We start from the raw sequence: 57109 nt of genomic DNA, 5'->3' as shown, positions 1-57109 counted from the left end.
ATGCTCCTGCGGTTCGTCCGCAGCGCGACGCTGCAGGCGGTCGGGCTGGACTTCGTCCGCACGGCGGCAGCGAAAGGCCTCACCCGGGACCAGGCGCTGCTCCGGCACGGACTGCCCGTCGTCGGGCTGTCGGTGATCACCGTGCTGGGTCTGCAGGTGGCGGGCATCATCGTGGGCGCCGTCGTCATCGAACAGCTGTTCTCCCTCCCCGGCATCGGACGCATGCTCGTGGCCGATGTGGCGGCGCGCGACCTCCCGAAGGTGCAAGGTGAGCTGCTCGTGCTCACCGGATTCGTGCTGGTGGTCGGATTCGTCGTCGACCTGGTGCACCGGATGATCGATCCGCGCCAGCGGGAGGCATCGTGACTGCCTCGCCGCCTCCGACGCGGCGCCGCCGGTCCCGATGGGCGTGGCTGCGCCGGCTCTGGTCGCTGGGGACCGGTCGCTTCGGGATCATCGTCGTGGCCGTGGTCTGCCTGTCGGCGTTGATCGCCGGCTTCTGGACGCCCTTCGACCCGCAGAAGGTCGAGATCTCGAACCGCTGGGCGTTGCCGAACTGGCCCCACGTGCTGGGAACCGACGGGTCGGGGCGCGACATCCTGAGTCTTCTCATGGCGGGCGCCCGCACCACGGTGTTCGTCGCGGTCGGCGCCGGCGTCATCGCCACCGTGATCGGCATAATGCTCGCCGCCCTCGGCGCGTTGACCGCGCGGTGGATCCGTGAATCCGTCGCCGTCTTCGTGGACATCCTCATCGCCTTCCCCGTCCTCATCATCGCGATGATGATCTCGGCGGTGTGGGGCGGCTCGCTCTGGGTCGTGATCTGGGCCGTCGGAATCGGCTTCGGGGTGAACATCGCCCGCGTCACCCGTCCCGAGCTGCGCCGCGTGCTGCACAGCGACTTCGTGCTGGCCGGTCGCGCGTCAGGACTCACGCCTGCGCAGAACCTGTGGCGCCACCTGCTCCCCAACGTCGCTCCGGTGTTCATCGTGCAGCTGTCGTGGGGCATGGCGGTGGCCGTCCTCGCCGAGGCAGGGCTGTCGTACCTCGGATTCGGGGCACCCGTGACCGAGCCCTCATGGGGGCTGCTCCTGGCTCAGCTCCAGCAGTTCATCGGCGTGCACCCGCTGTCGGTGGTGTGGCCGGGTCTGGCGATCACCCTCACCGTGCTGGGGCTGAACCTGCTCGGCGACGCCCTGCGCGAAGTCACCGACCCGACCCTCTCGCGCAGCCCCTTCGCGACGCGCCGCGCGCGTCTGCACATTCCGGAGGTCGTCTCGTGAGTCTGGAGGTGCACGACCTCGCGGTCGACATCGGCGGACGCCGTGTCGTGGACGGTGTGTCGTTCGAGGTGCCCGACGGGGCCCGGATGGGGCTCATCGGCGAGTCGGGCTCGGGCAAGTCGCTCACCGCGCTGGCGATCCTCGGGCTCCTCCCCGACGGGGCGGTCGCCTCGGGGAGCGTGCGGTGGGACGGGCGTGAGATCCTCGGACTGCGCGACCGGGAGCTCGCGCAGTTGCGCGGCGACGAGATCGGCATCGTCTTCCAGGAACCGCGCACCGCGCTCAACCCCATCCGCACCGTGGGACGCCAGATCGCGGAGTCGGCGCGCATCCACGAGGGGCTGTCGAAGCGGGATGCCGCGGCGCGGGCCGTCGCCGAGGCATCCCGTGTCGCTCTCCCCGACCCGCAGCGCGTCGTCGCGCGCTACCCGCACCAGCTGTCGGGCGGTCAACGCCAGCGGGTCGCCATCGCGATGGCCCTCGCGTGCCGCCCACGGCTGCTCATCGCCGACGAGCCGACGACGGCGCTCGATGTGACGATCCAGGCCGAGATCCTCCAGCTGCTGCTGTCGCTGGTGCGCGACGACGGCATGTCGCTGGTGTTCATCACCCACGACCTCGCGGTGCTCTCCCAGATCGCCACGCATGCGGTCGTTCTCGACCGCGGCCGCGTGGTGGAGGAGGCTCCGGTGGCGCAGCTGCTGTCGGCTCCGGCATCCGTCGTGACGCAGGCGCTGCTGCGCGACGCGACGGCGACGCTGTGGCGACCGGGAGGGGCGGAATGACAGGTCAGCGACGCGAGACGCGTTCGGCGTCCCCCGCTCCGGCCCTGCTGCGCGCGCGTGGACTCACGCGGCGCTACCCCACGCCCAAGACCGCACTGTTCGAGCGGCGCACCTTCACGACCGGACTCGAGGACGCCGACATCGACGTGCGCGAGGGCTCGGCGGTCGGCCTCATCGGCGAGTCGGGCTCGGGCAAGTCGACGCTGGTGCGACTGCTCCTGGCGCTGGATGCCCCCACCGCCGGCACCGTCGAGTTCGATGGCCGCACGGTGGACGCGCGCGCCCCGGCACGCGCGCTGCACTGGCTCCGCCGGCAGACCGGCATCGTGTTCCAGGACCCTTACGCGTCCCTGGACCCGCGCATGAGCGTCGGCCGCATCGTCGGCGAGCCGCTGTGGGCGCTCGGCATCGCCGGCGACCGGCGCGCTCGCGTCCGCGACGTCCTCGAGGACGTGGGCCTCGAGGCCGGAATGGCCGACCGATTCCCCCACGAGTTCTCGGGCGGGCAGCGCCAGCGCATCGCCCTCGCCCGCGCGATCGTCCATCGCCCGCGGCTCCTGGTCGGCGACGAGCCGCTGTCGGCGCTCGATGTCACGGTGCGCGCGCAGATCCTGCAGCTGCTGGGCGAGTTGCGGGCCCGCGACGGCCTCACGCTGCTGCTGGTGTCGCATGACATCGGCGTCGTGCAGAACCTGTGCGACGAGGTCGTCGTCATGAAGGACGGCCGGATCGTCGAGGAGGGCCCCACCGAGAAGGTGCTGCTGCAACCTCAGGTCTCGTACACGCGGCGCCTGCTCGCCTCCATCCCCGTGATCGACGCGGACGGCTGAGCGGACGGCTGAGAGCGGCCTCGCACCGCCTGCGCCGGTCCGAAGCGGAACGGGGTGGGCGCGCATCCCGGCAGGGTCGGAGGGCCGCGTTAGGTTCGGAGCATGGCTCCCGGAATCGTCCCGCCGTATCTGCTCGCTCGCATCGCGGCCCTCCAGGAGGAGAACTGGGCCCGCGCCGCGGAGGCCGCTCGGGCGACGCTGACCGCCCCGCGCGAGTACCGCCAGGCGCGCTCGCGGCTGCGGCTGTCGATCCAGGAACCCGGCACCCTCGTGGCCGAGGCGACGCCGGCCCCCGACCGCGAGATCTCCGATGCTCAGCAGCGGGAGGTCCTTCCCGGCGTCCGAGTGCGCGGCGAGGACGACCCGGCGAGCGGCGACCAGGCGGTCGACGAGGCGTTCGACGGACTGGGGGCCACCTTCGACTTCTGGTGGGATGCGTTCGCCCGCAACAGCATCGACGGCTCCGGCAGCTCGCTGCTGGCGACCGTGCACTACGGCCGCGATTACGACAACGCCTTCTGGAACGGCGAGCGCATGGTGTTCGGCGACGGCGACGACGAGGTCTTCCGCGGCTTCACCGGCTCGTTGAGCGTCATCGCCCACGAGCTGGCGCACGGCGTCGTGGAGGACGAGGGCGGCCTGGAGTACCGGGACCAGTCAGGCGCCCTCAACGAGTCGGTCGCCGACGTCTTCGGCGCACTCGCCGAGCAGCATCGCGCAGGTCAGACCGCCGACACGGCCAGCTGGCTGATCGGCGAGGGCATCTTCACCGACGCCGTGCAGGGACGGGCGCTTCGTTCCCTGGCCGCACCCGGCACCGCCTACGACGACGACGTGCTCGGCAAGGATCCTCAGCCCGCCCACATGCGGGATTTCGTGCACACCCGCGACGACAACGGCGGCGTGCACATCAACTCGGGCATCCCCAACCACGCGTTCTATCTCGTCGCGACCGCGCTCGGCGGCCACGCGTGGGAGCGGGCGGGACTGATCTGGTACCGCACCCTGACGGCGGGCACTCTGCCGTCGACCGCCGATTTCACCACGTTCGCGCACGCGACGCTCGCGGCAGCCGCGGCGGAGTACGGTGAGGAGTCGGAGGAGGTCGATGCCGTCCGCGCCGGGTGGACCGGCGTCGGCGTGATCCCTGATGACGAACCCGCCCGACCCGCACAGCCCTGACGCCGACCGCGCGCCCGCGGCCGAGGTCGAGGTCGCCCGCACCGGCGGCATCGCCGGCATGACGCGCCGCTGGTCGGCGCGGCTGTCGGACGACGAGGCGCAGGAGTGGGTTCCGCTGCTGGATCGCTGCCCGTGGGAGCGGGCGCGCCCGCGTGCGGCGGACGACAGCGCCGGGGATGCCCCGGGCCCCTCGGCACGCGAGGGCGGGCCGATGCCCGACGGGTTCGTGTGGTGGATCCGGGCGAGCTGGTCGGGACGGGACCCACGCGAGGCCGAGCTGCCCGACCCGGAACTCGTCGGCGCCTGGCGTGAGCTCGTCGACGCCGTGCGGGACTGGAGTCGGCGGGGCCGGCATCCCGAGCACGCCGGGAACTGACTCAGCGTCCGAAGAGCCGCCGCTTCGCTCCCGCCGGTCGGTCATCCTCCGACGCGGCGTCCGCGGCAGCCTTCTTCGCGGCGGCCGCCTTCTTCGGGTTGAGCGACTTCTGCAGGTAGATCGTGCCGAGCCAGCGACCGAACTTGTATCCCACCCGCCCCATGCGGCCGACCTCGACGAACCCGAGCCGCTCGTGGAGCGCGATGGAACCCTCCGCACCCTTGTCGCTGATAACGGCGACCATCTGCCGGATCCCCGCCTGCTCGCACGCGTCGATGAGCGCTTCCAGCAGCGCGCGCCCGAGCCCCTTGCCTGTGGCCGCCTGGCCGAGATAGATCGAGTTCTCCACCGAGTACCGGTAGGCGGACTTGCTCGACATCGGCTGCACGAGCGCATAGCCGAGGATCTGGCCGGTCGGCGACTCCGCCACGAGGAACGGCAGTCCGAGTCTGCGCAGGTGCTCGCGCTTCTTGCGCCACTGCGCGACCGACCAGGTGTCCTCGTCGAAGGTGACGACCGAGTTGGTGACGTAGTAGTTGTAGATCTCGCGGATGTCGGGGATGTCGCGATCCTCGACCGGCCGGATGGCGTACGAGAACGGCCGTTCGGGCTCCGGTCGGCGCTGCAGGTGCCGCGGCAGCCGGCGACGATCCTTGTCGTATTCCTCTTCCAGCATGGGCCCTCCTCAGATCGCCGCCGCGGACAGCTCATGGGCCGGCACACGCCAGTCGACGGGCTGCGCCCCTTGCTGCGCGAGCAGCTCGTTCGCCCGCGAGAACGGGCGGGAGCCGAAGAATCCCCGGCTGGCCGACAGCGGGGACGGGTGCGGTGACTCGATGATCGGGGTGCTGCCGAGAAGGGGCCGGAGGTTCGCGGCATCCCTCCCCCACAGGATCGCCACGAGCGGCTGATGGCGGTCGACGAGCGTGCGGATGGCGTGCTCGGTGACCTTCTCCCATCCCCAGCCGCGATGGGATGCCGGGGCGCCGGGCGCGACCGTGAGCACCCGGTTCAGCAGCATCACGCCCTGATCGCTCCACGCCGACAGGTCGCCGTGGGTCGCGCGGGGGATGCTCAGATCGGCCTCGAGCTCCTGATAGATGTTCGAGAGGCTCCGGGGCAGGGGACGCACGTGCGCGTCGACGGCGAACGACAGCCCGATCGGGTGGCCGGGCGTCGGGTAGGGGTCCTGCCCGACGATGAGCACCTTGACCTCCGCGAGCGGGCGCTGGAACGCGCGCAGCACGCGGTCACCCGCGGGCAGGTAGCGGCGACCGGCCGCCACCTCGGCGCGCAGACGTTCGCCCAGCGCCGCGATGTCGGGCGCCACCGGTGCCAGCGCTGCCGCCCAGCCGGCGTCGATGAGCCCCGCCTCGGCGAGCTCGGCAAGCGTCATCGCCATCTGCTCCGTGACCTCCTCCGCGCCGCCGACGCCCTGTCCGAGCGCCGCGTCCAGATTAGATGCCCGGACAGCCCGAGCCGCCATCGCGAAGTCCGACGGATCAGGCACGGACGGCGGTCGTCGTCATGACGAGTTCGAGGCCGCCCTCGGCCGTCGTCGCGGAGAACGCGACCGTGACGCGCGCGAGCTGGGCGAGTGACGTGAGGTGCGTGCCCCCGCATGGGATCCGGGCTTCGCCCACCGCCAGCTCGCAGACCCAGGTGCGCCGGTCGGCGAGGGTGTCGCCGTCCCGCTCGATCCGCACAGCACCGCCTGCCGCCAGCCAGGTCGTCAGCTGCCGGTTCACCCGGTCCGCAAGCTCGTCCAGGTCCCCCAGCGCGGCGGGGTCGAACCCCTTGCGCCGCAGCGACTTGCCGATCCGGTAGACGTCGCGGGAGCCGTCGGGGCTGATCCGCGATTCCTGGATGGCCAGCGCGTCGAACGCCGGAGCACCCAGCGCGTCCGCGGCGACCTCCTTGCGCCACGCGTCGCCGAGTGCCGCATCGAGGGCGAGGGAGGCCAGATGACAGGCGGTGTGCCCGGCCGAAAGGGCGGCGCGATGCTGGGGGTCCACCACGACGGCGGCGGTGTCGCCCGCGCGCACACCGGCCGCCGCGTCGATCAGATGCGCGACGACGAACGTCCATCCCTCGGTGCCCGTGCGTACCGGCACGTCCGTGCCCAGCAGGAGCGAGCCGTCCTGCGTCGCGCCGACGACGGCGTCGAGCACGGGATGGTCGACCTCGTCCACCCGCAGCACGCCGCGATCGGCGGGCTGGTCCGGCCAGGCCGTGTCGACCGGGTGGAACGCGGTCCGATCGAGCACGACCGCGATCCGCCCATCGCCGGCGTCGGCGACCTGCACGACCGTCCCCGTGGAGGTGACGGCTCCCGTGGGGTAGGTCACCACGGTGCCCCGGGCGACGCTCACGACTGGTCCATGCCGCGCGGGCGCAAGGGGCCGCGGGCGAGCAGGAACTGCGCGGACTGCGCGACGGGCCGCATCGTGACGAGGTCGAGGTTGACGTGTCCGGGTGCGTTCAGGGCGTACGCGATGACGTCGGCGACGTCCTCGGCGGTGAGCGGGTTCGCCACGCCCTCGTAGACGCGCTCGGCCGCGACGGCATCCCCGCCCAGGCGGTTGAGCGTGAACTCGGGCGTGTGCACCATGCCGGGCGCGACCTCGACGACCCGGATCGGCTCGCCGTTCAGCTCCAGACGCAACGCGTGGGCGAGCATCGACTCCCCCGCCTTCGCCGCGTTGTACCCGGCACCGCCGGCGTAGGCCGCCTGCGCGGCGGTCGAGGTCACGAAGAGCGTGTCGGCGTGGCCGGAGGATGCCGCGGCCCGCCGCAGCTGCGGCAGCAGCGCCGCCACGAGCCGCTGGGCCGAGAGCACGTTCGCCTCGAACATCCACTGCCAGTCCTCGACGCGTCCGTCCTCCACGCGGTCGGTCCCCCGCGCGCCGCCGGCCACGTGGACGAGCGCGTGCACCGGTCCCGAATCCTGCAGGAACTCCGCGAGCGCCGCCACATCGGCATCCGTCGTCAGATCGGCGGCGAAGGCCACCGCGCCGGTCTCCGACTCGAGCGCCGCGAGCCGGTCGGCCCGTCGCGCCACGCCGACCACGTCCCACCCGCTCGCCCGCAGCGCTCGGACCGCCGCTTCGCCGATCCCCGAGCTGGCCCCGGTCACCACTGCACGTCTGTTCGCCATGCCTCCACGCTACCCATCCCCGCACTGCGGCCTCGCGCGCGCTGCGGCCGGTACCGTCCCTGGCGCCCGAGCGACGTTACGTCACATTTCCGACGCGTTGTTGACAACCCGGGGTTCTCCGTACTCTCGAATCCGGCTGGGGGGCACGCCCCCGGCATCCGAACCCGCAGGAGCAAGCCATGTCCGCACCCGAGAACTGGCGTTTCGAGACCAAGCAGATCCACTCGGGGGCTCAGCCCGACCCGGTGACCAAGGCTCGCGCGACGCCGATCTACCAGACCACGTCGTACGTCTTCGACAACGCCGATCACGCGGCCAACCTGTTCGCGCTGGCCGAGTTCGGCAACATCTACACCCGCATCCAGAACCCGACGCAGGCTGTCGTCGAGGAGCGCCTCGCCGCGCTCGAAGGGGGCACCGGCGCCCTCCTCCTCTCGAGCGGTCAGGCCGCGTCGACCTTCGCGATCCTGAACATCGCCGAGGCCGGCGACCACTTCGTCGCCTCCAGCTCGATCTACGGCGGCACGTACAACCTCTTCAAGTACACGCTGGCCAAGCTCGGCATCGAGGTCACGTTCGTCGAGAACCAGGACGACCCCGAGGAGTGGCGCGCCGCGGTGCGCCCGAACACGAAGCTCTTCTTCGCCGAGACCATCGGCAACCCGAAGATCAACGTGCTCGACATCCGCACCGTCGCCGACATCGCGCACGAGAACGGCGTGCCGCTGATCGTCGACAACACGATCGCGACGCCGTACCTGATCAAGCCGTTCGAGCACGGCGCCGACATCGTCATCCACTCCGCGACGAAGTTCCTCGGCGGTCACGGCACCACGATCGGCGGTGTCATCGTGGACGGCGGCACCTTCGAGTGGTCGAAGAACGTCGACAAGTTCCCCGGCCTCACCGTGCCCGACCCGTCGTACCACGGCGCGTCGTACACCGCCGCGGTCGGCGACGGCCTGGCCTACATCATCAAGGCCCGCGTGCAGCTGCTGCGCGACCTGGGTGCGGCCATCTCGCCGAACAGCGCGTGGCTGCTCATCCAGGGCATCGAGACGCTCTCGCTGCGTGTGGAGCGCCACGTGCAGAACGCGCAGGAGATCGCCGAGTGGCTTGAGAACCACCCCGATGTCGCCTCGGTGAACTACTCGGGTCTGCCGACCTCGCCGTGGTACGCGGCCGCGAACACCTACGCACCCAAGGGCGTCGGCGCGGTGCTCTCGTTCGAGCTGAAGGGCGGCGTGGAGGCGGGCCGCGAGTTCGTCAACTCGCTGACCCTGTTCAGCCACCTCGCCAACATCGGCGACGTGCGCTCGCTCGTCATCCACCCGGCGTCGACGACGCACTCGCAGCTCACCCCCGAGCAGCAGCTGACGACCGGCGTGACGCCGGGGCTCGTGCGCCTCTCGGTGGGTCTCGAGAACATCGACGACCTCAAGGCCGACCTCGAGCAGGCCCTCGCGGCGGCGCGTCGGGTCTCGGAGGCCGCGCGCGCCTGACGACCCCCTCCTCAGGGACGATGGGATGCCCCGACCGGCGCACCGCGCCGGCTCGGGGCATCCGTCGTTCCCGCGCCCGCCTCCTCCCGCCGTTGCCACCCGCACACCCCGTCCCCGGTCGTTGAGCGAGCGAAGCGAGACGAAACGCCCACCCGCACACCCACCCGGTCCCGGTCGTTGAGCGAGCAAAGCGAGACGAAACGCCCACCCCGTCCCCGCCCGGTCGTTGAGCGAGCGAAGCGAGACGAAACGCCCACCGCACACGCGAACCGTTTCGTCTCGGTCGTTGAGCGAGCGAAGCGAGACGAAACGTCCACCCCCTCCTGCCCCGGTCGTTGAGCGAGCGAAGCGAGACGAAACGCCCACCCGCACCGCCCGGTCGTTGAGCGAGCGAAGAGCGAAACGACGCACCCGTCCTCCCCGGTCGTTGAGCGAGCGAAGCGAGAAACGCCCACCCGCACCCCCGCCGCGTTTCGTCTCGGTCGCTTCGCTCCCTCGCTCAACGACCGAACCCCTCTGCCTCCCCGGTCGTTGAGCGAGCGAAGCGAGACGAAACGCCCACCGCACACCGCCAGTGCGTTTCGTCTCGGTCGCTTCGCTCCCTCGCTCAACGACCGAGACACCCCATTCCCGGTCGTTGAGCGAGCGAAGCGAGACGAAACGCCCACCCGCACACCCGAACCGTTTCGTCTCGGTCGCTGCGCTCCCTCGCTCAACGACCGGAACGCCACGCACACTCGCGGACTGTGTAATACGCGACCGATATCCCGTCGAGCCCGAAAGAATGGACGGATGGACTGGCAGACCTCCGAAGACACGGTGCCCAGCGCGCCGGTGACGGAGGCCGATGCGCGCCTGCTGGGCGGACGCCCGCCCGCCACCGGGGCGTGGCGCGACGGCGACCCGGTCGGCGATCGGAACTTCGCGGCGTTCGGCGCGTTCCGCACGGAGGGCGGCCGCGAGCTGCCGGGCTACCGCATCGCCTATGAGACCTGGGGCGAGCTGAACACCGCTCGCGACAACGCGGTGCTCGTGCTGCATGCGCTCACCGGCGACAGCCACGTGCGCGGCCCGGCCGGTGCGGGGCATCCGACGTCGGGATGGTGGGACGAGGTCGTCGGTCCCGGCGCGTCGATCGACACCGACCGCTGGTTCGTGATCGCCCCGAACATGCTCGGCGGATGCCAGGGGTCGACGGGTCCGGCATCCATCGGTCCCGACGGCTACGAGTGGGCCTCCCGCTTCCCGTACCTCACGATCCGGGATCAGGTGGCCGCGCAGGCGCGGCTCGCGGACGCGCTCGGCATCGACGTGTGGGCGGCGGTCGTCGGCGGCTCCATGGGCGGGATGCACGCACTGGAGTGGGCGATCATGCACCCTGAGCGGGTGGCGCGGGTGGGCATCCTCTCCTCGCCCCCGGTCAACACCGCCGACCAGATCGCACTGAATTCGGTGCAGCTCGAGGCCATCCGGATCGATCCGCGCTTCCAGGCGGGCGAGTATTACGACGCGGCGGACGGTGACGGACCGACCAGGGGTCTGGCCCTGGCCCGCCGCATGGCGCTGCTGAACTACCGCTCTCCCACCGAGCTGAACCAGCGCTTCCAGCGCAGCTGGCAGTCCGGTGTCAGCCCGCTCGGGCACGGCGGCCGCTTCGCCGTGGAGTCGTACCTGGATTTCCACGGCAACAAGTTCACACGGCGCTTCGATGCCAACTCGTACATCACGCTCGTCGAGGCGATGAACTCCCACGACGTCGGGCGCGACCGTGGCGGCATCGAGGATGCCCTCGCCCGCGTCACCGCCACCGCCCTGGTGCTCGGCATCGACAGCGACCGGCTCTTCCCGATCGACGGCCAGCACCGCATCGCGCGCGGCATCCGCAACACCCTCGACGGCGATCGCGCCGTCGTGCTGTCCAGCGACTTCGGCCACGACGGCTTCCTGATCGAGACGCAGGCCGTGGGCGCCCACCTGCGCCGTCTGCTCGAAGCCTGAGTCGACGCACGGGGGGTCGACCGCTGGTCCTCAGCTCAGCCCGTGCGCAGATAGCGCCACGGCAGCGCGCCGATCTCCAGACGGTGGCGCGCCGCAGCGGGAAGAGGATCGGATGCCGTCGCCTCGGCATCCGGCTCGTACTCGGCATCACCCTCCCACATCAGGAGGGGACCCTCGCCGCCGCGACGCGCGACGGTCTCGAAGCGCTCGACGCCGGCCATGCTGGCCGCTCCGAACGCGGAGGCGGCATCCGGGTGAGTGGCGAGCCCGTGCAGGGTCACCCAGGTCGGTGGGTAGAGGGTGAGCTCGCCGCGACCGTGGCGGGCGAGCAGCTCGGCCGGGCTGTCCCACGCGGCCGCGACCGCTTCGTCCGCGGAGAGTGACAGCTCGCCCTGCGGGGCAGGCGCGAGGAAGAACCACGTGCGGATGCGCAGCGCCACTCCCGGCGGCGGGTCCCAGCACGACAGCGGTACGAGAACGTCCGGCGGCAGTTCGAGCCCGGTCTCCTCGCGCGTCTCCCGCACAGCCGCGCGCCGCGCGATGTCGATCTCGGGCTCGCCGACGCCGGCGCGATCGGCCGCTTCGAGCTTGCCGCCGGGAAAGACCCACGCGCCGGCGAACGACCCACGGTCCGGGCGCTGCATCATGAGCACCTCGAGCCGGCGATCGGTGTCGCGCAGCACCACCACGGTCGCGGCGACCGGGATGCCGGGGTCCGTCCCGTCGCCGGGACGACGAGGTCGCGAGTGCGTCACCGAGTCCGCCACCTCACGCAGCGCGCGCGACGTCGACGACCCGATCGCCCCCGGCTCGGCGGCTGCCGCCCCCGGCTCGACGGCTGCCGCGCCCGGCTCGACGGCTGCCTCCCCCGGTGCGGCGGCTGCGCCCTCACCCGGCTGAGGCGACGGTGGCGGCATCCGGTCTCTCCGGATCAATCCGTGCCGTCGTCGGCGGACTGGCGCTCGATGGCGGCTTCGAGCCGCTCGATCTTGCCGTCCAGCTCACCGGTGTAGCCGGGACGGATGTCTGCCTTGAGTACCAGCGAGACGCGGGATCCGTAGGGCGCGACCGCCTCGGTGGCGCGCCGTACGACGTCGAAGACCTCGTCCCACTCGCCTTCGATCTCGGTGAACATCGACGTCGTGCGGTGGGGCAGACCGCTGTCGCGGACCACGCGCACGGCGGCGGCGACCGCGTCGTGCACTGAGCCGTCAGCGCGGCCGGTGCCGCTGGGGGCGACGGAGAAGGCGACGAGCATTGCGGACCTCCGGTTCTGCATCTGACCGCGAAGGATGCCGCGGCTCCCTCTACCCTGCCACGCGCTGCGGGGCCCGCCCGCGCGCCGGCACGCGCGCCAGGCGCACGAGCACCCAGACGAACAGGGCCACCAGCAGCAGGTTACGCACCGCGAGAAGCCCGACGGCGGCGGGCGCCAGCCACAGGATGGCGTCGTACCAGAACGGGAAGATGAGCTGCGTCATCGTCAGAAGCGCCAGGACCGCGACTGCGGCACGCACCCAGCGCCGCCGGTCGAGCACCAATCCGGCGACGACGGGCACGATCAGCCACGTCATGTACTGGGGCGAGCCGACCTTGTTGAGCACGATGAACCCCAGGACGAACGCGGCCGCCAGCGGCGGGAAGAGCGCGACGTAGGTGGCGCCGCGCCAGGCCTTGACTGCCCCGAGCACGGCGACGGCCACCATGCCGGCCAGCAGCGCCGGAGTCATGGCGGCGATCACGACGTCCACGCCAGGACCTGTCACCTGGAACGTGATCAGGTCCTCGTCGTACACGATGGCGGTGCCGGGCACCCCTGCCGCGGCCAGCAGCATGTACACGGTGCTCACCGGAGCTTCGATCTGCAGGCCGCGCGAGGTCTGGTCCCCGATGAAGCCCAGCAGGTGGCCGCCTCCACCGGCGAGCACCACGGCAACGGCCACGACAGCTGAGACGGCTGCCGCGCCGCCGACGAGCGCCCACCGCCGCCGCACCGCGATGACCGCGGCCGCCAGGAGCGCCGCCGGCCAGACCTTGATCCACGTCGCGACGGCCAACAGCACGGAGGCGAGCCACGGTCGGCCGACGAGCCAGAGGCATCCCGCGATCGCGAGCGGCACCGTGACCGCGTCCAGCCGGAACATGCCGACGCCGCCGAGCGCCAGGATGCCCGCGAGCCAGAACCACGCAGCCAGTGGGCGCCCGCGCGCCCGGCCGCGGCCGACGAGGAGCGCGAAGGCGCCGGCATCCAGCGCGGTCACCAGCAGGCCCCAGCCGAGTGTGTAGTCGATCAGGGGACCGAGCGCGCCCACGAGGAGGATCGGGACCTGCGCGAGCACCGGATAGATCCAGTCCTCCGTGATGCCGGGGACGGCCTGGCCGGCCAGAGCCCGGCCGGCCCACCACCGGTAGAGCTGGTCGACGTCCCACGACGCGGCGTGATCACCGGCGAACCCCAGCCAGATCACCGCAGCATGCACGACGGCGAACGCGACCCACAGCACCGCCCGCCCTGACACCCCACCATCCTAGGGAGGGGCGCTTTTGTGCTCGGCGCGACCCGTCAGCGCGGCAGGGCCTCCGCCACCGCGCGGGGCAGCGCCTCGGCGACGTCGAGCGCCGTGATCGGGCCGTCGCCGGATGCCGCGGCGCCCGACGCCGGGGCGACGCCGGCCGCGGATGCCGCCAAGCGGGCCGCCCGGCCGTGCAGCCACGCGGCCGTGGCCGCCAGCGGCGCGAGCGGCGCGGCATCCACCTGCTGTCCGCCCGCGGCCCACCCGGCGACGAGCGCGCCGATGACCCCGGCCAGGACGTCGCCTGTTCCCGCGGTCGCCAGCCACGGGGTACCGGCGTCGACGACCCCGGCCCACCCGTCCGGGGCGACGACCAGCGTTTCGGCGCCCTTGAGGAGCACGACCGCGCCGGTGGCCTCTGCGGTCTGCCGCGCGTCGGCGACACGATCCCCCGACGCACTCGGCAGCCCCAACGCCTGCCGCAGACGCGCGTGCTCTCGGTCATGCGGGGTCAGGATGCGCGGCGCTGTCGCGGCCGGGGCGAGATCCAGCGCGCCGGCGTCCACGACGACCGGCACCGTCCCCGACAGCAGCTCGCGCAGCGCCTGGGTCTCGGACTCGCCGCGGGCCGCGGCATCCGTCCCGGATCCGATCACCCACGCCTGCACCCGCCCGTCGGCGGTCACCGTCTCGGGCCGGCGCTGCAGGACGAGCGTGCGGGGATGCTCGGGACCGAGGTATCTGACCATGCCGAGACCGGTGCGCCAGGCCGCCTCGACGCCGAGCACGGCCGCCCCCGGGTAGGCGGTGGATCCGGTCCGCATGCCCAGCACGCCTCGGGAATACTTGTCGTCGGCGACGGTTGGCCTCCGCAGGAAGCGAGCGCAATCGTCGCGCGTCCATGTCGTCAATGCGTGGGACCCCGCCATACCGTCACGGTACCGCGGGCAGGACCCAGCACACTCCCCCGGATCCGGAGAACCGATGAGCCGTCTGTTCACACGCCTCACCCTGGGCGACGTCACGATGCGCAACCGCCTGTGGGTCTCGCCGATGTGCCAGTACAGCGCGGTGGAAGGCGTGCCGCAGGAGTGGCATCACACGCACCTGGCGCAGTTCGCCTCGGGGGGTGCGGGACTCATCATCGCCGAAGCGACGGCCGTGGCGCCCGAGGGGCGCATCTCACCGGAGGACACGGGCTTGTGGACCGACGAGCAGCGGGACGCCTGGGCGCCGATCGTCGCGGCGATCCGCCGCCGGGGAGCTGTCGCCGGCGTGCAGCTGGCTCACGCCGGGCGCAAGGCGTCGACGTGGTCCCCCTTCTCGGGTCGGCGCGGCTCGGTACCGGTGGCGGACGGCGGTTGGGCCACGGTCGCACCCTCCGCGATCGCGTTCGACGGGTATGCCGAGCCAGTCGCCCTCGACCTCGCCGGGATCGACCGCGTCGTCGCGGACTTCGCCTCCGCTGCGCGCCGGGCCGTCGCCGCCGGGTTCCAGGTCCTCGAGCTCCACGCCGCTCACGGCTACCTGCTGCACCAGTTCCTGTCGCCGCTGTCGAACGCGCGTGACGACGAGTACGGCGGCACGCTGGAGAACCGGGCGCGGCTGCTGCTGCGCACGCTCGACGCCGTGAGGGATGCCGTCCCCGGCGTGCCCGTGATCGTACGGCTCTCGGCCACCGACTGGGCAGATGGCGGGTGGGATCCCCCGCAGACGGTGACCGTGGCGCGCTGGGCCGCCGACCGCGGCGCCGACTTCTTCGACATCTCCAGCGGCGGCCTGGTGGCTCACCAGCAGCTGACAACAGGACCGGGCTACCAGGTGCCGCTGGCGGCGCAGGTGCGCCAGGAGGCGGGGGTGCCGGTCAACGCCGTCGGCATGATCGACGATGCCCACCACGCCGAACGCGTCCTGGCCGAGGGCGCGGCCGATGCCGTGATGGCGGGCCGCGAGTGGCTGCGCGATCCGCACTACGCGCTGCGGGCCGCAACGGAGCTCGGCGTCGACATCGACTACTGGCCGCCGCAGTACCTGCGCGCCCGGCGCCGGGCCTGACCCCAGCCGTTCTCCGGGTTTGGGGCGCAGCGCGCGCATTCGGGGCGCGCGCCTTGCGCCCCGAGCGTTCGTCATGCGCCCCAAACCCGGTGGGGTCCAGGAAACGGAAGAGTGGATGCCGCTCAGAAGCCGCGGCGCCGGGTGGCGTCCTGGACCTCTCCGATGAGCTCCTCGATGATGTCCTCGAGGAACAGCACCGCCGTGGTCGCGCCTTCGCTGTTGCGGACCTGTGCCAGGTGGCGTCCGGCGCGACGCATGAGGGCGAGCGCGTCCTCCAGGTCCGTCGTCTCGAGCACCGGCACCATGTGGTGGATGCGCTTGGCGGGGATCCGGCGCGCGACGTCGGTCGCGGCATCCGGACCCTCCGCTGCCCGCAGGATGTCCTTCAGGTGCACGTACCCGACGGGGAGCCCCTCGCCGTCGACGATCACGTACCGCGAGAAGCCGTGCTTGGCGACCGCGCGCTCGATCTCCTCGGGCGTGGTGGTCTCGGGCAGCGTCACCAGCTGCGACAGCGGCACGGCCACGTCGGCGGCCTTCTTGTCGGTGAACTCCACGGCGGCCGCGACCGTGCCGGCCGCGTCGTCGAGGACCCCCTCGATGCGCGACTGGTTCACGATCGTCGCGACCTCCTCGAGGGTGAACGTCGACGCGGCCTCGTCCTTCGGCTCCACCCGGAACAGGCGCACCACGTGGTTCGCGATCCAGTTCAGGCTCACGATGATGGGGTGGAACAGCTTCGACATCCACACCAGGGGCGTCGCGAGCATCAGCACCGCGCGGTCGGGCACCGAGAACGCGAGGTTCTTCGGCACCATCTCGCCGAAGACGACGTGCAGGTACGACACCAGCACGAGCGCCACGGCGAAGGCGATGCCGTCGACGACGCCCTCCGACCAGCCGGTGAGACCCAGAGGCTCGGCGAGCAGGTGGTGGATCGCCGGCTCCGACACGTTCAGGATCAGCAGCGAGCAGATCGTGATGCCGAGCTGGCTGGTCGCCAGCATGAGCGTCGCGTGCTCCATGGCGTAGAGCGCCGTCTTGGCAGAACGGGACCCCTTCTCGGCGAGCGGCTCGATCTGCGAGCGGCGCGCGGAGATGACGGCGAACTCGGCGCCCACGAAGAAGGCGTTGGCGATGAGCAGCACCACCAGCCAGGCGATTCCGGCCCAGTCGCTCATCGGCGATCACCCCCTTCGCTCGCGTCCTCGTGGGGCATGGGCGTGGGGGTGAAGCGCACACGGTCGACGCGGCGGCCGTCCATGCGCTGCACCTCGAGCGTGCCGTCCTCGATCTCGACGGTGTCGCCGACGGAGGGGATCCGTTCGAGCACGCTCATGACGTACCCGCCGACGGTGTCGTAGACGTCACCCTCGGGGATGCGGATGCCGGTGCGATCGCGCACCTCGTCGGGTCGCAGCTCGGCGGGGAAGATGACGGCGTCGTCCACACGGACGATCCCCGCGCGACGGCGGTCGTGCTCGTCCAGCACCTCGCCGACGATCTCCTCGACGAGGTCCTCGAGGGTGACCACACCCGCAGTGCCGCCGTACTCGTCGACCACGATCGCCATCTGGTACCCGCGGGCGCGCAGCTCGGCCACGAGCGCGTCCAGGTGCACCGTCTCGGGGAAGCGCAGCGGCTCGGTGGCCAGCGCGGCCGCCGGGACGTCGGCGCGGCGCTCGCGCGGCACGCCGACGGCCGCCTTGAGGTGCACGATGCCGGTGATGTCGTCCATGTCCTCGCCGTAGACCGGGAACCGGCTGTGGCCGGTGCGGCGGGCGAGCTGGATGACCTCCTCGGCGGAGTCGTCGGCCGCGAGGGCGTGGACGCTCGGGCGCGGCGTCATGACATCGGCCGCGCTGAGCCGGGCGAAGGTCAGGCTGCGGTCCAGGAGCGAGGCGGTGTCCTCCTCGAGCACGCCGGCGCTGGCGGAGCGCCGCACCAGGCTGGAGAGCTCCTCGGCGGTGCGCGCGCCCGACAGCTCTTCCTTCGGCTCGACGCCGACCGCCCGCAGGACCCCGTTCGCGCTGCCGTTGAGCACGACGACGGCGGGGCGGAAGACGGTGGTGAACGCGACCTGGAACGGCATGACGAGCTTCGCGGTCTGGCGCGGGATCGCCAGGGCGAAGTTCTTCGGGACGAGCTCGCCGAGGATCATCGAGAAGACCGTCGCGATCGCCACGCCGATGACCGCGGCCAGCGGACGCGAGACGCCGGCGGGGAGGCCCCATGCGTCGAACACCGGCGCGAGCAGGCTCGAGATCGCCGGCTCCATCGTGTAACCGGTGAGGAGCGTGGTCAGCGTGATGCCGAGCTGTGCGCTCGAGAGGTGCGTGGAGGTGATCCGCAGGGCGCTGATCGTCAGCGACAGACGGCTCTCGCCCGCAGCCTGGCGGGCTTCCAGGTCGGCCCGGTCGAGGTTGACGAGAGCGAACTCGCTCGCCACGAACAGGCCGGTCCCGACCGTGAGCAGAAGCCCCACGCCCAACATGACGTAATCCATCACGCTTCACCCCCGTTCAGTCGGGAGGCGGGTCGGTGGGGCGAACGTCTGCAACTAGGGGGGTCGTCCATCGTGCCGACAAGTCTACGACAGGCCCGCCGCGCCCGTCCGGCGGCCTGTCAACCCCCTTCGCGGTCTTCGCCGCCCGCTCGCACCATGGTCGATCCGGGCACCGCCCGCTGGACGGCACGACGGATCGGAGAGGCCATGACGACGACCGACCACCAGCGCGACGGGCGCGGAGCCCCCGACCCCGAGCACGCGGACAAGCCCGACTCCCCTCGCGAGATCGAGAAGCGCTCGTGGAAGTACGTGTTCGTGAAGACCGCGCGAGAGTTCTCGTCGGACGAGTGCACCGACATCGCCGCCGCCCTCACGTACTACTCCGTGCTCGCCATCTTTCCGGGGCTCGTGGCGGTATTCTCGATCTTCGGTCTCATCGCCGGCAACGGGCGCGCCACCGACGCGATCCTCGGCGTCGTCGAATCCGCCTCCCCCGACACCGCCGAGACGCTGCGAGGGCCCCTCGAGCAGCTCGCCGACTCCCCGGCGGCAGGGTGGGGGCTGATCCTCGGCCTCCTGATGGCGATCTGGTCGGCCTCCGGCTACGTGGGTGCGTTCACCCGCGCGATGAACCGGGTCTACGAGATCGAGGAGGGCCGCCCGTTCTGGAAGCTGAAGCCGGCCCAGCTGCTGGTGACGGTGATCGGGGTGGCCCTCATCGTGGTCGCGCTCGTGATCCTCGTGGTCTCGGGACCCGTCGCCGATGCGGTGGGCTCCGCGCTCGGCCTGGGGGACGTGGCCACGACGATCTGGTCCATCGCGAAGTGGCCGGTGCTGGCGTTCATCGTGGTCCTGATGGTCGCGATCCTCTACTACGCGACGCCCAACGCCAAGCAGCCGAAGTTCCGGTGGATCAGCATGGGATCGCTGCTGGCGATCCTCACCCTCGTGATCGCCTCGGTGCTGTTCGGTCTCTACGTCGCCAACTTCTCGAACTACGACCGCACGTACGGCTCGCTGGCGGGGGTCATCATCTTCCTGCTGTGGCTGTGGATCGCGAACATCGCCCTGCTCTTCGGTGCGGAGTTCGATGCCGAGCTCGAGCGCGGACGCCAGCTGCAGGCCGGCATCGCGGCCGAAGAGGACATCCAGCTGCCGCCGCGGGACACGCGCAAGAGCGACAAGGTGCGCGACAAGGAGCGAAAGGATGTGGCGGAGGGGCGCCGCATCCGGCGGGCGCACGAGGACGACGGCGAACCCGAGGACCGGACCGGCGGGCGCCGGCCGGGCGAGGGCTGAGAGCGGATGCCGTGACTGCCGGCATCCCGACCTCACCAGCTGACCGGCAGGGCCTTGCCCTCCTCGTACCCGGCGGCCGACTGCAGGCCCACCCGTGCGCGCTCATGGAACTCGGCGACCGTCGACGCGCCCGCGTAGGTGAACGACGAGCGCACACCCGAGGTGATCATGTCGAGCAGGTCCTCCAGGCCCGGGCGCAGCGGGTCCAGATAGATGCGCGACGACGAGATGCCCTCGGCGAAGAGCTCCTTGCGCGCAAGCTCGTACGGGTCGAGGCGCCCGAACCGCTCATGCACGGCTTTCGTCGAGGCCATGCCCCACGACTCCTTGTACGCGCGCCCCGCCTCGTCCAGCTGCAGCTCCCCCGGCGCCTCGATGGTGCCCGCGAACCAGGAGCCGATCATCACGGATGCCGCGCCTGCCGCGAGCGCCAGCGCGACGTCGCGGGGGTAGCGCACGCCGCCGTCGGCCCACACGTGAGCCCCCATCATCCGGGCGGCCTCGGCTGTCTCCAGCACCGCGGAGAACTGCGGGCGACCGACGGCGGTCATCATGCGGGTGGTGCACATGGCGCCGGGGCCCACGCCGACCTTGAGGATCGTGGCGCCGGCCGTGACGAGGTCGTGGACCCCTTCGGCGGTGACGATGTTGCCGGCGGCGATCGGGATGCCGAGGTCCAGGTCGGCGACCGCGCGCAGCGCGCGCAGCATGCCCTCCTGGTGGCCGTGCGCGGTGTCCACCACGAGGACGTCGACACCCGCCGCGGCCAGCGCCTGCGCCTTCGCCGCGACGTCGCCGTTGATGCCGACGGCCGCGGCGACGATGAGGCGGCCCGAGGCGTCGACCGCCGGCCGGTAGAGCGTGGAGCGCAGCGCGCTGCGGCGGGAGAGGGTGCCCACGAGGTGCCCATGCTGCAGAACGCACACCGTCTCGGCTTCCGCGGCGACGATCACGTCGAAGGCGTGCCGTGCGCTTTCGATGTCGTCGGCGTCGACGGATGCCGCGCGGGTGCGCGCGAGGTCGCCCAGCCGGGCGTCGGGCAGCGCCGTTCCCAAGCGAGCGGCGGGGATGACACCGAGGATGTCGTCCGCGTCGACGCGTCCCCCCGATGCCCGGGCGACCACGATGCCGTGGCCGTCGGTGGGCGGCAGAAGTCGTGCGGCATCGGCCACCGTCGCCTCGGGCGGCAGCACGAGCGGCGTGTCCCACGCGACCGGCTGCGCCTTGACCCAGCGGATCGCGGCGTCGAGCTCCTGCAGCGGCATGTCCTGGGGAAGCACTCCGAGACCGCCTCGGCGGGCCAGCGTCGCGGCCAGGCGGGCACCGGTGACGGAGTTCATGTTGGCGGACACCAGAGGGATGGTCGCCGTCGTGCCGTCACCGGGGGCGAGATCCACGTCCAGGCGGCTCGTGATCGCGGACCGCCTGGGCACCAGGAAGACGTCAGAGTAGGTCAGATCGACGTCGGGCGCTTCGCCGTAGAACTCCATGACCGCCAAGGGTAGTGACACTTCCTGTGGGGATAATCACGCGGGATCTTTCCGGCGGGGCCACGTCGACCGCCGGGACCGCTCCCCCGGACTGGGCTAGGCTTAACCGAGGCGTGCACAGGGCTCCCGAGGCCCCGCGCGCATCCCAGAACTTCACCGATGAAAGCAGGCGATTCAGCGTGTCGAGCCAGGTGACGGGCGTCGGGGTTTCGAACGAAGGAGAGTTCGGAGCCAACGAGTGGCTCGTCGAGGAGCTGTACGAGCAGTTCAAGATCGACCGGAACTCCGTCGACAAGGCATGGTGGCCCGTCCTCGAGGCCTACCATCCCGCCGACGGCACAGCACCGACAGCGGCTCCGCCTGCACCGCCCGCTGACGCGGCGGCGTCCGGCGCGCCCGCGGCAGGGTCCGCCCGCCAGCCCGAAGCGGCCGCCGAGCCCCGCCCGGTCACGGCGCCCATCCCCGTCATCGGCGCACAGCCCGTGGCGCGCACCACCGCCCGCCCGGCGGCGCCGCAGCCCATCCCGGCCCAGGCGCCCAAGGCGCAGCCGTCCGCCGCCGACGGCCAAGCCGAGGCCGACGTCGTCACCACGCTCAAGGGCATGCCCAAGACGCTCGCGGCCAACATGGACCAGTCGCTCACGGTGCCGACCGCGACGAGCGTGCGCACCGTGCCGGCGAAGCTGATGATCGACAACCGCATCGTCATCAACAACCACATGTCGCGCACGCGCGGCGGCAAGGTGAGCTTCACGCACCTCATCGGCTGGGCGATCATCCAGGCGCTGAAGGAGTTCCCCAGCCAGAACGTGTTCTACGCCGAGATCGACGGCAAGCCGTCGGTCGTCGCGCCGGCGCACGTGAACCTCGGCATCGCGATCGACCTGCCGCGGCCGGACGGCACCCGGTCCCTGCTCGTCCCGAGCATCAAGCGGGCCGAGCAGCTGTCGTTCAACGAGTACCTGACGACCTACGAAGACCTCGTCACCCGCGCGCGCAGCAACAAGCTGACGGCGGCGGACTTCCAGGGCACCACGATCTCGCTCACCAACCCCGGCGGCATCGGCACCGTCCACTCGGTGCCGCGCCTCATGAAGGGGCAGGGGTGCATCGTCGGCGCCGGCGCGCTGGAGTACCCGGCCGAGTTCCAGGGTGCGAGCGACAAGACGCTCAACGAGCTGGCGATCGGCAAGACCATCACGCTCACGAGCACCTACGACCACCGCGTCATCCAGGGCGCGGGCTCGGGCGAGTTCCTCAAGAAGGTGCACGAGCTGCTGATCGGCCAGCGCAGCTTCTACGAGGACATCTTCGCCGCGCTGCGCATCCCCTACGCCCCCATCCACTGGGCGGCCGACATCAACGTCGACCTCGCCGAGCGCGTCGACAAGCAGGCCCGCGTTCAGGAGCTCATCAACTCCTTCCGGGTCCGCGGTCACCTCATGGCCGACACCGACCCGCTCGAGTACGTGCAGCGCACGCACCCCGACCTCGAGATCGAGAGCCACGGCCTGACGTTCTGGGACCTCGACCGCGAGTTCGTCACCGGCGGCTTCGGCGGCAAGCGCCAGATGAAGCTGCGCGACATCCTCGGCGTGCTCCGCGACTCGTACTGCCGCACCATCGGCATCGAGTACATGCACATCCAGGATCCGGTGCAGCGCGCCTGGTTCCAGGAGAACGTCGAGGTGAAGTACCAGAAGCCGGGGCACGACGAGCAGCTGCGGATCCTCGACAAGCTGAACCAGGCCGAGGCGTTCGAGACGTTCCTGCAGACCAAGTACGTCGGCCAGAAGCGGTTCAGCCTCGAGGGCGGCGAGTCCCTCATCCCGCTCCTCGACGAGATCCTCCAGGGCGCCGCGCAGTCGGGCCTGGACGGCGCGGCCATCGGCATGGCGCACCGCGGGCGGCTCAACGTGCTCACCAACATCGCCGGCAAGACCTACGGGCAGGTCTTCCGGGAGTTCGAGGGCTCCGTCGCCATCGGCTCCAAGAGCGGCTCCGGTGACGTGAAGTACCACCTCGGCACCGAGGGCACGTTCGTCGCCGACAACGGCGCCGAACTGCCGGTGTACCTCGCCGCCAACCCGTCGCACCTCGAGACGGTCGACGGCGTGCTCGAAGGAATCGTCCGCGCCAAGCAGGACCGCAAGCCGATCGGCACCTTCACCTGGCTGCCCATCCTGGTGCACGGCGACGCCGCCTTCGCCGGCCAGGGCGTCGTCGTCGAGACGCTGCAGATGTCGCAGCTGCGCGGCTACCGCACCGGCGGCACGGTCCACGTCGTGGTCAACAACCAGGTGGGCTTCACCACGACTCCGGTGGATGCCCGCACCTCGGTGTACGCCACCGATGTCGCCAAGACCATCCAGGCACCCATCTTCCACGTGAACGGCGACGACCCCGAAGCGGTGACCCGCGTCGCCCAGTTGGCGTTCGCGTACCGCGAGCGGTTCCACCGCGACGTCGTCATCGACCTCGTGTGCTACCGCCGCCGCGGCCACAACGAGGGCGACGACCCGTCGATGACGCAGCCGCTGATGACCAACCTCATCGAGGCCAAGCGCTCCGTGCGACGCCTCTACACGGAGGCGCTGGTCGGCCGCGGCGACATCACCGAGGAGGAGTACGAGAAGGCCAAGCAGGACTTCCAGAACCGCCTCGAGATCGCCTTCGCCGAGACGCACGCCGCCGAGACCGGTTCGTCGCCGGTGGTGGTCGTGGAAGATGCCGCCGCGGACGCGGTCGCCGGAGAGCCCGAGACGACCGGGGTCTCGCGTGAGGTGGTCAACCTCATCGGCGACACCTTCGTGAACAAGCCCAACGGCTTCACCGTCCACAACAAGCTTCAGCAGCTCCTCGACAAGCGGCTCGACATGAGCCGCAACGGCTCCATCGACTGGGGCTTCGGCGAGCTGCTCGCGTTCGGCTCGCTGCTGCTGGAGAAGACGAACGTGCGCCTGGCCGGCCAGGACTCCCGTCGGGGGACGTTCGTGCAGCGACACGCCGTGCTGCACGATCGGTCGAACGGCCAGGAGTGGATCCCGCTGACCAACCTCAGTGAGGATCAGGGCCGCTTCTACGTGTACGACTCGCTGCTGAGCGAGTACGCCGCGATGGCGTTCGAATACGGCTACTCCGTGGAGCGCGCCGACTCGCTCGTGCTGTGGGAGGCGCAGTTCGGCGACTTCGCCAACGGCGCCCAGTCGGTCATCGACGAGTTCATCTCGTCCGCCGACCAGAAGTGGGGCCAGCAGTCGAGTGTGGTGCTGCTCCTTCCCCACGGTTACGAGGGCCAGGGTCCCGACCACTCGTCGGCGCGCATCGAGCGCTACCTGCAGATGTGCGCACAGGACAACATGACCGTTGCGCGCCCCTCCACGCCCGCGTCGTACTTCCACCTGCTCCGCCGTCAGGCGTATGCGCGGCCGCGGCGGCCGCTCATCGTGTTCACGCCCAAGGCGATGCTGCGTCTGCGCGGCGCGACGAGCCCTGTCGAGGACTTCCTCACCGGGCGGTTCGAGCCGGTGCTCGACGACGATCGCGGACTGGACAAGTCTGCTGTCAAGCGCGTGCTGCTCCACGCCGGCAAGATCCACTGGGACCTCCGGGCCGAGCTGGAGAAGAACCCGAACCCCGAGATCGCGCTCGTGCGGCTGGAGCAGTTCTACCCCGCGCCGATCGACGAGCTCAACGCGGTCATCGACACCTACCCCGGCGCCGAGCTGGTGTGGGTGCAGGACGAGCCGGAGAACCAGGGTGCGTGGCCCTTCATCGCTCTCGAGGTGGTCAAGCACCTGCGCGGACGCACCATCAGCCGCGTCTCCCGCGCGTCGGCGGCATCCACTGCCACGGGTTCTCCCAAGGTGCACGCCGCCGAGCAGGCCGCGATCATGCAGCAGGCGCTCACGCGGTAAGACCGCGCGTCGCCGTCCGGCCCTGGACCGCCTCAGCTCTGCGAGGCGTCCAGGGCCGGCCGGCGTTCTGCCGGGACCGCCGTCGTCTTCACCTCGACGATGGTCCCGGATTCCGTCACCAGCGACGCACCCGCATCTGCCCGCGTCGCCGGATCGCCGGCGGCCGAGCCCGGGCGCCGGCGGTGGCGGAGCCGCCACCACACCGTCACCGCGACGGCGGCCAGCGCGAGCAGCGCCGCGGGCAGCAGATTGGCGCCGGCCAGGATCAGCAGACCCACCGACAGCACGGCGGCGATCGCCGCCATGAACCAGCCGGCGCTCCACCGCGGCAGGATGAGCGTCGCGGCGATCATGCCCGCGGTGTAGATCGACACCATGTTGCTGGTGTGGATGAGGATGAACGTCTGCAATGCACCCCCGGTCAGCAGCGCGATCCCCAGGTACGTCATCGCGATCACGAAGAAGAGCAGGAGGGCCCGGCGCGGGATGCCTCCGGACTCGGCTCCGGGGGCGAAGAAGCGCGGCAGATCCCGGGTGACGGCCAGCGAGGCCCCCAGCTTGCCGAACGCCGCGAGGTAGGCGTTCATGACGCCCAGCACGACGATCGCGGCGATGACCCCGACCGCGGTCGGTCCGACCCCGGGCGCGACCGCGTCTGCGAGGGCGAGCAGCGGAACAGCACCGTCACCGGCGTGCTCCCCCAGAACGCCGACCGTCACGACCTGGAGGAGGAGGTACGCCAGGCCCGTCACCACGAGAGCGATGGCGGTGGCGATCGGGATGCTCCGGCGCGGGTCGCGGAACTCCCCCGAGATGTGCGTGCCGACCTCCCAGCCGGCGAAGGCCCACACGAAGAGGCTGATCGCGGTGCCGACGCCGAGCCAGCCGTGCGGCAGGAACGGCGAGAAGCCGGCGCCGTCGACGGCCGGGAACGCGGCGCTGACGAGGAAGACGACGATGGCGACCAGCAGCCCGGTCAGCACGAACTGGACCCACCCGGCCACGCGCACGCCGAGCAGGTTGATCGCGAACGGCGGCAGCACGATCACCAGCGCGAGGATGGGCACCGCCGCCCGGTCGAGGTGCAGGATGGCGGTCAGATACTCCCCGCCGAGCACGGCGAGGACCGGGAAGCCGGCCGCGACGCCGAAGAAGAACCAGTAGCCGGTCGCCCGGGCGGCCGTGGGCCCCAGCGCGCGACGGACGTAACTGGCCACTCCGCCGGGATCGGGGTAGCGGGCGGCGAGCGCCGCGAACGTGCCCGCCAGCGGCACCGACAGCACGATGACCGCGAGCACCGACACGATCGACGCGGGTCCGGCCACGTCGGCAGCCAGTCCGGGGAGCACGAGCAGTCCCGTCCCGAGCACCGACGCGATGTAGAGCGCGGTGCCCTGCACGACCCCCAGACCGTGTCGACTCACGCGTGTCACCGTTCCAGTGTGGAGGTCGCGTCCGACATCCGCGCTTCGGCCGCGGCCGTCCTGGCGCGGATTCCTGCCAACCTCCGCCGCGGCGGCATCGGCGGGCCGGGTCACTCTCCGAGGGGCACCACTCCGGCGCGCGCGAAAGCGGCGGCTGCGGCATCCGTCGACGCCTCACGGTCGGCCGTGACGAGTCCCAGCCGCGTGCGCCGGTCGAGGATGTCCGCGACGGTGAGCGCGCCTTCGACGCGAACGCCCCACTCCAGCTCCTGAGGGGTGACTCCGCACGCACCGCCCGGCCCGTCGGGCAGCGCGGCGGCGAACGGCGCCTCGGCGCCGAACCGGCGGATCAGCCTCGCCGGGGCGGCGATCTCGGGCAGCCGGTGCCGGGGCCAGGCGCCGACCAGCGGGATCGTGCGGGTGCGCGACCCGCGTGCGGGCAGGGCGGGATCGCGGCGGATCACCGCATCCACGGCGTCTTCGGCCATGCGGCGGTACGTCGTCAGCTTGCCGCCGACCACGCTCAGCACGCCCTCCCGCGACTCGAGGACGGCGTGTCGACGCGACAGGTCGCTGGTGTCGCCGTCGCCGGCGGCGAGCAGAGGTCGCAGCCCGGCGTAGGTGGCGATCACGTCGGAGCGGTCCAGGGGCTCGGCGAGGACCGTGTTGACGGTGTCCAGCAGCAGGTCGATCTCGGCCTCGGTGGCGTGCGCCACCTCGGGGACGGGACCGTCGACGGGCACGTCGGTGAGCCCGATGTAGGTACGGCCGTGAGCTGCCGGGGTCGTGAAGACGAAGCGGCTGGACGAGCCGTCGACCGGCACGGTGAGCGAGGCGTCGGCACCGCCCAGACGCTCGGTGGCGACCACCAGGTGGGAACCGCGGCTCGGCCGCAGGCGCACATCGGGGTCCAGGTCGCCGGCCCACACCCCGGTGGCACTGACGACGGCGCGCGCCCGCAGGTGGAGCGTCTGGTCTGTCACGCGATCGCGCAGCCGCGCCTGGCCGTCGCCGGCGGAGAGGCACTCGACGCGCGTCAGGATGGATGCCCCGTAGCCGGCGGCCGTCCGGGCGACCGCCACCACCAGCCGGGCGTCGTCGATCAGCTGCCCGTCCCAGCCGCGCAGACCGCCGCGCAGGCCCTCCGCGCGGACGGCGGGAACGAGGCGGCGCGTCTGGGCGGCGCTGATCGGCGCAGGGGCCGGAAGCACCGCTGCCGGAGTGCCGACGGCGCGTCGCAGCCCGTCGCCCAGTTCGTACCCCAGTCCGATGTACGCTCCGCGCGCCAGATGCCCCGGCGCGAACAGGGGCACGACCTGGGCCATCGCGCGCGAGAGGTGCGGCGCAGTCCGCGTCAGCAGCAGGTGACGCTCTGCTGCGCTCTCCCGCGCGATGGCGAGCTGCCCCGACGCCAGGTAGCGCAGTCCGCCGTGGACGAGCTTCGAGCTGAAGCGGCTGGTGCCGTGTGCGAGGTCGTGCCGCTCCACGAGCACCGTCCGCAGACCTCGGCTCGCGGCATCCAGCGCGACGCCCGCACCGGTGATGCCCCCGCCGATCACGAGCACATCGATCTCGCCGCCGTCGGCGATGGCCTCGAGCTCCCGCAGACGCCGGCCGGCCGAGAGTGCGCTCGGGTGCGGCGTGCGGCCGACGGCCCGCGCGCTCACGGGATCCCCCGGGTCGGCGCCAGGTGGCCGCGCAGGGCGTGCGTCAGTTCGGCGCGCCAGGCCTCGTCCGGCAGCCACTCGGCGACGAGAGGTGCCGACTGCACGGCGGACTGCGCGATGAGCAGCACCATGGCGGCCAGCTGCACCGGGTCGCCGGCCCGGATGAACCCGGCCCGCTGGCCGGCGTCGACGCGACGGACGGTCTCGGCGTGGATCGCCCGCTGGCTGGTGCCCACGCGGTCCAGGATGTAGCGCGCGAAGAGCTCGGGGTCGGTGTCGCGCAGCCGCTCCACGAGCGGCAGCCGCCGCACGCGGTCGGCGGTCTCGACCAACAGCTCGACGAGCGCGTCGAGGTCGGCACTGGTCGTGTCGGCATCCGGCAGCGACGCCACGAGCTCGCGCGTGACCAGTGCGGCGAAGACCGCCTGCGCGTCGGGCCAGTAGCGGTACAGGGTCTGTCGCGACAGTCCGGCGCGCCGCGCGATGTCCGATGCCGTCGTGCGGCGGATGCCGTGCGCCAGCACCTCCGCCAGCGCCGCGTCGAGGATCGCGGTCTCGGTGTCGGACACTCCGTCGGCCATGTGACAACCATACAGAATGTGTCATACTGTCGCCATGGTTGCGATGGCGCATTCCGACGATCCGGGCGGCGACGTGACCGCCGATGACGCCGGTGAGGCGACGCTCCCGGCGCCCCGCGCACGAGGGTCATGGGATGCCTGGGGAACGACCCCCGCCGCCCTTCCCGCCGCGGCGAAGGCCATCATCACCACCCTGCTCCCGGGCCGGGCGCACCCCGTCCCGCGCCGAGCCGTCCCGGTGCTCCCCGCGTCCCGGCTCACCGACGGCGACATCGCGGCCTTGTCCGCACTGATCGGCGGGTCGCACGTGACGCGCGAGGACGCCGTGCGGATGCAGCATCTGGGCGGGAAGAGCACGCCCGATCTGCTGCGGCGCCGCCTCGACGACGCGCAGCCGGCTCCCGACGCCGTCGTCTCCCCCGCCGACCACGACGAGGTGGTGGCAGTGATCCGGCTGTGCGCCGAACAGGGCATCGCGGTGGTGCCGTTCGGCGGCGGCACGTCCGTCGTCGGCGGAGTCGACCCGGTTCGCGGCGCCCATCGAGCGGTCATCGCGCTGGACCTGTCGCGCACCGCCGCGCTGCTGGCCCTGGACGAGGTGTCGCTGCTGGCCACCTTCGGCGCCGGGACCACCGGTCCGCAGGCGGAGGAGCTGCTCGGTACACGCGGCTTCACGCTCGGGCACTTCCCGCAGAGCTTCGAGTACGCGTCGCTGGGAGGATTCGCCGCGACGAGATCCAGCGGCCAGGCCTCACGCGGCTACGGACGGTTCGATGATCTGGTGCACGCCCTGCGCGTCGCGGCCCCGGCGGGCGACCTCGTCCTCGGACGGTCACCGGCCAGCGCCGCGGGGCCGGACCTGCGCGAGCTCTTCCTCGGTTCCGAGGGCGCGTTCGGCGTGCTGACCGAGATCACTGTGCGGATCCGGCCGGTGCCGGCGGCCACCGCGTACCACGCCTGGTCGTTCGCCGACTTCGCCTCCGGTGCCGAGGCCGTGCGCACGGCGACCCAGCGCGGCATCCGCCCCACCGTCCTGCGGCTGAGCGATGAGACCGAGACCCGGGTCAACGCCGCACTCGGCGGGCATCTCATGCGCATGCGCGGGAGCCTGGCGATCGCCACCTTCGAGGGGAACAGCGCCGACGAGGCGGAGGCGACGCGCGACGCGCTGCACGACGTCTTCGCCGCCCACGGCGCCACCTCCCGGGGCGAGGGCCCGGCGCGCTCCTGGGAGCGGGGCCGGTTCTCCTCCCCCGCCTTGCGCGACGCGCTGCTGGACGCGGGCGTTCTCGCCGAGACCCTCGAGACCGCGACGACGTGGCTCCGCCTCCCTGCCCTCAAGGACGCCGTGACGTCCGCCCTCACCGCGAGTCTCACCGCCGCCGGCACGAAGCCGATCGTGCTGTGCCATATCTCGCACGTGTATCCGGCGGGCGCATCGCTGTACTTCACCGTGGTGGCCGCGCTCACCGCCGACCCGCAGCGGCAGTGGGCGGATGCGAAGGATGCCGCCTCCCGCGCGATCATCGACGCCCACGGAACGATCACCCACCATCACGCGGTCGGCCGGGACCACCGTCCGTATCTCGAGGCGGAGATCGGCGCACTCGGCGTCGACGTGCTGCGCGCCGTCAAGGCGGTGCTCGACCCGGACGGCATCATGAACCCCGGAACACTCGTCGCGGCTCCTCCCGCTCCCCCCGAGGGCGCAGCGGCGACGCCGTCAGGCCGGTCCGGACCGGCGACGCGCGAATGAGAGTCGCGCTGCTGGTGAACCCCGCCGCACGCGGTGGTGCCCACTCGCGTGCCGCCGAGACCGCCGCCGAGCGCCTGCGCAGTCGAGGTGTGCAGACGTCCGTGCTCAGCGGCGGGAGCGCGACGGAGTCCTCGCAGCTGCTGCGCGCCGCGATCGAGGTCGGCGCCGACGCGGTGGCGGTGGCCGGCGGCGACGGCACCGTCAACCTCGCCATCCAGGAGGTGGCGGGCCGCGGCATCCCCCTCGGCATCGTCCCGATCGGGACCGGCAACGACTTCGCCGCCAGTCTGGGGCTCCACGAGCTCGACGTCATCGCCGCAGCGGACGTGATCGCCGCCGGCCGCACCCGCCGCGTCGACCTGGCACGGGTGACCCGTGCCGATGCCTCCACGGCGTTCTACGGGTCCGTGCTCGCCAGCGGATTCGACTCCCGCGTGAACGATCGCGCCAACGGCATGCGGTGGCCGCGAGGCGCAGCCCGGTACAACATCGCCATCCTCGTCGAGTTCCTCGCCCTCGCGGGGATGCCGTACGAGATCGAGTTCGTGACCCCGGCGGGTTTGGTCCAGACGGTGACCGGCGACCTGGTCATGGCGACCGTGGGCAACGGGAGCAGCTACGGCGGCGGCATCCCGATCTGTCCCGGCGCCGACGTGGCGGACGGCCTCCTGGATCTGGTCCTCGTGCACCCCGCTGGGCGACTCCGCCTTCTCCGGCTGCTGCCGCGGGTCTACCGCGGTACCCATGGCACCGTCGCCGAGGTGCAGATGCACCGCGTCCGCTCTGTGCGCCTCGCGTCCCCGGGCGTCACCGCGTACGCCGACGGCGACCCCATCGGCCCTCTCCCGCTGACGGTCGATGTCGTTCCCGGTGCCCTGACCGTCTTCGCCCCGGCGACCTGACATCTGGGGAACGTCGCGAGCGAACATGGGGAACTCCTCCCGATGTCGGCAGGCGCACGACTGCCGAGCATGGAGGCATCCGGAATCCCGGAGCCACCTGATCGGAGAACCTCATGAACACCTTCATCATCGAACGCAACGTCCCGGGCGCCGCGCAGCTCAGCCACGAGGACCTCGTCGAGATCTCCCGCACCTCCAACCGCGCGGTCGACTCGCTCGGCGTCCCGTACGAGTGGGTGACGACGTATGTCGCGGGCGACAAGCTCTACTGCGTGCACCGCACCGGCGACCCCGAGACCGTGCGTGAGCACGCACGTCGAGGCGGCTTCCCGGCCGACCTCGTCTCGGAAGTCGTCGCGCAGTTCGGCCCCCACACCGCGGAAGAGGCAGCAGCATGAGCGCGATGCCCGCCGTCTTCGCGACGCCGGCCGCGATGGCCGAGCACGGTGCCACGGTGCGGCGACTGTGGCGGCGGATGCGCCGGCTCGCCGCGGAGGCCGCAGCCGCCGTGGGCGGGCGAACGCCCCGCGCACGCACGGTGGACCACGCCGAGATGGCGCGACGACGCATGGTCGCCCAGACCCTCGAGGCCCTGCGCCAGGGTGCCTACGCCGATGCCGCACTGGGCGGACCGCGACTGCGGTGACAGCGACCGCGCGAGAACAGCCCCGTGGAGCCTACGATGGCGCCATGGGGCTGTTCGAGCGGACGCCGCAGCTCGAGGCGCTGGCCGACGCGATGACCCGCATCGTGACGGCGCATGACTCCGCGCCCGGCGCGGTGATCACGCTCGAAGGCGATGCCGGAGCAGGCAAGACCAGCCTCATCTCAGCGGCGACCGATGAGGCACCGACGGGCCTGCGGGTCGTGCGCGCGGCGTGCGATCCGCTCTCCACTCCCCGGCCGCTCGGGCCGGTCCGCGACGTGCAGGCGATGCTCGGCGACGCGTCCTCCCCGACCGGATCGCTGCTGGAGGTGGACGCCCGTTTCGCCACCGCCGTGTCGGATCGGCCGACGGTTCTCGTCATCGACGACGCGCAGTGGATCGACGACGCCTCCGTCGAGGTGATGCGGTTCCTGGTCAGGCGCATCGAGCCGCTTCGGCTCGTCGTGATCGTCTCGCACCGGGAGCCGCCTCTCGGGCATCCGCTGTGGGCGCTCCTCGGAGACATCGCCCGCATGGAGTCCGCCGTGCGCCTCACGGTGCCGCCGCTGTCGGCTGCCGCTGTGGGCAGGATGCTGGAAGACCACGCGGTGGATCCGGACCACGTTCTCACGCTCACCGGCGGCAACCCGTTCTTCGTGGCCGAGATCGCCCGCCATCCGGGTGAGAGCCTGCCACGAAGCATCCGGGACGCCGTGATCGCCAGCGCCGCGGGTCTCTCACCGAGGGAGCTGGAGGCGCTGCAGCTGATCGCCACCGCGCCCGATGCGTTCGATGATCGCCTCCTGCCGTCCGTGGGACTGGACGTGCCGACGCTTCGCCGGCTCGAGGCGACAGGACTCCTGGTCCGCACGAGCGACGGCATCGCCTTCCGGCACGAGCTGGCACGACTCGCGATCGTGGCCAGCACCGAGCCGGGGGTGGAGTCGCTCCTGCACCGGCGGGTCCTGGACGCGTGGGAGGAGGTGGGCTCCGCCGACGACGCCGTCCTCACCCACCATGCGGCGGCCGCGGGCGACGCCGAGCGCACGCTGCACTATGCCGTGCGCGCCGCCGAGGACGCGACCCGCACCGGCTCCCACACCGAGGCCGTCTCGTTCCTCAGCCTGGCCCTGGAACAGCTGCACGCCGAGACGGCGGAGCGGGCGCGGCTGCTCGAGCAGCTCAGCACCGAGCTGTACATGGTCAGCCGCCTCCCGGCCTCACTGGAGGCGATCGATGCCGCGCTGCGCATCCGCCGGCGCCTGGGCGACGAGACGGGTGTCAGCACCGCGCAGGACCGCCGCGCCGTGATCGAGTACTACTCGGCCCGGCGCCGTGACGCCGAACGCGATGCGGATGCCGCGGCCCTCGGCGATGCGGGACCGGCGGCGCTCGCGTCCGCTCAAGCGACGCGGGCGTACCTGGCGTACCGTCGGCACGACCTCGACACCGCCCGCGAGATCGTCCGCGCACAGCGTCGGGGCCCGACGACGGAGGCCGCCGACCTCCGTCTGTCGATCACCGAGTCGGCTGCGGATCTGATCGACGGACGTACCTCCGCCCGATCCGAGCTGCTGCGTCATGCCTCCTCCGCCTTGACGCGATCACTCGACGAGATCGGAACGACCGCCTACTCCAATCTCTGCGCTCTCGACATCGAGCAGCGGCGCCTGGCTGACGCCGAGGTGGTCCTGTCGGAGTCCCTCCCCCTCACGATCGAGCGCGACATCCCCATCTGTCGACAGTGGCAGACCGGCATGCGCGCCAGACTGCACCTGCTCCGCGGGCGCTGGGCGGCGTCCGCCGAGGACGCGATGGCGGTGCTGAACGGCGCAGGTGCGCCGCTGGCCGCGGTGTGGCCGCACACCGTCGCGGCGCTGCTGGCGGTCCGTCGCGGCGACGGGTCCTCGCAGGTCGAGGAGCACCTCGCGGCGGCATGGCGACTGTCCGGTGAGCTCGATGAGCCCCTGGTCTCGCTCGCGGTGCGCAGTGCGACCGCCGAGGTCTCGTGGCACCGAGGGGAGCCGGATCCTCGGCTGGCCGATGCCGGCGACGCGCTGGCCGCGGCCGAGCGCCTCCCGGGGACCCAGTGGGCGGCCGGCGACCTGCGCGTGTGGCTCAGGCGTCTGGGCGAGCAGGCACCCGACGGTGGGGAGGTGCCGGAGCCGTACCTTCTCGAACTCGGCGGCCGTCACCACGAAGCCGCCCGCGTGTGGCGCGAGCTGGGCGCCCCGTACGACGCGGCGCTCGCGGCGCTCCACGCGACGCAGGCCGACATCGCGGCATCCGCCGTCTCCGATCTGGACGCACTGGAGGTCCCCGCGACGGCGTCGCGGGCGCGCACGCTGCTGATGGGCCGCGGCATCCGATCCCTGCCCTCGCGTCCGCGCGCGCGGACGCTCGCCAATCCCTCGGGTCTGACGAACCGCCAGCTCGATGTCGCTCGGCTCATCGCCCGCGGGCTGACCAACGTCGAACTCGCCGAGGAGCTGTACATCTCGCCCAAGACGGCGGACCACCACGTCTCGGCCGTCCTCGCCAAGCTGGGCGTGAGCAGTCGTCGGGACGTCGTCCGCGCGGCCGCAACCCTGGGTCTGGAGTGACCACACGGTGCAGCGGCGCTCGGTCACCGGGCGCGCACATGCCTGCGACCGGCTCACTCGCCTCGCGGGCGGGCGGCGGAGGCGTCAGCTGTGGACGGCCTGCACCGCGCGCAGCCGCGCCAGCACCTGGTCGCGCAGCTCCTCGGGAGCGGTCTCCTTGCACGCGCGCGCGACGACCTCGGTCAGGGTGCGCGCCACGAGCGCCTCGTCACGGCACGCGGGGCAATGCTCCAGGTGCTCGGCGATGTCGGAGTGCTCGGTCTTGCAGACCTCGTTGCGCAGGTACTCCTCGAGGTCGCGCCGCGCCTTTTCGCAGCCGCAATCGGTCATTTCGTGCTCCTCGTGGCGGCAGTGGCGATGCCGCGCTCTCTTGCGTACTCGGCCAGCAGCTCACGAAGCATCCGCCTGCCACGGTGCAGGCGGCTCATGACTGTGCCGATGGGGGTCTTCATGATGTCGGCGATCTCCTGGTAGGCGAAGCCCTCGACGTCGGCGAGGTACACCGCCAGCCGGAAGTCCTCCGGGATGGACTGCAGCGCGTCCTTCACGACCGATGCGGGCATATGGTCGATCGCTTCGGCCTCCGCGGAGCGGGTGCTGGTCGCGGTGGTCGATTCAGCGCCGCCCAGCTGCCAGTCCTCGAGGTCATCGATGGTGCCCTGATACGGCTCGCGCTGCTTCTTGCGGTAGGTGTTGATGTAGGTGTTGGTGAGGATCCGGTAGAGCCACGCCTTGAGGTTCGTCCCCTGGGTGAACGTCTTCCACGACGCGAACGCCTTGACGAAGGTCTCCTGCACCAGGTCGGCCGCGTCCGCCGGGTTGCGCGTCATGCGCATCGCGGCGGCGTAGAGCTGGTCCATGAAGGGCAGCGCCTGCTCTTCGAACTGCGCACGCTGGTCCTGCGGCTGGTCGCTCTGATCAGCCAGGTCGGTCGAGTCGCTCATCACGCGCCAGTCTACGGCGGCCGTCCTCAGGCCGCCGGTCGCCCGCGCATCGGGCACACGGCTCAGGTCCGTCTCGAGGTCGAGGCGATCCAGGGTGGCGAACATCCGTCTCCGCTCAGTGGGTCTGTCCCGGCTGCTGTCCACCGGGTTCAGTAGGGTAGAACCCGATGACAGCCGACGGGTATTCCCCCACCTCCGCGCCGGCCGGGCGCGAGCCCTGGCGCGCCCCCGTCGCGGACGGCCCGCTGCATGCCACGGTGACGGTCCCCGGCTCGAAATCCCTGACGAACCGCGAGCTGGTCCTGGCCGCTCTCGCCGAGACGCCGAGCCGGCTGAGCGCTCCCCTGCACTCCGACGACTCGACCCGCATGATCGAGGCGCTGCGGGCGCTGGGCGTGGGCATCGAGCTGGTCCCCGGCAGCGGGCCCTATGGCGATGACATCGAGGTCACGCCGGTGTGGCCGCTGCGCGGCGACACCGAGGTCGACTGCGGGCAGGCGGGCACCGTCATGCGCTTCGTGGCGGGCCTGGGCGGCTTCGCCGTCGGCGATGTGACGATGACGGCGCACGAGAGTGCGCTGCACCGGCCGATGGGGGCGATGATCGCGGCCCTGCGCGACGTCGGGGTCGACATCGACGACGGCGGCCACTGGGCCCTCCCCTTCATCGTGCGCGGCCACGGGCACGTGCGCGGCGGCGAGGTCACCATCGACGCCAGCGCCTCCAGTCAGTTCGTCTCCGGCCTGCTACTGGCCGCGCCCCGCTTCGATGTGGGACTGCACCTCGTGCACGCGGGCGACCGGCTTCCCAGCATCCCGCACATCGACATGACCGTCGAGGCGCTCTCGCACCGCGGCGTGCACGTCGAGCGTCCGCGCGTCGGCGAGTGGATCGCTCCGGCGGGACCGATACGCGGCAAGGACGTCGCGATCGAACCCGACCTGTCCAACGCGGCCCCGTTCCTGGCCGCCGCCATGGTGGTCGGCGGTTCGGTCGCGGTCACCGGGTGGCCCGCCCACTCCACCCAGCCCGGCGCGATGCTGACCGAGATCCTCTCCCTCATGGGCGCCCGCGTCGTGCGCCGCGGCGGTGCGCTGACGGTCACCGGCGGGGGCGGCATCCAGGGCATCGATCTGGATCTGTCGGCCGCGGGCGAACTGGTCCCGACGATCTTCGCCCTCGCGGCATTCGCCGACTCGCCGTCGACGTTGCACGGCATCGGTCACATCCGCGGCCATGAGACGGATCGGATCGCTGCGCTCGTGGCCGAGCTGCGGGCGCTCGGCGGCGACGCCGAGGAGCTGCCGGACGGCATCCGCATCACTCCGCGCCCGCTGCGCGGCGGCACGTGGCACGCGTACCACGACCACCGCATGGCCACCACCGGTGCTCTCATCGGGCTCGCGGTTCCCGGGGTCGAGGTCGACGACATCGGCACGACGGCCAAGACCATGCCGGAGTTCCCGCAGCTGTGGCGGCGCATGCTCGAGGGCGGGCAGAGCGAGGGCGGGCCCCACCGTGGCGAGCTCCCCGAGGAGAGCATGCGCGCCTCCTGAGCGCGCACAGGCCGAGACGGCCCCGATGACACGTGAGGAGCGATCCAGGGATGACACCGTGACGCGACGCGGGGCGAGCGCATGAGCTGGCTCGACGATTTCGACGACGACGACGAGCCGGAGTTCGACGAGACCGACGTGCGCGTGCGGCCCAATCCGAAGGCCAACCGCCCGCGGACCAAGCGCCGCCCGGCGCACAGCGACGCACGGATCGCGCGGGTCCTCGGCGTCGACCGGGGTCGGTACACCGTGCTCGTCGACGAGGACGAGCCCGACGAGCGCACCGTCCTGGCCGCGCGTGCGCGGGAGCTGCGCAAGACCGCCATCGTCACCGGTGACCGGGCGCGGATCGTGGGCGACGCCTCCGGAGACGAGGGAACGCTCGCCCGCATCGTCGGCCTGGAAGAGCGTACGTCGCTGCTGCGCCGCAGCGCCGACGACACCGACCAGGTCGAGCGCGTCATCGTCGCCAACGCCGATCAGATGCTGATCGTCGTCGCCGCCGCTGATCCGGAGCCGCGTCCCCGCCTGGTCGACCGGTACCTGGTGGCGGCGCTGGATGCCGGCATCCGTCCCCTGCTCGTGGTGACCAAGACCGATCTGGCCGATCCCGCGGAGTTCCTGTCGCACTTCGACGGCCTGGATCTGGAGGTCTTCACGAGCGGGCGGGAGCAGATGCCGCTGGAACGGATCGGCGCAGCGCTGGTCAGCCACTCCACCGTCTTCGTCGGGCACTCCGGCGTCGGCAAGTCGACCCTCGTCAACGCGCTCGTCCCTGACGCGCGCCGTGCCATCGGGCACGTGAACGTCGTCACCGGCCGGGGACGGCACACGTCCAGTTCGACGGTGTCGCTGCGCTATCGCGGAGACGACGGCAACGGATGGGTGATCGACACGCCCGGCGTGCGCTCGTTCGGCCTCGGGCATGTCGACCCCGCGAACATCCTCCGCGCCTTCACCGACCTCGCCGAGGTCGCCGAGGAGTGCCCCCGCGGCTGCACCCACCTCCCCGACGCACCGGACTGCGCCATCGTGGAGGCCGTCGAGGAGGGCCGGCTCGGGCCCGGGGGCGCGGCACGCCTGGATTCCCTGCAGCGCCTGCTCGAGACGTTCGCCGAGAAATCTCAGAAGCCGGGTGCGTGAACAGCCCTCCGCGCCCGGTTCGCGGTCGGCTTAGAGTGGGACGGTGACCACGACCCGCCTGGAACCCGGCTCCCTCGCACCCGCCTTCGCCCTCGTCGACCAGGACGAGCGGGAGGTGAGGCTGGAGGACCTGCGCGGCGGCCGAGTCATCCTCTTCTTCTATCCCGAGGCGATGACGCCCGGCTGCACGACCGAGGCCTGTGACTTCCGCGACAGCCTGGCCCCGCTGCAGGCCGCCGGGTACACGATCCTCGGCATCTCCCGCGACGAGCCGGAGAAGCTGCGCCGGTTCCGCGAGCGGGACGGGCTGACGTACGACCTGCTGAGCGACCCGGACCACTCGGTCCACGAGAAGTACGGCGTGTGGGGCGAGAAGATGAACTACGGCAAGCCCGTGATGGGCGTCATCCGCTCGACCTTCGTCCTCGACGAGGAGGGGCGCATCTCGCAGGCGCTCTACAACGTCCGCGCCACCGGCCACGTCGCCCGCGTGCGCGATCTGCTCGGGGTCTGAGCGGCCGGGTTCCACCGGAGCACCGAGGGCGGCTCAGTGGTTCGCGATGCCGCCGGAGTCTTCGCCGTCGCGCCGGTCCGCCGTCCGTCCGGCATGGCGGACCGCGAGGATCAGCAGCACGAGAGTGACGATCGCCGGCACGGCGAGAGCCAGGGCGACCGCCGGATCCGCGAAAGCACCGGTGGCTGCGCCGAGTGCCACGGCGAGGATCAGCAGCTGCGCGACGATGCCCCCCGATCGCCCCCAGGACTGGCCGCGCCAGGTGGCCACGGCGAACGCGATCATCGCCGCAGCGCCGACGAGGGTCAGCACAACCAAGGCGATCGCGCTTTCGATCGAGTCGGTGTCGCCGCCGGCGATCGCGACGATCTCGCGCACCATGAGCACGCCGAGGCCGAGGCCCTCAGCGCCGACGAGAACCGCCGCGATCCTTCCGGACAGGTTTGTCCGCATTCTCCGTCGACTCCTCTTGCTCCGGACGCGTGATTGTGCAAAACCTCCAGTCCACCCGGGGAACACTCAGCAAGTCCTCCATAAACCCGCCGGTGAACCCTTGATTCAGGTAAACCGCTGTGGGACGATTGGTGAAGCCGTGTGCTCCCACAGCGACGTGGGGCGAGTGATCTCGCACATCCCACAGGGTATCGGACCCGAACCGACCCTTTACGTCCCACCCCTCTGTATCAAGGAGCACCACCATGGACTGGCGCGACAAGGCCGCCTGCCTGACCGTCGACCCCGAGCTGTTCTTCCCGGTCGGCAACACGGGCCCCGCCGTCGACCAGATCGAGAAGGCCAAGTCGGTCTGCGCCCGCTGCACCGTCACCGAGATCTGCCTGCAGTACGCCCTCGAGACCGGCCAGGACTCGGGCGTGTGGGGCGGCCTCTCCGAAGACGAGCGTCGCGCCCTCAAGCGTCGCGCCGCCCGCGCGCGCCGCGCCTCCTGACCCGCGCCGGTCCCCCCTCGGGCACTCCGGGAGAGGACGGATGCCGTAGCCCCGGCATCCTGCCGAGCCACCGTCGTGCGAGCCCCGTCCGCGGCTGGTCCGGATACGGTCAGCTCTTGCCGCGCTCGATGTAGCGCAACGGGATGTCGATGGTGACCTCGGTACCGCTTCCCATGATGGTGTGCCAGTCGATCGTGCCACCGAGCTCGCCCTGAATGAGGGTGCGGACGATCTGGGTGCCGAGGCCGCGGCCCACCTGGCCCTCGGGCAGGCCGGATCCGGTATCGCGCACCCGCACCTCCAGCCGGTCGTCGCTGCGCTCGGCGACGATCTCGACATCGCCCTCCTGACCCGCCAGCCCGTGCTCGACGGCGTTGGTGACGAGCTCGGTGAGCGCGAGCGCGAGCGGTGTCGCGTACTCGCTCGGCAGCGTCCCGAAACGCCCGGTGGAATGGGTGCGTGCGCGGGTGTTGGGGGCCGCGGCGACCTCGGCGACGAGCTTCAGCACGCGGGCGAAGACCTCGTCGAAATCGACGTTCTGCGCGAGTCCCTCCGAGAGCGTGTCGTGCACGACGGCGATCGCCGAGACGCGGCGCATCGCCTGGGTGAGCGCCTCGCGCGCCTCCTCCGTGTGGGACCGCCGCGCCTGGATGCGCAGCAGCGATGCGACGGTCTGCAGGTTGTTCTTGACGCGATGGTGGATTTCGCGGATCGTCGCATCCTTGGTGATGAGCTCCTGCTCCTGGTGGCGGATCTCCGTCACATCGCGGCAGAGCACGATCGCGCCGATCCGCGTGCCGTGGTCGCGCAGCGGAATGGTGCGCAGCGACACGGTGACTCCTCGTGCCTCGAGGTCTGCGCGCCACGGGGCGCGCCCGGTGACCACGACCGGCAGCGACTCGTCGTACTGCCGCTTGGTGGGCAGGATGGCGGTCACGACCTCGACCAGGGACTCCCCCTCCAGCTCGTCGTCGAAGCCGAGCCGGTTGAACGCCGACAGCGCGTTGGGGCTCGCGAACGTCGTGACGCCGTCGACGTCGAGGCGGATCAGGCCGTCCGACGCGCGGGGAGCGCCGCGACGCGGCGACGTGGGGGCGGCGAGGTCCGGGAAATCGCCGGATGCGATCATGCCGAAGAGGTCATCGGCGCAGTCGTTGAACGTGATCTGCTGACGCGACGGCGTGCGCGCCTCACCGAGATTGGTGTGCCGGGTCACCACGCCGATGAGCGTCTTCTCGCCGCCGTTCTTGCGCGCCACCGGCACCGCCCGGACCCGCGTCGGCGTCTCCTCGAACCAGTCCGGCGACGCGGAATCCACGATCGTGCCGGTCTGGAACGCGTCCCGCACCTGCGTGCGCCACTGCGGGCGCACGCGGTCGCCGACGATGTCGCGATAGAAGAGGGTCGCGGCGCCGCTGGGGCGGGTGTGGGCGACCGCCACGAAGGAGTCGTCGGCCGTGGGCACCCACAGCACGATGTCGGCGAAGGCCAGATCGGCGAGGAGCTGACCGTCTCCCGCGAGACGGTGCAGCCACTCCACGTCGTCTTCGCTGGAGCGGCCCTGGGCGTAGACGAGATCGCTGAGGGTCGACACGCACCTAGCCTAGATGGCCGTGGTCAGCCCACCGGTGCGCCGACCCGGTCCGCCGGGGCCACACGCCGGCGGCCGGCTCTGCGCGCTCGACCTCTTTCCTGCTCCCGCCCCCGTTCGGGGGCCGGCACGACGGCCTCCCCCACGAAACGGCGGATCGCGAGGGTCAGCGGGGACCGCGGGGCGACTTGGGCGATGGGCTGCCCTGCCAGGATCGCGGCATCCGCCGATCGCGGGTCCTGCGGGAGGAACCAGACGTCCTCGATACCTCCGAAGCGGTCCAGGGTTCGGCGGACTTGGCCACGGGCGTCGATTCCGAGCGTTCCGGGACGCAGCCGGTTCGCGATCACGGCGATCGGCGTCGTGCCGATCGTCGCGCGCAGCTCCGCGTGCCCGCGGAGGAAGCGCGCGACTCCGACGGGGTCGGCCGCGAGGACCGCGACCACCAGATCTGCCGCCTGCAGTGCCGCCAGCGTGGCGGCATTGCGGCGAGGACCCTCGAGGTCGCTGACGATCTCCTCGTCGCGCTCGAGCGACGACGACACGTCGGTGACCGTGTAGTCGGCCCACTCGCGGCAGGCCGCGAGCGCCATGCCGACGCGGCGTTCGCTGAGCTCCGGCCACCGGGACGGACGGTTGATCCCGGTGAGCACGTCCACGCCGGAGCCTCCCAGCGACAGGGCGATGCGGCTGAGCTCCCGCCCGTCGAGGCCGCCGAGCTCCGCCTGTCGGCACGCAGCGGCGAAACCCGGTCCCTCGTCGGCGAGCCCCAGGGTGAGGGCGAGAGAGGGCGCGTGGGTGTCGGCGTCGACGAGCGCGACGTGCCGGCCGCCGCGCGCGAGCTCCACCGCCAGCTCGGTGGCGACCGTGGACCGCCCAGGGGCTCCGGCAGGACCCCAGACGGTGATGAGCCGTGGCTGTGGTCGGGGCGTGGCGTGCGAGTTCGGCGCCACCGGACCCTCCATCAGCGCGTCGGCGATGCGCCAAGGATCGGTCGATCGCTGCAGCGGCTTCTCCAGCCCGCACGCGGCGGCCAGCCTCTCCCCCGCCGCGTCGTCGACCAGAGGCACCACACGCGTGCCGGCGCGATCGCACAGGGCCACGACGGCAGGTGACATCGTCGTCCGCGACACCTCGATCACGAGGGCATCCGCCTCGGCCAGCGCGCCGAGCAACGCCTCGGCATCGGCCCCCAGCATCCCGTCGGCGGCAGCGAGCGCCGGCGCGTCGGCGGCCGACTGGGCGATCACATCGATGCCCTCACGACGAAGGCCGTCGACGAGCAGCCCCGCGTCGTCGACGGCGACGACGATCTTCACGATCCGGCTCCCGTCGACGGCACGATCGAGAGCGCCGACTGATCCGCCATCGCCGCGAGGGTCGCCGACACGTCGGCGCGCGGGATCACCAGCTCCAGAGCTGCCGCTCCGCCCCCGATCATGGATTCGTCCCGGGTGACCGACACCACGGTCGCGTCGGCGACGAGCACGCGTGGCTCGTCATAGGCGCCGGGCTCCCGCAGCGGCGCCGCCCACACTTCGACCACGGTGCCGGCATCGACGGATGCGGGCACATCGACCGCGCTGCGCACCACCACGCTCGTGGTGCGTGCCGCATCCGCCTCGCCCACCGCTGCCGCCGGGACAAGCTCGCCCGCCTCGATGGTGCGGGTGGCCACTGCTGCCTCCTCCAGGCCGTCGGCGGAGAGGTACGTGCCCGACAGCGGCCCCAGCGCGACCTCGACGACTTTGAGATCGCCGGCGGCGATGGCCTCTCCGGGAACGATCGTGTGGGCCGCCGCGTACACGGGGACGGTCTGTCGAGCGGCGCTCACGACCAGCCACACCCCGACGACCGAGGCCACGACGAGGAGGACACCGAGGAAGAAGCGCGCGTCACCCCAGAAGGCGCGACGCGGATTGCGAACGGGATCGTTGACTCCGGTCATGCGTCCATGGTCGCCGACTCGGCCGCACCGCGTCGGCCGTTATCCACAGGGCGGTGCGCCCCGGACCCACCCCGGAAGGCCGGGTCCATAATGGGGGCATGCCCGATGACCCGACGTCCGACGTGCGTCTGCTCGCCCCCGCTCAGGTGGGCGAGGTGCTCGGCGTCTCGGTGGACGAGGTGATGGCTCTGGTGCTCGAGGGCCGGCTGCGCGGGCTGCGGGTGGGCGCTCCGGCGCGCTGGAGGATCGAAGCCTCCAGCGTCGGGGAGTACCTCGACGATCAGGCTGAGGAGGCCCGGCGCATGGCGCTGTGGCGTCAGTCGCAGACGGCGAGCTTTCCCGAGCTCTGGGGCAGCGGCATCGTACGCAACCCCGACTAGGACGACCGCGACGCCCTTCGGGCGGGTCGGCAGCACCGGGTGCGTCAGGTCAGCGTCGGGACGTCGTCGGCGCGGATCCACGACACCGCCGCGAACGGCACCAGACGATAGCCGGAGACGGCATGGGCGCGGCGAGGTGAGCCCGGCTCGTGCAGAGCGAGGTCGAGGTGGTCGGCCCCGGCGCGATCGATCGTGCCGGTGAGCACACGACCCGACACGAGGTGCACCGCCACCGGCGCACGCCGGCGCACCAGGTCGCGCAGCACGAAACCGAAGGTGAGCCGATCCGCCAGCGCAGATCGCGGTGGCGCCGGCCGCGCCGTCCGCAACAGGTCGGCGTGAGGCATGCCGACCGTCGTGATGGCCGCGAGCGGGGCGATCACTGCGGCGGCCGATCCTTCCGCGGGAGCCAGCGCCACCCAGTCCGCACCGAGGCCGGTCACCGTCGCCCGCAGGGATGTCCCGTCCGTGAGGTCGAAGGACGCCACCGTGGCCGGCCCGGTGTCGCGCGAACAGAGGAGCGCGAGCCGCTCGGCCAGCGTCACCCGTGACAGCCGCAGCCGCTCCGCCTCCGTGTCCAGCGCGGCGCGTTCGGCCTCCCACTCGGAGGCGAGCTGGTCTTCGAGGTCATCGAAGAAGCGGTCCCAACGCACGCTGTGAGAGTAGGGCACACGGCGGACAGCGTCCCCCGAGTTATCCACAATTCACGAATCCGTAGTTTCCTGGGAGTTCGCCGTGTGCTGTACTGTCCGGAAGACAATCCCTGATGCAGACGAGAATCCCCCACGTCGAGATAGGCTCCCATGGCAATGACGCCCGCGGGCACGGCCCGCGTCTCCCCCGGATCCCGCTCCGCGGATCTGGCCGACTTCTTCGCCCCGCAGCGCACCTCGTCCACCGCGCTGCCCGCCCCCGAGCCGTTCCTCCGGAACCTCACCGTGGGCGTGCTCGAGGTCTTCGCGGGCGTGCGAGAGGTGGACCAGCTGGCGCGCTGGCTCACCGAGGACGCGTATCGCCGACTCGTCACCCGTGCCAACCTCGCCGCGCGCGCCCGCAGCGCACGCGGTGTCGCCGCTCGGCGGCCCGTGCACGCCATCCTGTCCGTGCACGAGTCCTCGCCGGCCGACGGGATCGTCGAGGCCGTCGTCGTCGTGCGCGGTCCTGCACGCACACGCGCGTTGGCGGTGCGCTTGGAGGGCATGGACCGCCGCTGGCGCGCGACGTCGCTCGCCCTGCTGTAGCCGGCCGACCCCGCCCCGGGGGCAGGGCGACGGGTCGATGCCGGCCGTGTCGCCGCCTCGCGTCAGTCTCCGGCATCCTTGTCGATGAGCTCCAGGAGCGAACGCAGCGCATCGCGGATCTCGTAATGGTCGTACTGGCCTGCCCGGCTCTCGGCCGAGATCACGCCGGACCGGTGGATCTTCTTGAAGTCACCGACCGGGAACGAGTACGCCTGCTTGGTCTCGTCGTTCTCGCGGCGGTCGACGCCCAGGTGCCAGTGGGAGTACTCGGTCCATCCTTCTCGCTCGATGAACTCGTTCTCCTCCGCGGCGGTGGGGGCGGCTTCGGACCAATCGTCGCGTTCATCGCGCACGACCTTGCCGTCCCGAATGAGCGCTCGCGCATGGCGCAGCGCCGGCTGGTTCAGTTCGATGGACATGCCGCGAGGCTACGACCGGCCGCCCGCCTGCCGGCAGGCCCTTGACGGATGCCGCGGCCTACGGCACGCTTCGGCTCACTGCTTGTACGACGACAGGAAGTTACCCAGCCGTTCGACGGCCTCCGAGAGCACCCGGGCCTCGGGGAGCGTGACGATGCGCACGTGGTCGGGGGTCGGCCAGTTGAAGCCCGTCCCCTGTACCAGCAGGACGTGCTCGGCCACCAGGAAGTCGTACACCAGCTTGGCGTCGTCGCGGATCTCGTAGACCTCGGGATCCAGTCGCGGGAACGCGTACAGCGCACCCTGCGGCTTGTGGCACGTCACACCGGGAATGCGCTCGAGCCCTTCCCACGCCGCATCCCGCTGCTCGTGGAGACGCCCGTCTGGGGCGATCAGCGCGTCGATCGACTGCACCCCCGACAGGGCGGCCTGGACCGCGTGCTGTGCCGGGACGTTCGGGCACAGTCGGGTGGACGCAAGGAGCTGGATGCCTTCGAGGAAGCCCGCCGCATGCTTCTTCGGTCCGGTGATCACGAGCCAACCAGACCGGTACCCGGCGACGCGATAGGTCTTGGACAGGCCGTTGAACGTGAGGCACAGCATGTCGGGCGCGAGGGTGGCCAGCGGGATGTGCTGGGCGTCGTCGTAGAGGATCCGGTCGTAGATCTCGTCCGAGAGCAGCAGCAGCGAGTTCTCGCGGGCGATCTCGACGATGCCCTCCAGCACGGACCGCGAGTAGACCGCCCCGGTGGGGTTGTTCGGGTTGATGACGACGATCGCCTTGGTTCGCGGCGTGACCTTCGCCCGGATGTCGTCGAGGTCGGGCTGCCAGCCGTCGTCGGGGTCGCACCGGTAATGCACCGGGGTACCGCCGGCGAGGCTCGTCATGGCCGTCCAGAGCGGATAGTCCGGCGCGGGGATCAGGACCTCGTCACCCTCGTCGAGCAGGGCCTGCATCGTCATCGTGATGAGCTCGGACACACCGTTGCCGAGGTAGACGTCGTCCGGATCGAACTGCGGGAATCCGGGAACCTGCTCGTACCGCGAGACGACGGCACGCCGCGCCGACATGATGCCCTTGCTGTCGCTGTACCCATGCGCGTGGGGCACCGCCTCGATCATGTCGCGCACGATCTGGAACGGGGCCTCGAAGCCGAAGACCGCGGGATTCCCGGTGTTCAGCTTGAGGATCGTGTGTCCCTCGTCCTCCAGCCGGTCGGCCTCGGCCAGTGCTGCCCCGCGGATCTCGTAGAGAACGTTCTGGAGTTTGCTCGACTGATCGAGGGGGCGCAGTGGACTCATCGCTTCAGGATATCCGCGAGCCCCGGCGGCCAATCGACCGCCGGTGGCCCGGGACCTGACTACTTGCGCTTGTCGGCGGCGCGGCGCTGAGCGCGGTTGAGCGGGGCCTGCTGCGGCGCCGGGCCGGCGGCATCCGTCCGCTGGCCGAAGGCACCGCGCTGCGGCTCGGCTGCGGGGGCCTGCTGCGGCGCTGGGGTCGCGGCGGCAGCGGCCGCCGCCTGACGCAGCCGCGACGTCGCCGCCTGCTGCACCTGACCCCGGTCGTTGCGCACCTCGACCTCGCCGGCATCGTTGGATGCCGAGTACTGCAGGCGCTGACCCTCGACGGGCTGGGCGCCGAGCCCCTTCGCCTCGACCTGCGTGACCTGCTCTGCTCCGGCCTCGCCCTGACGACGCACTTCGACCTCGAGGTTGTAGAGGTAGCCGACCGACTCCTCCTTGATCTGCCCCATCATCGCCTGGAACATCTGGTACCCCTCGCGCTGGTACTCGATGAGCGGGTCGCGCTGGGCCATGGCCCGCAGGCCGATGCCGTCCTTGAGGTAGTCCATCTCGTAGAGGTGGTCGCGCCACCGGCGGTCGAGCACCTGCAGCACGACACGACGCTCGAGCTCGCGGGTCGCGGCCTCGCCGAGCGATTCCTCGCGCTTCTGGTACGCGATGCGGGCGTCCGACAGGATCTCGCGCTTGAGGCCCTCCGCGGTGATCCCGCCCTTGCGGCCGGCGGCCTCGGCCACGACCTCGTCGATCGTGACACCGACCGGGTACAGCGTCTTCAGCTCGGTCCAGAGGGCATCGAAGTCCCAGTTCTCGCTGTGGCCCGACCCGGTGTGGTCGTCGATGACGGCGTTGATCGCATCCTCGATGAAGTGCTGGACGCGGTCGGCGATGTCATCGCCCTGCAGGATGTGCCGGCGGTCGGAGTAGATCGCCTCGCGCTGGCGGTTGAGCACGTCGTCGTACTTCAGCACGTTCTTGCGGATCTCGGCGTTGCGCGCCTCGACCTGACTCTGCGCCGACTTGATCGCACGGGTCACCATGCCCGACTCGATCGCCACGTCGTCGGGGAAGTTCGTGCGGGCGATGATTGCCTCGGCCGCCCCCGACTGGAACAGCCGCATGAGGTCGTCGGTGAGTGAGAGGTAGAAGCGGCTCTCACCGGGGTCGCCCTGACGCCCCGAGCGACCGCGCAGCTGGTTGTCGATGCGGCGCGATTCGTGCCGCTCGGTGCCGAGCACGTAGAGGCCGCCGGCCTCGACGACCTTCGCCCCCTCCTCGGCGACGCGATCACGCACCGCCTCGTACACGGCATCCCACTCGGCCTCGTACTCCTCGGGTGTCTCGACCGGGTCGAGCCCCTTGGCCTTCATCTCCTGCACCGCCAGGAACTCGGCGTTGCCGCCGAGCATGATGTCGGTGCCACGGCCGGCCATGTTGGTCGCGACGGTCACCGCACCCAGCCGTCCCGCGCGGGCGACGATCTCGGCCTCGCGAGCGTGGTTCTTGGCGTTGAGGACCTCGTGCTTGATGCCCTTCTTGGCGAGCAGTCGCGAGAGGTATTCGCTCTTCTCCACGCTCACCGTGCCGACGAGCACCGGCTGCCCGGTCTCGTGACGCCGCGCGATGTCCTCCACGACCTGCGCGAACTTCGCCGCCTCGTTCTTGTAGACGAGGTCGGGCTGGTCCTTGCGGATCATCGGCTTGTTGGTGGGGATCGGCACCACGCCGAGCTGGTACGTCGACATGAACTCGGCGGCCTCGGTCTCGGCCGTACCGGTCATGCCCGCCAGCTTCTCGTACAGGCGGAAGTAGTTCTGCAGCGTGACGGTGGCGAGCGTCTGGTTCTCGGCCTTGACCGGCACGCCCTCCTTCGCCTCGATGGCCTGGTGGATGCCCTCGTTGTAGCGCCGACCGACCAGGATGCGCCCGGTGTGCTCGTCGACGATCATGACCTCGTCGTTCATCACGACGTAGTCCGTGTCGCGCTTGAACAGCGCCAGCGCCTTGATGGAGTTGTTGAGGAACGAGATCAGCGGCGTGTTGGCCGACTCGTACAGGTTGTCGATGCCGAGGTAGTCCTCGACCTTCTCGATGCCGGGCTCCAGCACGCCGATCGTGCGCTTCTTCTCGTCGACCTCGTAGTCCACGCCTGCCTCGAGGGTCTTCGCGATCTTCGCGAACTCGACGAACCAGCGGTTGGCCTCTCCCGACGAGGGCCCCGAGATGATCAGCGGGGTGCGCGCCTCGTCGATGAGGATCGAGTCGACCTCGTCGACGATCGCGAAGAAGTGGCCGCGCTGGACGAGGTCCTCCTTGCGCCACGCCATGTTGTCGCGCAGGTAGTCGAACCCGAACTCGTTGTTGGTGCCGTAGGTGATGTCGGCGTTGTACTGCTCGCGGCGCACCTCGGGCGTCTGGCCGGAGACGATCGTGCCGGTCGTCATGCCCAGCGCGCGGTAGATGCGACCCATGAGCTCGGACTGGTAGGACGCCAGGAAGTCGTTGACGGTGACGACGTGGACGCCCTTGCCGGCGATGGCGTTGAGGTACACCGGGAAGGCAGCGGTCAGCGTCTTGCCCTCACCGGTCTTCATCTCGGCGATGTTGCCCAGGTGCAGGGCGGCACCGCCCATGAGCTGGACGTCGTAGGCGCGCTGGCCGAGCGTGCGCTTGGCGGCCTCGCGCACGGCGGCGAACGCCTCGGGCATCAGCTGATCGAGGGTCTCGCCCGCCTCGTATCGGGCCCGGAGCTCCGCGGTCTCGCCGCGCAGTTCCTCGTCGGTGAGGTGCTCGTAATCCTCTTCCAGCGCACCGACTGCCTTCACGACCTGCTGAAGCCGCCGGAGAATGCGACCCTCACCGGCACGAAGCAGTTTCTCGAGGGGGTTGGCCACGGAGTTTCTCCATCTTCAGGCGTTCGGATCGGCGCCACGGCGCCGCTGCCGCCCGGGACGCATGGCCCCAGGCATACCTGCCTATGTTATCCACCCGTGACCTTGGTGTGCGCTGGGTGCACGCGCACCGCGAGCCAGAACCGCGCGCATCGCACGACGGCGTATGCCGAGTATGCATATACTCGGTGACTACATACTCGGTATGCCCCGACGGAGAGGTGCGACATGGTGGTCTGGCGTCGATGGATCTTCCCGATCCTGATGGTGATCGTGCTGGGGGCCGCCGCAGCCTCCCTGGTGAAGATCGCCTTCTTCCCCGACTCCACTCCGGCCGCTGCCCTGCAGCCCTCCGCCCAGATCTCCGACCCGGTCGTCGCGGTCGAGCGCGGCGAGGTCGCCAATGCGCTGAGCCTTCCGGGGACCATCGCCCGGGACACCGCCTATCCGGTGCGCGCCGAGGTCGACGGCACCGTGACGGCGGTGCACGTGGGTGCGGGCCAGTCCGTCGCCGCCGGGCAGAAGCTGTTCACGATCAAGCAGACCGATCCGGTCAAGAACGTCGATGTGCTGGCCGCCGAGGCCGGCGAGGTGACCGAGCTGGCGGTGGTCAAGGGGCAGCCCGCGTCGATCGGCACAGAGCTCGCCACCCTCACGCCCGCGCGCTACCACGTGCAGGCGACCGTCGAGCCGGTCCAGCTGTACCGACTGCAGGGCGCGCCGACCGAGGGCTCGGTGACGATCCAGAACGGTCCCGCCCCGTTCACCTGCACGGGGCTGAAGGTCGAGGTCGCCGAGGATGGAACGACCACCGTCGCCTGCGCCGTGCCCGCCGATCAGACCGTCTTCGCGGGACTGCAGGCGCAGCTCGACATCGATCTGGGCACCGTCACGGACGTGCTGGTCGTACCCACCACCGCGGTCAAGGGCGGTGCCGGGTCAGGGGTGATCTGGGTCGACGACGGGTCGGGCGAGCTGGAGGAGCGCACGGTCGCCCTCGGGGTAAGTGACGGGACGCTCGTCGAGGTGACCGATGGGCTCGCCGAGGGAGACCAGGTGCGCCAGTACGTTCCGGGTGTCGCCGCAGCCGACGAGCCCGTCTGCTACGACGACGGCATGGGCGGCGAGTTCTGCGAGCCGGCGGGGTGGAGCTGGTGACCCTCGTCCGGCTCGAGGGCGTCGCGAAGCACGTCGTGCTTCCCGACGACACGCGCCTCGACATCCTGCGCGGCATCGACCTGGCCATCGACGCGGGCGACCACGTCGCGATCGTCGGACGCAGCGGGTCGGGCAAGTCCACGTTGCTGAATCTGCTCGGCATGCTCGACCGCCCGTCCGAGGGTGCTGTCTGGTTCCGAGGTGAGCCGGTGCGCAAGATGCGCCGCGGCCGGCTGGACCGGCTGCGCGGCCGCAACGTCGGCTTCGTGTTCCAGCAGTTCAACCTGCTGGCCGGTCGCAGCGCGCTGGAGAACGTCGAGATGCCCCTCGCCTACGCGTCGGGCCGAGCGTTCTGGTCGCGGCGGCGCACCGCCACCGAGATGCTGGAGCGAGTGGGACTCGGCCACCGCCTCGAGTCGACGCCCGAGCAGATGTCCGGAGGAGAGCAGCAGCGGGTGGCGATCGCACGGGCCCTGGTGCGCCGCCCCGCGCTGATCCTCGCCGACGAGCCCACCGGCGCACTCGATGTCGACACCGGCGGCCGGGTCATGGAGCTGCTCGATGAGATCGCCTCCGAGGCCGATGCGGCGCTGGTGACGATCACGCACGACCTGCACGTCGCAGCGCGCGCCCGGCGTCACTTCCGGCTCGACGCCGGAGTGCTCTCGCCGTTCGATCTCACGCAGCCGAGCTCCGGCGATCCGTCGGAGGCCGGCGAACCCGCGCTCGCCGCGAGCGTCGACGAGCTCGGCAGTCCTGCCCCGACGAGGAAGGATGCGCGGGATGCCGCGGCCGCGGCATCCGTCACGGCGGGCATCTCTGCGCAGAACCCGGTGGAGGTGCCGTCATGAGCGGGGTCGTCGGCGCGCTGGGCGAGGCATGGTCGGAGCTGCGTCACCACAAGCTCCGTGTGCTTCTGAGTCTCATCGGCATCGCGGTCTCGGTGGGTGCGCTCACCGCGGTCGTGGCGCTCAGCGAGTACCAGCAGCAGCAGATGGCGGAGCAGTCCGACCAGAGCGGCGGCCGTCCCGCCACACTCTCGGTCTCGGCATCCCGGACGGACGGCGCACCGATGGATTGGGCGGCCTTCGACGCGCATCTGGCTCGTGTGTCGGAGCGCTACGACTTCTCGCACATCTCACGCATCGTCGACCCGGTGCAGCTGCAGGTGCAGACGCCGGAGCAGGTGCGGCCGCTGATGGCCCGGCTGGTAGACCCGGCGTACCCGGTGATCCACCGCACTCCGCTGCTCGAGGGCCGCTGGTTCCTCGACACCGACACCGAGCTGCTCGCCCCGCCCGTCGTCATCTCCGAGGCGCTGTGGGACGTCTACGGCCGCCCCGACCTGGGTGCCGGCTTCGCGCTGCGCCTGACCGGCGACGCGGCCGGTTCGTACCCGGTGATCGGCGTCACGCCCCGGCAGTACGTCGGTGACGACGAGAAGCGCCTCACGATGATGTACGACTCCTACACCGCCCGCCGCGACGCGCTGCCGGCCGACGCGATGATCGCGTGGGAGCTGTGGGCGCCCGAAGACGGGGCCGCGGAGCTCGGCCCCGTATTGGCGGCGGATCTGCGCGCCGGCCTGGATGACGGCATGCAGGTCTCGGTCAGCCGCACGGACTGGGCGTCGCGTCCCGAGATGCAGAGCTCGAGCGCCACGTTCGAACTGGTGACGGGCGCCATCGCCCTGCTTGTGCTCGCGCTGGGCGGGCTGGGACTCGTCAACATCCAGCTCGTCGCCATGCGCCAGCGCATCCGCGAGATCGGCGTCCGGCGCAGCTTCGGTGCCACGCAGGGGCGCATCTTCTCGTCCGTGCTGCTCGAGAGCGTCGTCGCCACCGCGGTGGCCGGCGTGATCGGCATCGCGATCGCTGTGGCGGTGCTCAAGGCCCCGTTCGTGATGGAGATGTTCCAGGGCTTGCAGGACATCCCGCCGTTCCCGGTGCGCGCGGCCGTCACCGGGCTCATCGCGGCCGTCGCGATCGGTGCCCTCGCCGGCTTCATCCCCGCCCTCATGGCGGTCCGTTCCAACGTCATCGACGCGCTCCGCTTCTGAGTCCACCCACCCTCCCCGCCCGAAGGAGATCCCATGTCCGTCCGACAGAGCCTGCTGGCCATCCTCGATCAGGGGCCGTGCTACGGCTACCAGCTGCGCGCCGAGTTCGACCGGCGCACCGGGTCGACCTGGCCGTTGAACGTGGGGCAGATCTACAACACGCTGGATCGGCTCGAGCGCGACGGCCTCGTCGAGAAGGGCGATGTCGACGAGCACGGTCACGTCTACTGGCAGATCACGGATGCCGGATCCGCCGAGGTGCGCGGCTGGCTGGCCTCGCCCGTCCACCGCGCGCAGGGCACGCGGGACGAGCTGGCGATCAAGCTCGCCGTCGCGGCGACCCTGCCTGGGGTCGATGTGTCGGAGATCATCCAGACGCAGCGCCGCGCCTCGCTCGCGCAGCTGCAGGAGCTCAACCGTGCGAAGTACGCCGGCGCGAACCCGGACGGCCCCGAGGAGCTCGCGTGGGCCCTCGTCGTGGACTCGATGATCTTCGCCGCCGAAGCGGAGGTGCGTTGGCTGGATCATTCCGAGCAGCGCCTGGCCATGCATCCTGATCACGCGCTGGCGCTGGCGCTGTCCACCGACAAGCCGAAGCGCGGACGGCCGGCGAAAGCGGAGGCAGGCGCGTGAGTTCGCCGTCGGCTTCCGAGCCGGTGCTGCGCCTCATCGGCGTCACGCAGCAGTATGGCAGCGGCGCCACGGCCGTCTCCGCGCTGTCGGGCGTGGACTTCGAGGTGCGGCAGGGCGAGCTGGTCGCAGTGATGGGCCCGTCAGGATCCGGGAAATCCACCCTGCTGGCCATCGCCGGGGGGCTCACCACCCCGACGACCGGCGAGGTGGTCGTGGAGGGCTCGTACCTCAGCGAGCAGTCCCCGAAGCAGCTCGCACTGCTGCGGCGGCGCTCGCTGGGCTTCGTGTTCCAGGACTTCAACCTCATCCCGACGCTGACTGCGCTCGAGAACGTGACGCTTCCCCTCGAGCTCGACGGCTTCCGCCCGCCCATCGCACGGCGCGCGGGTCGCGACGCCCTCGCATCGGTCGGGCTGGCCGACAAGGGCGGCGTCTACCCTGACGATCTGTCAGGCGGTCAGCAGCAGCGCGTCGCGATCGCCCGTGCGGTCGTCGGCGGACGCCGTCTGATCCTCGCCGACGAGCCGACGGGCGCTCTGGACTCGGTGACGGGCGAGATGGTGCTGAAGATGCTGCGTGCGCGTGTGGATGCCGGGGCCGCCGGCATCCTCGTCACCCACGAGGCCCGCCATGCCGCTTTCGCCGACCGCATCGTCTTCCTCCGCGATGGCCGTATGGTCGATGAGACCCGGCGAGAGGGTGCGGAGGCGCTGCTGACGGGCGCACGATGACCGGCGCCCGGGGCATCCCGGCGGCTTTGGGGCGCGATGACCCCGAGCCGGGCTCACACCGCCGTGGCGTGGCCTGGCGACGATGGCGCGTCTCCGCACGGATGGCACGTCGCCAGGTGCGGCGCGCATGGGTGTCCAGCACCCTCGTCGCCACGCTCGTGGCTCTGCCGATCGCCGGCATGACGGCATTCCTCATCATCTCCATGAGCAGCATCGCCACGCCGGCGGAACGGGTCGTCGTGGAACTGGGACGGATGCAGGCATGGATCAAGCCGCTCGGCGTCCCCGACGCCGGGTTCTGGCAGGTGCCATCGGAGCCGGAGTGGAACGGCTACCCGATCGACGCCGATGGTGCCATGACGATCCCCGACGGGACGCCGATCCCGGATCCCACGACGGTTCTGCCGCCCGGAACGGACACGATCGCGCTGACCGAAGGCACCGCCACGGTGCGGACCCGTGCCGGCTCCGCGGTGGTCCCCGCATGGGCCGGCCCGGCTTGGGAGCCCCGATTCGAGGGCGCATTCACGATCGTCGCCGGCGAGCGCCCCGACGGCGAGCGTGAAGCGATGGCGACCCCTGCCGCGCTCGAGCGTCTCGGTGTCGGGCTGGGTGGGCAGCTGCACCTGACGGGGATCGCGGACCCCTACACCCTTGTCGGCACGCTCGAGGCGGCGACCCTCGCCGATGACGACGCCGCGGTCTTCCTCCCTTCCGCGGCACGCGCACACGTGGGGGGCGCGACGCGATGGTACCTCCCCGAGGACGAGCTGTCCTGGCCGCAGGTCCAGGAACTCAACGAGGACGGGGTCGTCGCATTCTCGCGAGAGGTCGTCCTCGACCCACCGCGGTTCACGAACAGGTTCTACTCCTCGCCCGCATCGACGGACAGGTGGGCGACGATGTGGCCGCTGGTGCTGCTGCTGACGGTTGCGGGACTCTTCGCCGGCTATGTCGTCGTGATGCTCGCGGGAGCGGCCTTCGCCGTCGCAGCCCGGCGCCAGCAGCGGTCACTCGCAGTCGCGGCCGGCGTCGGGGCCGATCGCGGCGACCTGTCCCGCATCATCCTGTTCCAGGGGGCCACGCTCGGTCTCGTCGGCGGCGCGGCCGGTGTCGGCGCCGGCGTGGGCTTCGCTGCGCTCGTCATGCTAGCGACCTCGGACGGCCGCGCCACGCAGTTCTGGGGCCTCCATGTGCCGTGGGAGCTGCTGGCGGCCGTGCTGGTGTTCGCCGTCGTCGTCGGTACGGTCTCCGCATGGATGCCCGCGCGCCGGGTCGCCCGCTCCGATGCCCTGCAGGCGCTGCGAGGCGCACGTCGTCCGCAGCGGCCCGTCGCCTCCCGGCCCGTGTGGGGATCGATTCTCCTGGCCGGAGGCGTCGCGATCACGCTCCTCAGCGCGCTGGCCGTCGCGACCATCAACGCCACGGACGCCGTCGGCTACGACTCGGCCTGGCGTTACATCCCCGCGTACGGGATCGTCGTCGGCCCCGTCCTCGCGCAGTTCGGCATCCTGATGTCCGGCCCGTGGATGCTGTCGATGTGCTCGCGGGGACTGTCGAAGCTCGGCACCGCCCCCAAGCTCGCGTCGAGGGATGCCGCCGCCAACCCCTCGCGCACCGTCCCGGCGTTCGCGGCGATCGCGGCGACCGTGTTCCTCGGCGTCTTCGCGCTCGGACAGTCCTCGATGCAGTCCGCCCAGACGGCGCGGCTGTGGTTCTATCAAGCCCCCGTCGGAAGCATCGCCGTCTCCATCTGGCCCGGTTCGGCCGCGACGACCGGAGCCCTCGCCGGCGACCAGGCAGAAGACGCGGCGAGTGCGGCGGTGCACCTGGCAGAAGACGCGGGCGCGGAGGATGTCGCGGTGCTCGCGCGCCAGCAGCTGATGTGGGTGTACCGCACCCCTGACGAGATCCCGGACGAGGCGGCCGTCTCCATCGCACGGCTTCCGGATCGATACCTCCTCGACCCCGAATCCGGCGCGTCCTTCACATCCCAGGGCCAGGACCCGAGCAACCCGATCACGGTGGTGGCGGCCGACCAGATCGAGACCGCGCTCGGCGTCGATCTGCCGGCATCCGAGCTGTACGCCTACCGGGCCGGTGCGGCGATCGTAGCGGACGGCCGGTTCGTGACGGACGGCGCGATCACGGTCGAGACGTATCGGGGCCTCGATCAGTACGAGGGCAGGGTGCCGGACAACATCTTCCATCGGCATCCGGATGCACCCAGATATGCCCGACCGGTGGCGTCTCAGCGGATCGACGCGATCACGGTCGCCGCGCCCCTGCAGTCCGTGATCATCGCCGTCACGCCCGAGACCGCCGAGCGCCTCGGCATGAGGCTCGCGCCTGAGCGCGTCGTGGCGACGACCCCTGAGCCGCTCACCCAGGAGGCCCGCGACCGGATGCAGAGCCGAGCGGAGGTCCTCAGCACGCCCGATTTCACACTCTCGCCGACAGTCGAGGGCGGTCCCCCCGGCGATGCCGTCTGGGTCGTGCCGCTGCTCACCGCCGTCTGCGTGCTCGTGCTCGGTGCGAGCGCCGTCGCACTGGGCCTGGCGAGGTTCGAACGACGCCCCGACGACGCGACGCTCGCCGCCGTCGGAGCGACGCGGTCGCTGCGCCGGCGCATCGGCTTCTGGCAGGGGCTGATCATCGCCGGCTTCGGTACGGCGGCCGGAGCGGTCACCGGCGTGCTCCCCGCCATCGGGTTCTCGATCCAGTCCGGTGGCACGCAGCGCGTGGACGACATCCCGTGGTGGCTGATCACCGGTCTGGTCTTGGCGCTTCCGCTGGCCATCGCCGTCGTGAACGGGATCGTTCCCCCGCGACATCCCGAGCTCACGCGCCGCACCGTCATCACGTGAGACGGATCGGCCCCAGCCGGACACTCTCCAGTGAAGGGCCCGCACCGGGTCGTTCATGAGAGGACGTGACATGACCCCCACCGTGCCCGCCGTCGACCCCGCCTCGATCGTGCTGCCGCCGACGCAGCCGGTCGACATCACCGAGCTCGCCGTCCAGAGCGTGCGGCCCCGCTGAGCCGGGCGCGCCGCCGCTGAGCCGGGCGCGGAGCGCTCGGGCGCACGGCATCCTGTCGCCTCCCAGGCGGGCCCCGCTACGCTGAACTGTGCACACCGACGCCGACCAGACCGAAACAGAGGCTCCGACCGAGCC

52 protein-coding genes (1 of these 52 running past the window's edge) are annotated in these 57109 nt (G+C 71.3%); 28 read left to right on the top strand and 24 right to left on the bottom strand.

Going from position 1 to position 57109, the window contains the following annotated elements; translation table 11 throughout:
• The 6 genes from C9992_RS13105 to C9992_RS13080 all read left to right on the top strand — a co-directional run.
• Nucleotides 1-366: the 3' portion of an ABC transporter permease gene (locus tag C9992_RS13105; RefSeq protein ID WP_106816066.1), read on the top strand. Its footprint begins 585 nt before the window's first position; 366 of the gene's 951 nt are visible here — the last part of the coding sequence; its start codon lies off the left edge, out of view; it ends in the stop codon at nt 364-366.
• A complete protein-coding gene (locus C9992_RS13100; RefSeq protein WP_106816065.1) occupies nt 363-1283 on the top strand; it encodes an ABC transporter permease in 921 nt (306 codons plus the stop codon). Before C9992_RS13105 ends, C9992_RS13100 begins: the two co-directional genes overlap by 4 nt.
• Nucleotides 1280-2068 carry an ABC transporter ATP-binding protein gene (locus C9992_RS13095; RefSeq protein WP_106816064.1) on the top strand — a complete coding sequence of 263 codons (789 nt, stop codon included), beginning with the start codon at nt 1280-1282 and terminating at the stop codon, nt 2066-2068. Before C9992_RS13100 ends, C9992_RS13095 begins: the two co-directional genes overlap by 4 nt.
• Nucleotides 2065-2898, top strand: a complete 834-nt coding sequence (locus C9992_RS13090) for an ATP-binding cassette domain-containing protein (protein ID WP_106816063.1) — start codon at nt 2065-2067, stop codon at nt 2896-2898. Before C9992_RS13095 ends, C9992_RS13090 begins: the two co-directional genes overlap by 4 nt.
• 102 nt (nt 2899-3000) lie before the next feature.
• Entirely contained in the window at nt 3001-4080 is a 1080-nt protein-coding gene (locus tag C9992_RS13085; protein WP_106816062.1) for a M4 family metallopeptidase, read from the top strand.
• Entirely contained in the window at nt 4049-4456 is a 408-nt protein-coding gene (locus C9992_RS13080) for a protealysin inhibitor emfourin (RefSeq protein ID WP_106816061.1), read from the top strand. Before C9992_RS13085 ends, C9992_RS13080 begins: the two co-directional genes overlap by 32 nt.
• A gap of 1 nt (nt 4457) precedes the next feature.
• On the opposite strand, the gene C9992_RS13075 is transcribed toward C9992_RS13080, so the two are convergent.
• The 4 genes from C9992_RS13075 to C9992_RS13060 form a co-directional block, all read right to left on the bottom strand.
• Nucleotides 4458-5132 (bottom strand): GNAT family N-acetyltransferase, encoded by a 675-nt coding sequence (locus tag C9992_RS13075; protein WP_106816060.1) that lies wholly within the window; start codon nt 5130-5132, stop codon nt 4458-4460.
• A gap of 9 nt (nt 5133-5141) precedes the next feature.
• On the bottom strand, nt 5142-5858 hold the full coding sequence (locus C9992_RS13070; protein WP_106816233.1) for a uracil-DNA glycosylase: 717 nt from the start codon (nt 5856-5858) through the stop codon (nt 5142-5144).
• 100 nt (nt 5859-5958) lie between these two features.
• Entirely contained in the window at nt 5959-6828 is an 870-nt protein-coding gene (locus C9992_RS13065; RefSeq protein WP_106816059.1) for an alanyl-tRNA editing protein, read from the bottom strand.
• Nucleotides 6825-7613 (bottom strand): SDR family oxidoreductase, encoded by a 789-nt coding sequence (locus tag C9992_RS13060; RefSeq protein WP_200826329.1) that lies wholly within the window; start codon nt 7611-7613, stop codon nt 6825-6827. Before C9992_RS13060 ends, C9992_RS13065 begins: the two co-directional genes overlap by 4 nt.
• Nucleotides 7614-7792: 179 nt before the next feature.
• Between C9992_RS13060 and C9992_RS13055 the strand changes: the two genes are divergently transcribed.
• The gene (locus C9992_RS13055; protein ID WP_106816057.1) at nt 7793-9115 is read left to right on the top strand and encodes a bifunctional o-acetylhomoserine/o-acetylserine sulfhydrylase; all 1323 of its coding nucleotides are present in this window, start codon (nt 7793-7795) and stop codon (nt 9113-9115) included.
• A 792-nt stretch (nt 9116-9907) separates the two neighbouring features.
• Nucleotides 9908-11113: a homoserine O-acetyltransferase MetX gene (gene metX / locus C9992_RS13050; RefSeq protein ID WP_106816056.1), complete on the top strand. Its 1206-nt coding sequence runs from the start codon at nt 9908-9910 to the stop codon at nt 11111-11113.
• Nucleotides 11114-11148: 35 nt separating this feature from the next.
• On the opposite strand, the gene C9992_RS13045 is transcribed toward metX, so the two are convergent.
• The 4 genes from C9992_RS13045 to C9992_RS13030 are packed head-to-tail and all read right to left on the bottom strand — an operon-like array spanning nt 11149 to nt 14555.
• The gene (locus C9992_RS13045; RefSeq protein WP_200826328.1) at nt 11149-12030 is read right to left on the bottom strand and encodes an NUDIX hydrolase; all 882 of its coding nucleotides are present in this window, start codon (nt 12028-12030) and stop codon (nt 11149-11151) included.
• 14 nt (nt 12031-12044) lie between these two features.
• The gene (locus C9992_RS13040) at nt 12045-12371 is read right to left on the bottom strand and encodes a thiamine-binding protein (protein WP_106816055.1); all 327 of its coding nucleotides are present in this window, start codon (nt 12369-12371) and stop codon (nt 12045-12047) included.
• 49 nt (nt 12372-12420) lie between these two features.
• Entirely contained in the window at nt 12421-13632 is a 1212-nt protein-coding gene (locus tag C9992_RS13035) for a glycosyltransferase 87 family protein (protein WP_106816054.1), read from the bottom strand.
• Between the two features lie 44 nt (nt 13633-13676).
• Nucleotides 13677-14555 (bottom strand): ADP-dependent NAD(P)H-hydrate dehydratase, encoded by an 879-nt coding sequence (locus C9992_RS13030; RefSeq protein WP_106816053.1) that lies wholly within the window; start codon nt 14553-14555, stop codon nt 13677-13679.
• Nucleotides 14556-14610: 55 nt separating this feature from the next.
• Between C9992_RS13030 and C9992_RS13025 the strand changes: the two genes are divergently transcribed.
• Nucleotides 14611-15681, top strand: coding sequence for an NADH:flavin oxidoreductase/NADH oxidase (locus C9992_RS13025; protein WP_106816052.1), 1071 nt, complete (start codon nt 14611-14613; stop codon nt 15679-15681).
• Nucleotides 15682-15803: 122 nt separating this feature from the next.
• Here C9992_RS13025 and C9992_RS13020 read toward each other — a convergent pair whose 3' ends face one another.
• Together C9992_RS13020 and C9992_RS13015 are read right to left on the bottom strand one after the other, a co-directional pair.
• On the bottom strand, nt 15804-16862 hold the full coding sequence (locus C9992_RS13020) for a hemolysin family protein (RefSeq protein ID WP_106816051.1): 1059 nt from the start codon (nt 16860-16862) through the stop codon (nt 15804-15806).
• Nucleotides 16859-18187 (bottom strand): hemolysin family protein, encoded by a 1329-nt coding sequence (locus C9992_RS13015; RefSeq protein WP_106816050.1) that lies wholly within the window; start codon nt 18185-18187, stop codon nt 16859-16861. Before C9992_RS13015 ends, C9992_RS13020 begins: the two co-directional genes overlap by 4 nt.
• A 207-nt stretch (nt 18188-18394) precedes the next feature.
• On the opposite strand from C9992_RS13015, the gene C9992_RS13010 reads away from it, so the two are divergent.
• The gene (locus C9992_RS13010) at nt 18395-19489 is read left to right on the top strand and encodes a YihY/virulence factor BrkB family protein (RefSeq protein ID WP_106816231.1); all 1095 of its coding nucleotides are present in this window, start codon (nt 18395-18397) and stop codon (nt 19487-19489) included.
• Nucleotides 19490-19521: 32 nt separating this feature from the next.
• On the opposite strand, the gene guaB1 is transcribed toward C9992_RS13010, so the two are convergent.
• A complete protein-coding gene (guaB1, locus tag C9992_RS13005) occupies nt 19522-20979 on the bottom strand; it encodes a GMP reductase (protein WP_106816049.1) in 1458 nt (485 codons plus the stop codon).
• 179 nt (nt 20980-21158) lie between these two features.
• Here guaB1 and C9992_RS13000 point away from each other — a divergent pair, with 179 nt between their 5' ends.
• On the top strand, nt 21159-24896 hold the full coding sequence (locus C9992_RS13000; RefSeq protein ID WP_106816048.1) for a multifunctional oxoglutarate decarboxylase/oxoglutarate dehydrogenase thiamine pyrophosphate-binding subunit/dihydrolipoyllysine-residue succinyltransferase subunit: 3738 nt from the start codon (nt 21159-21161) through the stop codon (nt 24894-24896).
• A gap of 32 nt (nt 24897-24928) precedes the next feature.
• Here the strand turns inward: C9992_RS13000 and C9992_RS12995 are convergent, their stop codons facing one another.
• From C9992_RS12995 to C9992_RS12985, 3 genes are all read right to left on the bottom strand, one after another.
• On the bottom strand, nt 24929-26329 hold the full coding sequence (locus tag C9992_RS12995) for an APC family permease (RefSeq protein ID WP_106816047.1): 1401 nt from the start codon (nt 26327-26329) through the stop codon (nt 24929-24931).
• A 101-nt stretch (nt 26330-26430) separates the two neighbouring features.
• Nucleotides 26431-27987: a glycerol-3-phosphate dehydrogenase/oxidase gene (locus C9992_RS12990; RefSeq protein ID WP_106816046.1), complete on the bottom strand. Its 1557-nt coding sequence runs from the start codon at nt 27985-27987 to the stop codon at nt 26431-26433.
• Entirely contained in the window at nt 27984-28568 is a 585-nt protein-coding gene (locus C9992_RS12985; protein ID WP_106816045.1) for a TetR/AcrR family transcriptional regulator, read from the bottom strand. Before C9992_RS12985 ends, C9992_RS12990 begins: the two co-directional genes overlap by 4 nt.
• A gap of 34 nt (nt 28569-28602) precedes the next feature.
• Here C9992_RS12985 and C9992_RS12980 point away from each other — a divergent pair, with 34 nt between their 5' ends.
• The 5 genes from C9992_RS12980 to C9992_RS12960 all read left to right on the top strand — a co-directional run bounded on the left by C9992_RS12980 (nt 28603) and on the right by C9992_RS12960 (nt 34475).
• Nucleotides 28603-30324: an FAD-binding oxidoreductase gene (locus C9992_RS12980; RefSeq protein ID WP_235008224.1), complete on the top strand. Its 1722-nt coding sequence runs from the start codon at nt 28603-28605 to the stop codon at nt 30322-30324.
• Nucleotides 30321-31226 (top strand): diacylglycerol kinase, encoded by a 906-nt coding sequence (locus tag C9992_RS12975; RefSeq protein ID WP_106816043.1) that lies wholly within the window; start codon nt 30321-30323, stop codon nt 31224-31226. The genes C9992_RS12980 and C9992_RS12975 overlap by 4 nt, the downstream gene beginning before the upstream one ends.
• A 113-nt stretch (nt 31227-31339) precedes the next feature.
• Nucleotides 31340-31624, top strand: a complete 285-nt coding sequence (locus C9992_RS12970) for a DUF4242 domain-containing protein (RefSeq protein ID WP_106816042.1) — start codon at nt 31340-31342, stop codon at nt 31622-31624.
• Nucleotides 31621-31872: a hypothetical protein gene (locus tag C9992_RS12965; protein ID WP_106816041.1), complete on the top strand. Its 252-nt coding sequence runs from the start codon at nt 31621-31623 to the stop codon at nt 31870-31872. The genes C9992_RS12970 and C9992_RS12965 overlap by 4 nt, the downstream gene beginning before the upstream one ends.
• Nucleotides 31873-31916: 44 nt before the next feature.
• Nucleotides 31917-34475 (top strand): ATP-binding protein, encoded by a 2559-nt coding sequence (locus C9992_RS12960; RefSeq protein ID WP_106816040.1) that lies wholly within the window; start codon nt 31917-31919, stop codon nt 34473-34475.
• An 84-nt stretch (nt 34476-34559) separates the two neighbouring features.
• Here the strand turns inward: C9992_RS12960 and C9992_RS12955 are convergent, their stop codons facing one another.
• Entirely contained in the window at nt 34560-34805 is a 246-nt protein-coding gene (locus C9992_RS12955) for an anti-sigma factor family protein (protein WP_106816039.1), read from the bottom strand.
• Nucleotides 34802-35419, bottom strand: a complete 618-nt coding sequence (locus tag C9992_RS12950) for a sigma-70 family RNA polymerase sigma factor (protein WP_235008223.1) — start codon at nt 35417-35419, stop codon at nt 34802-34804. Before C9992_RS12950 ends, C9992_RS12955 begins: the two co-directional genes overlap by 4 nt.
• A 167-nt stretch (nt 35420-35586) precedes the next feature.
• Here C9992_RS12950 and aroA point away from each other — a divergent pair, with 167 nt between their 5' ends.
• The 3 genes from aroA to bcp all read left to right on the top strand — a co-directional run bounded on the left by aroA (nt 35587) and on the right by bcp (nt 38632).
• The gene (gene aroA / locus C9992_RS12945; protein ID WP_106816037.1) at nt 35587-36975 is read left to right on the top strand and encodes a 3-phosphoshikimate 1-carboxyvinyltransferase; all 1389 of its coding nucleotides are present in this window, start codon (nt 35587-35589) and stop codon (nt 36973-36975) included.
• Nucleotides 36976-37056: 81 nt separating this feature from the next.
• The gene (rsgA, locus tag C9992_RS12940; RefSeq protein WP_106816036.1) at nt 37057-38118 is read left to right on the top strand and encodes a ribosome small subunit-dependent GTPase A; all 1062 of its coding nucleotides are present in this window, start codon (nt 37057-37059) and stop codon (nt 38116-38118) included.
• A gap of 43 nt (nt 38119-38161) precedes the next feature.
• Nucleotides 38162-38632 carry a thioredoxin-dependent thiol peroxidase gene (gene bcp / locus C9992_RS12935; protein ID WP_106816035.1) on the top strand — a complete coding sequence of 157 codons (471 nt, stop codon included), beginning with the start codon at nt 38162-38164 and terminating at the stop codon, nt 38630-38632.
• Nucleotides 38633-38665: 33 nt separating this feature from the next.
• Here bcp and C9992_RS12930 read toward each other — a convergent pair whose 3' ends face one another.
• Nucleotides 38666-39085 carry a histidine kinase gene (locus C9992_RS12930; protein ID WP_106816034.1) on the bottom strand — a complete coding sequence of 140 codons (420 nt, stop codon included), beginning with the start codon at nt 39083-39085 and terminating at the stop codon, nt 38666-38668.
• Nucleotides 39086-39330: 245 nt separating this feature from the next.
• Between C9992_RS12930 and C9992_RS12925 the strand changes: the two genes are divergently transcribed.
• A complete protein-coding gene (locus C9992_RS12925; protein WP_018171995.1) occupies nt 39331-39579 on the top strand; it encodes a WhiB family transcriptional regulator in 249 nt (82 codons plus the stop codon).
• A gap of 109 nt (nt 39580-39688) precedes the next feature.
• Here C9992_RS12925 and C9992_RS12920 read toward each other — a convergent pair whose 3' ends face one another.
• Genes C9992_RS12920 through C9992_RS12910 form a run of 3 tightly spaced genes read right to left on the bottom strand, consistent with a single transcriptional unit; the run spans nt 39689 to nt 43118 of the window.
• A complete protein-coding gene (locus tag C9992_RS12920; protein ID WP_106816033.1) occupies nt 39689-41173 on the bottom strand; it encodes a sensor histidine kinase in 1485 nt (494 codons plus the stop codon).
• A 23-nt stretch (nt 41174-41196) separates the two neighbouring features.
• Nucleotides 41197-42489, bottom strand: a complete 1293-nt coding sequence (locus C9992_RS12915) for an AAA family ATPase (protein WP_106816032.1) — start codon at nt 42487-42489, stop codon at nt 41197-41199.
• On the bottom strand, nt 42486-43118 hold the full coding sequence (locus C9992_RS12910) for an SAF domain-containing protein (protein WP_106816031.1): 633 nt from the start codon (nt 43116-43118) through the stop codon (nt 42486-42488). Before C9992_RS12910 ends, C9992_RS12915 begins: the two co-directional genes overlap by 4 nt.
• Before the next feature lie 98 nt (nt 43119-43216).
• On the opposite strand from C9992_RS12910, the gene C9992_RS12905 reads away from it, so the two are divergent.
• On the top strand, nt 43217-43498 hold the full coding sequence (locus tag C9992_RS12905) for a helix-turn-helix domain-containing protein (protein ID WP_106816030.1): 282 nt from the start codon (nt 43217-43219) through the stop codon (nt 43496-43498).
• Nucleotides 43499-43542: 44 nt separating this feature from the next.
• Here C9992_RS12905 and C9992_RS12900 read toward each other — a convergent pair whose 3' ends face one another.
• Nucleotides 43543-44151 (bottom strand): hypothetical protein, encoded by a 609-nt coding sequence (locus C9992_RS12900; protein ID WP_106816230.1) that lies wholly within the window; start codon nt 44149-44151, stop codon nt 43543-43545.
• 150 nt (nt 44152-44301) lie between these two features.
• Here C9992_RS12900 and C9992_RS12895 point away from each other — a divergent pair, with 150 nt between their 5' ends.
• Nucleotides 44302-44739 carry an Rv3235 family protein gene (locus C9992_RS12895; protein WP_106816029.1) on the top strand — a complete coding sequence of 146 codons (438 nt, stop codon included), beginning with the start codon at nt 44302-44304 and terminating at the stop codon, nt 44737-44739.
• Between the two features lie 62 nt (nt 44740-44801).
• Here C9992_RS12895 and C9992_RS12890 read toward each other — a convergent pair whose 3' ends face one another.
• The 3 genes from C9992_RS12890 to secA all read right to left on the bottom strand — a co-directional run bounded on the left by C9992_RS12890 (nt 44802) and on the right by secA (nt 49354).
• On the bottom strand, nt 44802-45158 hold the full coding sequence (locus tag C9992_RS12890; RefSeq protein ID WP_106816028.1) for a hypothetical protein: 357 nt from the start codon (nt 45156-45158) through the stop codon (nt 44802-44804).
• A gap of 75 nt (nt 45159-45233) precedes the next feature.
• Nucleotides 45234-46460: a pyridoxal phosphate-dependent aminotransferase gene (locus tag C9992_RS12885; protein ID WP_106816027.1), complete on the bottom strand. Its 1227-nt coding sequence runs from the start codon at nt 46458-46460 to the stop codon at nt 45234-45236.
• A 59-nt stretch (nt 46461-46519) separates the two neighbouring features.
• A complete protein-coding gene (gene secA, locus C9992_RS12880) occupies nt 46520-49354 on the bottom strand; it encodes a preprotein translocase subunit SecA (protein ID WP_106816026.1) in 2835 nt (944 codons plus the stop codon).
• Nucleotides 49355-49579: 225 nt separating this feature from the next.
• Here secA and C9992_RS12875 point away from each other — a divergent pair, with 225 nt between their 5' ends.
• The 6 genes from C9992_RS12875 (at nt 49580) to C9992_RS12850 (ending at nt 56799) form a co-directional block, all read left to right on the top strand.
• The gene (locus tag C9992_RS12875) at nt 49580-50509 is read left to right on the top strand and encodes an efflux RND transporter periplasmic adaptor subunit (RefSeq protein WP_106816025.1); all 930 of its coding nucleotides are present in this window, start codon (nt 49580-49582) and stop codon (nt 50507-50509) included.
• On the top strand, nt 50506-51360 hold the full coding sequence (locus C9992_RS12870) for an ABC transporter ATP-binding protein (protein ID WP_106816229.1): 855 nt from the start codon (nt 50506-50508) through the stop codon (nt 51358-51360). Before C9992_RS12875 ends, C9992_RS12870 begins: the two co-directional genes overlap by 4 nt.
• Nucleotides 51357-52568, top strand: coding sequence for an ABC transporter permease (locus C9992_RS12865; RefSeq protein ID WP_106816024.1), 1212 nt, complete (start codon nt 51357-51359; stop codon nt 52566-52568). The genes C9992_RS12870 and C9992_RS12865 overlap by 4 nt, the downstream gene beginning before the upstream one ends.
• A 33-nt stretch (nt 52569-52601) precedes the next feature.
• A complete protein-coding gene (locus tag C9992_RS12860; protein ID WP_106816023.1) occupies nt 52602-53201 on the top strand; it encodes a PadR family transcriptional regulator in 600 nt (199 codons plus the stop codon).
• A complete protein-coding gene (locus C9992_RS12855) occupies nt 53198-53932 on the top strand; it encodes an ABC transporter ATP-binding protein (protein ID WP_200826327.1) in 735 nt (244 codons plus the stop codon). The genes C9992_RS12860 and C9992_RS12855 overlap by 4 nt, the downstream gene beginning before the upstream one ends.
• A gap of 131 nt (nt 53933-54063) precedes the next feature.
• Nucleotides 54064-56799 carry an FtsX-like permease family protein gene (locus C9992_RS12850; RefSeq protein ID WP_235008222.1) on the top strand — a complete coding sequence of 912 codons (2736 nt, stop codon included), beginning with the start codon at nt 54064-54066 and terminating at the stop codon, nt 56797-56799.
• Nucleotides 56800-57109: the final 310 nt, after the last annotated feature.

This window comes from Microbacterium timonense (genome assembly GCF_900292075.1).
Classification (GTDB): Bacteria; Actinomycetota; Actinomycetes; order Actinomycetales; family Microbacteriaceae; genus Microbacterium; species Microbacterium timonense.
This window is presented reverse-complemented; position numbering and strand designations above follow the sequence as displayed.

What these genes read in the sequence shown, in the direction of transcription:
- C9992_RS13075 (WP_106816060.1), bottom strand. Translation starts at nt 5,132, where the DNA reads ATGCTGGAAGAGGAATACGACAAGGATCGTCGCCGGCTGCCGCGGCAC.
- C9992_RS12975 (WP_106816043.1), top strand. Translation starts at nt 30,321, where the DNA reads ATGAGAGTCGCGCTGCTGGTGAACCCCGCCGCACGCGGTGGTGCCCAC.
- C9992_RS12860 (WP_106816023.1), top strand. Translation starts at nt 52,602, where the DNA reads ATGTCCGTCCGACAGAGCCTGCTGGCCATCCTCGATCAGGGGCCGTGC.
- C9992_RS13055 (WP_106816057.1), top strand. Translation starts at nt 7,793, where the DNA reads ATGTCCGCACCCGAGAACTGGCGTTTCGAGACCAAGCAGATCCACTCG.
- C9992_RS13015 (WP_106816050.1), bottom strand. Translation starts at nt 18,187, where the DNA reads ATGGATTACGTCATGTTGGGCGTGGGGCTTCTGCTCACGGTCGGGACC.
- C9992_RS13040 (WP_106816055.1), bottom strand. Translation starts at nt 12,371, where the DNA reads ATGCTCGTCGCCTTCTCCGTCGCCCCCAGCGGCACCGGCCGCGCTGAC.
- C9992_RS12905 (WP_106816030.1), top strand. Translation starts at nt 43,217, where the DNA reads ATGCCCGATGACCCGACGTCCGACGTGCGTCTGCTCGCCCCCGCTCAG.
- C9992_RS12930 (WP_106816034.1), bottom strand. Translation starts at nt 39,085, where the DNA reads ATGCGGACAAACCTGTCCGGAAGGATCGCGGCGGTTCTCGTCGGCGCT.
- C9992_RS12910 (WP_106816031.1), bottom strand. Translation starts at nt 43,118, where the DNA reads ATGACCGGAGTCAACGATCCCGTTCGCAATCCGCGTCGCGCCTTCTGG.
- C9992_RS12970 (WP_106816042.1), top strand. Translation starts at nt 31,340, where the DNA reads ATGAACACCTTCATCATCGAACGCAACGTCCCGGGCGCCGCGCAGCTC.
- C9992_RS12875 (WP_106816025.1), top strand. Translation starts at nt 49,580, where the DNA reads ATGGTGGTCTGGCGTCGATGGATCTTCCCGATCCTGATGGTGATCGTG.
- rsgA (WP_106816036.1), top strand. Translation starts at nt 37,057, where the DNA reads ATGAGCTGGCTCGACGATTTCGACGACGACGACGAGCCGGAGTTCGAC.
- C9992_RS12895 (WP_106816029.1), top strand. Translation starts at nt 44,302, where the DNA reads ATGGCAATGACGCCCGCGGGCACGGCCCGCGTCTCCCCCGGATCCCGC.
- C9992_RS12925 (WP_018171995.1), top strand. Translation starts at nt 39,331, where the DNA reads ATGGACTGGCGCGACAAGGCCGCCTGCCTGACCGTCGACCCCGAGCTG.
- C9992_RS12865 (WP_106816024.1), top strand. Translation starts at nt 51,357, where the DNA reads ATGAGCGGGGTCGTCGGCGCGCTGGGCGAGGCATGGTCGGAGCTGCGT.
- C9992_RS13025 (WP_106816052.1), top strand. Translation starts at nt 14,611, where the DNA reads ATGAGCCGTCTGTTCACACGCCTCACCCTGGGCGACGTCACGATGCGC.
- aroA (WP_106816037.1), top strand. Translation starts at nt 35,587, where the DNA reads ATGACAGCCGACGGGTATTCCCCCACCTCCGCGCCGGCCGGGCGCGAG.
- C9992_RS13010 (WP_106816231.1), top strand. Translation starts at nt 18,395, where the DNA reads ATGACGACGACCGACCACCAGCGCGACGGGCGCGGAGCCCCCGACCCC.
- C9992_RS12985 (WP_106816045.1), bottom strand. Translation starts at nt 28,568, where the DNA reads ATGGCCGACGGAGTGTCCGACACCGAGACCGCGATCCTCGACGCGGCG.
- C9992_RS12955 (WP_106816039.1), bottom strand. Translation starts at nt 34,805, where the DNA reads ATGACCGATTGCGGCTGCGAAAAGGCGCGGCGCGACCTCGAGGAGTAC.
- guaB1 (WP_106816049.1), bottom strand. Translation starts at nt 20,979, where the DNA reads ATGGAGTTCTACGGCGAAGCGCCCGACGTCGATCTGACCTACTCTGAC.
- C9992_RS12960 (WP_106816040.1), top strand. Translation starts at nt 31,917, where the DNA reads ATGGGGCTGTTCGAGCGGACGCCGCAGCTCGAGGCGCTGGCCGACGCG.
- C9992_RS12965 (WP_106816041.1), top strand. Translation starts at nt 31,621, where the DNA reads ATGAGCGCGATGCCCGCCGTCTTCGCGACGCCGGCCGCGATGGCCGAG.
- C9992_RS12980 (WP_235008224.1), top strand. Translation starts at nt 28,603, where the DNA reads ATGGTTGCGATGGCGCATTCCGACGATCCGGGCGGCGACGTGACCGCC.
- C9992_RS13090 (WP_106816063.1), top strand. Translation starts at nt 2,065, where the DNA reads ATGACAGGTCAGCGACGCGAGACGCGTTCGGCGTCCCCCGCTCCGGCC.
- metX (WP_106816056.1), top strand. Translation starts at nt 9,908, where the DNA reads ATGGACTGGCAGACCTCCGAAGACACGGTGCCCAGCGCGCCGGTGACG.
- C9992_RS13060 (WP_200826329.1), bottom strand. Translation starts at nt 7,613, where the DNA reads ATGGCGAACAGACGTGCAGTGGTGACCGGGGCCAGCTCGGGGATCGGC.
- C9992_RS12950 (WP_235008223.1), bottom strand. Translation starts at nt 35,419, where the DNA reads ATGAGCGACTCGACCGACCTGGCTGATCAGAGCGACCAGCCGCAGGAC.
- C9992_RS13085 (WP_106816062.1), top strand. Translation starts at nt 3,001, where the DNA reads ATGGCTCCCGGAATCGTCCCGCCGTATCTGCTCGCTCGCATCGCGGCC.
- C9992_RS13070 (WP_106816233.1), bottom strand. Translation starts at nt 5,858, where the DNA reads ATGGCGATGACGCTTGCCGAGCTCGCCGAGGCGGGGCTCATCGACGCC.
- C9992_RS12885 (WP_106816027.1), bottom strand. Translation starts at nt 46,460, where the DNA reads ATGAGTCCACTGCGCCCCCTCGATCAGTCGAGCAAACTCCAGAACGTT.
- C9992_RS13045 (WP_200826328.1), bottom strand. Translation starts at nt 12,030, where the DNA reads ATGCCGCCACCGTCGCCTCAGCCGGGTGAGGGCGCAGCCGCCGCACCG.
- C9992_RS13020 (WP_106816051.1), bottom strand. Translation starts at nt 16,862, where the DNA reads ATGAGCGACTGGGCCGGAATCGCCTGGCTGGTGGTGCTGCTCATCGCC.
- C9992_RS13080 (WP_106816061.1), top strand. Translation starts at nt 4,049, where the DNA reads ATGACGAACCCGCCCGACCCGCACAGCCCTGACGCCGACCGCGCGCCC.
- C9992_RS12890 (WP_106816028.1), bottom strand. Translation starts at nt 45,158, where the DNA reads ATGTCCATCGAACTGAACCAGCCGGCGCTGCGCCATGCGCGAGCGCTC.
- C9992_RS13030 (WP_106816053.1), bottom strand. Translation starts at nt 14,555, where the DNA reads ATGGCGGGGTCCCACGCATTGACGACATGGACGCGCGACGATTGCGCT.